Source organism: Bradyrhizobium symbiodeficiens, assembly GCF_002266465.3.
Taxonomy (GTDB): domain Bacteria; phylum Pseudomonadota; class Alphaproteobacteria; order Rhizobiales; family Xanthobacteraceae; genus Bradyrhizobium; species Bradyrhizobium symbiodeficiens.
In genome coordinates this window covers 5063082-5120752 of record NZ_CP029427.2, presented here as the reverse complement: position 1 = coordinate 5120752, position 57671 = coordinate 5063082, and the positions used below count along the sequence as shown (strand labels likewise).

General features: G+C 63.1%; 51 protein-coding genes (2 of these 51 cut by a window edge). 22 read left to right on the top strand and 29 right to left on the bottom strand.

What is annotated here, in order from left to right; all coding sequences use genetic code 11:
• From CIT39_RS24095 to CIT39_RS24075, 5 genes are all read right to left on the bottom strand, one after another.
• Positions 1-52 carry the 5' end (the start) of a LegC family aminotransferase gene (locus tag CIT39_RS24095; RefSeq protein WP_094972463.1) on the bottom strand. 1160 nt of this gene lie to the left of the window's left edge, so the window shows 52 of its 1212 coding nt (coding positions 1-52); the start codon lies at positions 50-52; its stop codon lies off the left edge, out of view.
• Entirely contained in the window at positions 45-1064 is a 1020-nt protein-coding gene (locus CIT39_RS24090) for an NAD-dependent 4,6-dehydratase LegB (protein WP_094972462.1), read from the bottom strand. The genes CIT39_RS24095 and CIT39_RS24090 overlap by 8 nt, the downstream gene beginning before the upstream one ends.
• A gap of 130 nt (positions 1065-1194) precedes the next feature.
• Positions 1195-2397 (bottom strand): HAD-IIIA family hydrolase, encoded by a 1203-nt coding sequence (locus CIT39_RS24085; RefSeq protein WP_094972461.1) that lies wholly within the window; start codon positions 2395-2397, stop codon positions 1195-1197.
• Positions 2398-2480: 83 nt separating this feature from the next.
• Complete coding sequence (locus CIT39_RS24080) at positions 2481-4985, bottom strand: hypothetical protein (protein WP_094972460.1); 2505 nt, start codon at positions 4983-4985, stop codon at positions 2481-2483.
• 51 nt (positions 4986-5036) lie between these two features.
• Positions 5037-5921 (bottom strand): class I SAM-dependent methyltransferase, encoded by an 885-nt coding sequence (locus CIT39_RS24075; RefSeq protein WP_162308651.1) that lies wholly within the window; start codon positions 5919-5921, stop codon positions 5037-5039.
• Positions 5922-6408: 487 nt separating this feature from the next.
• On the opposite strand from CIT39_RS24075, the gene CIT39_RS24070 reads away from it, so the two are divergent.
• The 3 genes from CIT39_RS24070 to CIT39_RS24060 are packed head-to-tail and all read left to right on the top strand — an operon-like array spanning position 6409 to position 9305.
• On the top strand, positions 6409-7149 hold the full coding sequence (locus tag CIT39_RS24070) for a hypothetical protein (RefSeq protein WP_162308650.1): 741 nt from the start codon (positions 6409-6411) through the stop codon (positions 7147-7149).
• Positions 7150-7207: 58 nt separating this feature from the next.
• The gene (locus CIT39_RS24065; RefSeq protein WP_162308649.1) at positions 7208-8083 is read left to right on the top strand and encodes a hypothetical protein; all 876 of its coding nucleotides are present in this window, start codon (positions 7208-7210) and stop codon (positions 8081-8083) included.
• Positions 8084-8114: 31 nt separating this feature from the next.
• On the top strand, positions 8115-9305 hold the full coding sequence (locus CIT39_RS24060) for a hypothetical protein (RefSeq protein ID WP_094972457.1): 1191 nt from the start codon (positions 8115-8117) through the stop codon (positions 9303-9305).
• Between the two features lie 138 nt (positions 9306-9443).
• On the opposite strand, the gene CIT39_RS24055 is transcribed toward CIT39_RS24060, so the two are convergent.
• From CIT39_RS24055 to CIT39_RS24020, 8 genes are read right to left on the bottom strand one after another with little or no spacing between them, the layout of a single operon-like run.
• Positions 9444-11531 (bottom strand): acyltransferase family protein, encoded by a 2088-nt coding sequence (locus tag CIT39_RS24055; protein ID WP_094972456.1) that lies wholly within the window; start codon positions 11529-11531, stop codon positions 9444-9446.
• Positions 11509-12348 (bottom strand): SDR family oxidoreductase, encoded by an 840-nt coding sequence (locus CIT39_RS24050; RefSeq protein WP_094972455.1) that lies wholly within the window; start codon positions 12346-12348, stop codon positions 11509-11511. Before CIT39_RS24050 ends, CIT39_RS24055 begins: the two co-directional genes overlap by 23 nt.
• A gap of 13 nt (positions 12349-12361) precedes the next feature.
• Positions 12362-13123 (bottom strand): SDR family NAD(P)-dependent oxidoreductase, encoded by a 762-nt coding sequence (locus CIT39_RS24045; RefSeq protein ID WP_094972454.1) that lies wholly within the window; start codon positions 13121-13123, stop codon positions 12362-12364.
• Positions 13120-13968 (bottom strand): sugar phosphate isomerase/epimerase family protein, encoded by an 849-nt coding sequence (locus tag CIT39_RS24040; RefSeq protein ID WP_094972453.1) that lies wholly within the window; start codon positions 13966-13968, stop codon positions 13120-13122. Before CIT39_RS24040 ends, CIT39_RS24045 begins: the two co-directional genes overlap by 4 nt.
• Positions 13965-14729 carry an SDR family oxidoreductase gene (locus CIT39_RS24035; RefSeq protein ID WP_162308648.1) on the bottom strand — a complete coding sequence of 255 codons (765 nt, stop codon included), beginning with the start codon at positions 14727-14729 and terminating at the stop codon, positions 13965-13967. Before CIT39_RS24035 ends, CIT39_RS24040 begins: the two co-directional genes overlap by 4 nt.
• Complete coding sequence (locus CIT39_RS24030; RefSeq protein ID WP_094972451.1) at positions 14722-15411, bottom strand: acylneuraminate cytidylyltransferase family protein; 690 nt, start codon at positions 15409-15411, stop codon at positions 14722-14724. Before CIT39_RS24030 ends, CIT39_RS24035 begins: the two co-directional genes overlap by 8 nt.
• Positions 15411-17330, bottom strand: a complete 1920-nt coding sequence (locus tag CIT39_RS24025; protein ID WP_244607443.1) for an N-acetylneuraminate synthase family protein — start codon at positions 17328-17330, stop codon at positions 15411-15413. Before CIT39_RS24025 ends, CIT39_RS24030 begins: the two co-directional genes overlap by 1 nt.
• A gap of 21 nt (positions 17331-17351) precedes the next feature.
• Complete coding sequence (locus CIT39_RS24020; RefSeq protein WP_094972449.1) at positions 17352-18728, bottom strand: GHMP family kinase ATP-binding protein; 1377 nt, start codon at positions 18726-18728, stop codon at positions 17352-17354.
• A 196-nt stretch (positions 18729-18924) separates the two neighbouring features.
• On the opposite strand from CIT39_RS24020, the gene CIT39_RS24015 reads away from it, so the two are divergent.
• Together CIT39_RS24015 and CIT39_RS24010 are read left to right on the top strand one after the other, a co-directional pair.
• Positions 18925-20562: a carbamoyltransferase family protein gene (locus tag CIT39_RS24015; protein ID WP_094972448.1), complete on the top strand. Its 1638-nt coding sequence runs from the start codon at positions 18925-18927 to the stop codon at positions 20560-20562.
• Between the two features lie 6 nt (positions 20563-20568).
• A complete protein-coding gene (locus CIT39_RS24010) occupies positions 20569-22533 on the top strand; it encodes an acyltransferase family protein (protein WP_148667336.1) in 1965 nt (654 codons plus the stop codon).
• 36 nt (positions 22534-22569) lie between these two features.
• On the opposite strand, the gene CIT39_RS24005 is transcribed toward CIT39_RS24010, so the two are convergent.
• Complete coding sequence (locus CIT39_RS24005; protein ID WP_101635007.1) at positions 22570-23793, bottom strand: phenylacetate--CoA ligase family protein; 1224 nt, start codon at positions 23791-23793, stop codon at positions 22570-22572.
• 86 nt (positions 23794-23879) lie between these two features.
• Here CIT39_RS24005 and CIT39_RS24000 point away from each other — a divergent pair, with 86 nt between their 5' ends.
• The gene (locus tag CIT39_RS24000) at positions 23880-25031 is read left to right on the top strand and encodes an AGE family epimerase/isomerase (protein WP_162308647.1); all 1152 of its coding nucleotides are present in this window, start codon (positions 23880-23882) and stop codon (positions 25029-25031) included.
• Here CIT39_RS24000 and CIT39_RS23995 read toward each other — a convergent pair.
• The 6 genes from CIT39_RS23995 to CIT39_RS23970 form a co-directional block, all read right to left on the bottom strand.
• Positions 25028-25867, bottom strand: a complete 840-nt coding sequence (locus CIT39_RS23995; RefSeq protein WP_094972446.1) for an ABC transporter ATP-binding protein — start codon at positions 25865-25867, stop codon at positions 25028-25030. The genes CIT39_RS24000 and CIT39_RS23995 overlap by 4 nt on opposite strands.
• A 124-nt stretch (positions 25868-25991) precedes the next feature.
• Positions 25992-27275 carry an ABC transporter substrate-binding protein gene (locus CIT39_RS23990; protein ID WP_094972445.1) on the bottom strand — a complete coding sequence of 428 codons (1284 nt, stop codon included), beginning with the start codon at positions 27273-27275 and terminating at the stop codon, positions 25992-25994.
• A gap of 43 nt (positions 27276-27318) precedes the next feature.
• Positions 27319-28392 carry a branched-chain amino acid ABC transporter permease gene (locus tag CIT39_RS23985; protein ID WP_094972444.1) on the bottom strand — a complete coding sequence of 358 codons (1074 nt, stop codon included), beginning with the start codon at positions 28390-28392 and terminating at the stop codon, positions 27319-27321.
• Positions 28393-28395: 3 nt separating this feature from the next.
• The gene (locus CIT39_RS23980; protein WP_094972443.1) at positions 28396-29289 is read right to left on the bottom strand and encodes a branched-chain amino acid ABC transporter permease; all 894 of its coding nucleotides are present in this window, start codon (positions 29287-29289) and stop codon (positions 28396-28398) included.
• A 136-nt stretch (positions 29290-29425) separates the two neighbouring features.
• A complete protein-coding gene (locus tag CIT39_RS23975) occupies positions 29426-31357 on the bottom strand; it encodes a long-chain fatty acid--CoA ligase (protein ID WP_094972442.1) in 1932 nt (643 codons plus the stop codon).
• Positions 31354-32175, bottom strand: a complete 822-nt coding sequence (locus tag CIT39_RS23970) for an ABC transporter ATP-binding protein (RefSeq protein WP_094972545.1) — start codon at positions 32173-32175, stop codon at positions 31354-31356. The genes CIT39_RS23975 and CIT39_RS23970 overlap by 4 nt, the downstream gene beginning before the upstream one ends.
• Positions 32176-32511: 336 nt before the next feature.
• Here CIT39_RS23970 and CIT39_RS23965 point away from each other — a divergent pair, with 336 nt between their 5' ends.
• The 3 genes from CIT39_RS23965 (at position 32512) to CIT39_RS23955 (ending at position 35054) form a co-directional block, all read left to right on the top strand.
• A complete protein-coding gene (locus CIT39_RS23965; RefSeq protein ID WP_094972441.1) occupies positions 32512-33186 on the top strand; it encodes a Crp/Fnr family transcriptional regulator in 675 nt (224 codons plus the stop codon).
• Positions 33187-33370: 184 nt separating this feature from the next.
• Positions 33371-34573, top strand: coding sequence for a sensor histidine kinase (locus CIT39_RS23960; protein ID WP_094972440.1), 1203 nt, complete (start codon positions 33371-33373; stop codon positions 34571-34573).
• A gap of 97 nt (positions 34574-34670) precedes the next feature.
• Complete coding sequence (locus CIT39_RS23955; protein WP_244607442.1) at positions 34671-35054, top strand: response regulator; 384 nt, start codon at positions 34671-34673, stop codon at positions 35052-35054.
• Between the two features lie 279 nt (positions 35055-35333).
• Here CIT39_RS23955 and CIT39_RS23950 read toward each other — a convergent pair whose 3' ends face one another.
• From CIT39_RS23950 to CIT39_RS23940, 4 genes are all read right to left on the bottom strand, one after another.
• Positions 35334-35510: a hypothetical protein gene (locus CIT39_RS23950; RefSeq protein ID WP_155526032.1), complete on the bottom strand. Its 177-nt coding sequence runs from the start codon at positions 35508-35510 to the stop codon at positions 35334-35336.
• Positions 35511-35538: 28 nt separating this feature from the next.
• Positions 35539-35775, bottom strand: coding sequence for a DUF6894 family protein (locus CIT39_RS33225; RefSeq protein WP_109853914.1), 237 nt, complete (start codon positions 35773-35775; stop codon positions 35539-35541).
• 309 nt (positions 35776-36084) lie between these two features.
• The gene (locus CIT39_RS23945) at positions 36085-37347 is read right to left on the bottom strand and encodes an MFS transporter (RefSeq protein WP_094972438.1); all 1263 of its coding nucleotides are present in this window, start codon (positions 37345-37347) and stop codon (positions 36085-36087) included.
• A gap of 122 nt (positions 37348-37469) precedes the next feature.
• Complete coding sequence (locus CIT39_RS23940; RefSeq protein WP_094972437.1) at positions 37470-38309, bottom strand: uroporphyrinogen-III synthase; 840 nt, start codon at positions 38307-38309, stop codon at positions 37470-37472.
• A gap of 174 nt (positions 38310-38483) precedes the next feature.
• Here CIT39_RS23940 and purU point away from each other — a divergent pair, with 174 nt between their 5' ends.
• Positions 38484-39347, top strand: a complete 864-nt coding sequence (purU, locus tag CIT39_RS23935) for a formyltetrahydrofolate deformylase (RefSeq protein ID WP_094972436.1) — start codon at positions 38484-38486, stop codon at positions 39345-39347.
• A gap of 69 nt (positions 39348-39416) precedes the next feature.
• On the opposite strand, the gene CIT39_RS23930 is transcribed toward purU, so the two are convergent.
• Positions 39417-39704: a hypothetical protein gene (locus CIT39_RS23930; protein WP_181955111.1), complete on the bottom strand. Its 288-nt coding sequence runs from the start codon at positions 39702-39704 to the stop codon at positions 39417-39419.
• Positions 39705-40276: 572 nt separating this feature from the next.
• Between CIT39_RS23930 and CIT39_RS23925 the strand changes: the two genes are divergently transcribed.
• From CIT39_RS23925 to CIT39_RS23900, 6 genes are all read left to right on the top strand, one after another.
• Positions 40277-41455: an ABC transporter substrate-binding protein gene (locus CIT39_RS23925; protein WP_094972435.1), complete on the top strand. Its 1179-nt coding sequence runs from the start codon at positions 40277-40279 to the stop codon at positions 41453-41455.
• Positions 41456-41633: 178 nt separating this feature from the next.
• Positions 41634-42503: a branched-chain amino acid ABC transporter permease gene (locus CIT39_RS23920; RefSeq protein ID WP_007601971.1), complete on the top strand. Its 870-nt coding sequence runs from the start codon at positions 41634-41636 to the stop codon at positions 42501-42503.
• 8 nt (positions 42504-42511) lie between these two features.
• Positions 42512-43540 (top strand): branched-chain amino acid ABC transporter permease, encoded by a 1029-nt coding sequence (locus CIT39_RS23915; protein ID WP_094972434.1) that lies wholly within the window; start codon positions 42512-42514, stop codon positions 43538-43540.
• Entirely contained in the window at positions 43537-44292 is a 756-nt protein-coding gene (locus CIT39_RS23910) for an ABC transporter ATP-binding protein (RefSeq protein ID WP_094972433.1), read from the top strand. Before CIT39_RS23915 ends, CIT39_RS23910 begins: the two co-directional genes overlap by 4 nt.
• On the top strand, positions 44285-45001 hold the full coding sequence (locus tag CIT39_RS23905) for an ABC transporter ATP-binding protein (protein WP_094972432.1): 717 nt from the start codon (positions 44285-44287) through the stop codon (positions 44999-45001). Before CIT39_RS23910 ends, CIT39_RS23905 begins: the two co-directional genes overlap by 8 nt.
• Before the next feature lie 24 nt (positions 45002-45025).
• Complete coding sequence (locus tag CIT39_RS23900) at positions 45026-46144, top strand: cobalamin-independent methionine synthase II family protein (RefSeq protein WP_094972431.1); 1119 nt, start codon at positions 45026-45028, stop codon at positions 46142-46144.
• 219 nt (positions 46145-46363) lie between these two features.
• On the opposite strand, the gene CIT39_RS23895 is transcribed toward CIT39_RS23900, so the two are convergent.
• Positions 46364-48085 carry a caspase family protein gene (locus tag CIT39_RS23895; protein ID WP_094972430.1) on the bottom strand — a complete coding sequence of 574 codons (1722 nt, stop codon included), beginning with the start codon at positions 48083-48085 and terminating at the stop codon, positions 46364-46366.
• A 172-nt stretch (positions 48086-48257) separates the two neighbouring features.
• Between CIT39_RS23895 and CIT39_RS23890 the strand changes: the two genes are divergently transcribed.
• The 4 genes from CIT39_RS23890 (at position 48258) to CIT39_RS23875 (ending at position 54111) form a co-directional block, all read left to right on the top strand.
• Positions 48258-49613 carry a hypothetical protein gene (locus CIT39_RS23890; protein WP_094891512.1) on the top strand — a complete coding sequence of 452 codons (1356 nt, stop codon included), beginning with the start codon at positions 48258-48260 and terminating at the stop codon, positions 49611-49613.
• Between the two features lie 62 nt (positions 49614-49675).
• Positions 49676-50872, top strand: coding sequence for a methionine adenosyltransferase (gene metK, locus CIT39_RS23885; RefSeq protein ID WP_094972429.1), 1197 nt, complete (start codon positions 49676-49678; stop codon positions 50870-50872).
• Between the two features lie 200 nt (positions 50873-51072).
• Positions 51073-52494 (top strand): adenosylhomocysteinase, encoded by a 1422-nt coding sequence (gene ahcY, locus CIT39_RS23880; RefSeq protein WP_094891516.1) that lies wholly within the window; start codon positions 51073-51075, stop codon positions 52492-52494.
• A 156-nt stretch (positions 52495-52650) separates the two neighbouring features.
• A complete protein-coding gene (locus CIT39_RS23875; RefSeq protein ID WP_094972543.1) occupies positions 52651-54111 on the top strand; it encodes a flavin-containing monooxygenase in 1461 nt (486 codons plus the stop codon).
• 18 nt (positions 54112-54129) lie between these two features.
• Here CIT39_RS23875 and CIT39_RS23870 read toward each other — a convergent pair whose 3' ends face one another.
• From CIT39_RS23870 to CIT39_RS23860, 3 genes are read right to left on the bottom strand one after another with little or no spacing between them, the layout of a single operon-like run.
• Complete coding sequence (locus tag CIT39_RS23870) at positions 54130-55371, bottom strand: YbfB/YjiJ family MFS transporter (RefSeq protein WP_094972428.1); 1242 nt, start codon at positions 55369-55371, stop codon at positions 54130-54132.
• A 30-nt stretch (positions 55372-55401) separates the two neighbouring features.
• Positions 55402-55635 (bottom strand): tautomerase family protein, encoded by a 234-nt coding sequence (locus CIT39_RS23865; RefSeq protein ID WP_162308646.1) that lies wholly within the window; start codon positions 55633-55635, stop codon positions 55402-55404.
• A gap of 16 nt (positions 55636-55651) precedes the next feature.
• Positions 55652-56362 carry an SDR family NAD(P)-dependent oxidoreductase gene (locus CIT39_RS23860; RefSeq protein WP_094972426.1) on the bottom strand — a complete coding sequence of 237 codons (711 nt, stop codon included), beginning with the start codon at positions 56360-56362 and terminating at the stop codon, positions 55652-55654.
• A 213-nt stretch (positions 56363-56575) separates the two neighbouring features.
• On the opposite strand from CIT39_RS23860, the gene CIT39_RS23855 reads away from it, so the two are divergent.
• Positions 56576-57499 carry a LysR family transcriptional regulator gene (locus CIT39_RS23855; protein ID WP_094972425.1) on the top strand — a complete coding sequence of 308 codons (924 nt, stop codon included), beginning with the start codon at positions 56576-56578 and terminating at the stop codon, positions 57497-57499.
• A 144-nt stretch (positions 57500-57643) separates the two neighbouring features.
• Positions 57644-57671, top strand: the 5' portion of a protein-coding gene (locus CIT39_RS23850; RefSeq protein WP_014493894.1) for a hypothetical protein. It continues 128 nt past the right edge of the window; only the first 28 of its 156 coding nucleotides appear in the window; its start codon is at positions 57644-57646; the stop codon falls past the right edge of the window.

Sequence of the window (57671 nt, the reverse complement as noted above, 5' to 3'; positions counted from 1 at the left end):
TTTGGTCGAAGCCTGACCTCGTCACGTGACTGTCCACCATCGGCTCAGACATTGTACACGTCCGCCTTGTAGCGGCCGAGGTTTGCAGGATTGGTGAACCAGTTCACCGTCTTGACCATGCCGCGGCGCATGCCCTCGATGCCGCCGAATTCCGGCCTCCAGCCGAGCTGCTGGCGTGCCTTGGAATTGTCGGCCCAAAGCCGCTCGACCTCGCTATTGGCGGGGCGCAGCCGCGCCTCGTCGGTCTCGATTTCGATCGCCGTTCCCATGACGTCCGCGATCATCTGCGCGGTCGCGCCGACCGAAATCTCGAACCCGCTGCCGAGATTGATGGTCTGGCCGACGACTTGCTCCGCAGGTGCGGTGAGGCCCGCGATCAGGCCGCGCGCGGTGTCGGTGACGAACGAGAAATCGCGCGTCGGGCTGACGGCGCCGAGGCGGATCCTGCGCTTGCCGGTCGCGATCTGGCTGATGATCGTCGGGATCACCGCCCGCGCCGATTGCCGCGGGCCAAAGGTGTTGAAGGGGCGGATCACCACGACGGGCATGTCGAACGAAGCCTGGAATGACAGCGCCATCTGGTCGGAGGCGATTTTCGAGGCCGAGTAGGGGGACTGCCCGACCAGCGGATGGCTCTCCTTGATCGGAACCGTCTGCGCCGTGCCGTAGACCTCGCTGGTCGAGGTCTGAACGAAGCGCCGCACCCCGGCCATGCGCGCGGCCTGGAGCACGTTCACGGTGCCGCGCACATTGGTCTCGACATAGGAATCGGGCGCGACATAGGAGAAGGGGATGGCGATCAGCGCCGCCAGATGCAGCACGTCGGTGCAGCCGCTCGCGGCCGCGATCATGAAATGGGGGTCGCGGATGTCGCCAGCCGCCACCTCCACCGACGTCATGATCTCGGCCGGTATCGTGTCGAGCCAGCCCCAGGAGTTGAAGGAGTTGTAATAGACGACTGCCTTGACCCGTGCGCCGGCCCTGACCAGTTCCTCGACGACATGCGAGCCGATGAAGCCGTCGCTGCCGGTCACGAGGACGCGGGCATCCTTCAGATCTTCCATGTCGGACCCCAACGCGATTAGCTCAGTCATCGCAATAGGATGGCGCTATAGCACACTGGCGGTTGCGTGCAACAGAGCACCGCTCGGCTTTGGCCAAATGCCCGGGGATGCAGCACTTTTGGGCGCGACTCTAGGCGTCTCCGGCCGGGACAAGGCGTTGCTTCACGAACGTCTCCAGATTTCCGCCCTTGAACAAATGGCCAGCAAGGCCCGCGGCCTCCGCCGCTTCCATGTCGCTTTCCTTGTCCCCGATCACCATGCTGCGTGTCATGTCGACGGGGAAGCGCATGACGAGATCGGTGATCATGCCCGGCGCCGGCTTGCGGCGGTCGCTGATGCGGCAATAACGCGCGACGGTTCCGTCGGGGTGATCAGGGCAATATTCGAATGCATCGATATGCGCGCCGATCAACGCCATCTGGTCCGCCATCCAGCGGTGCAGCGAGACCACGTGATGCTCCTCGTAATAGCCGCGTGCGACGCCGGATTGATTGGTGATGACGAAGGCAAAATAGCCGGCATCGTTGACGGCTTTCACGGCCGCGCGTGCCCCCTCGATCCATTCGAGCTTGTGCGTCTCGAACGTGTATCCGGAATCGTGGTTGAGCACGCCGTCGCGATCGAAGAACACGGCCGGCCGCCTCAACTGCCGGCGCAATTCGCGATCGGCGCGCGCGAAGTCATCGGGAATGCCGATGTCGATGAAGTAACCGCGATAGGCCGTGCCACGCAGCGCGCCGGACCTGGCAAGGCCGGGGAATATCTCCTGCTCGAGCGAAGCGGGAAGCGTCGCGATGTCGTCGAGAACGGATTTGTCGATGACGTAGATGCCGGCATTGACCGGGCCCGTAGCGCCCGCACCCGGGGCGATGAAATCGCGCACGATGTCACCATCGAGCACGACGCGCCCGTAGCGATCTCCGACGACGCCGTCACGCAGCGCCATGTGCACGCGCCCGTCATGCGCGCGGGCGATCAGGTCGAGCAGGTTGAAGTCGAACAGGGAGTCTCCATTGAGCAGCAGAAAGCGATCGTGCAGCAGATCGCGCGCATGAACGAGCGCGCCGGCGGTGCCGAGCGGCTCGGTCTCGCGCGACACGACGATTCGCGGCCGCCCCCGGACGGCCGCGGCGTAGTGTGTCTCGACGATCTCCGCCTTGTGGCCCGCGAGCAGGAGAATTTCATCGAACACGCCATAGCGCACCAGCTCGTCGATCAGTGTATCGAGAAACGGCCGTCCGCCGACGTCGAGCATCGGCTTTGGAACCTGCTTCGTGCGCTCACCCAACCGGGTACCCAGCCCACCGACGAGGATCGCGGCCTGTCTCAGCATGAGGTGCCCTTCTCACTGGATGGTTGGCGGGCCGTTGCGCCAATCTGCGACCGTGCGAGGATCAATGTCCGGTCCACTTCATATCAGCGCGAGCAGGGAATGCGAACGACGGCAGCCTGCCTGTTGGCAAACAGAACTGGAAACGGGCCGGCGCGCAACGCATCGATGATCGCAGGCTCGATCGACTCGGTGGGCGGAAAATAGCTGAGGCGCTGGTTGGCCGCGAGGTGTGTCCAGGCGATCGTGCGGGGCGTGATGATCGCGACGAGGTGCCAGGCATCTTCCCCATTTCCCAGAATGTTCTGGATCGTGGACTTGGCTTCCTCACCCGTAAGTTCCGGGCCCACCCAGGCGCCTGGGGAAGACGGTTGCCCCGTTTCCGGAAGCGGTGCCGTTACGGTGCGGACAGATCGCATCATTCCGCCCAAAGCATCGGCCCGTCCCATCTGAAAGAATGTCTCCGAATTGATTGCACCAACCAGAGGCGCGATCAGGCTGCAAGTGTCTTCAAGCCGCTGACGTCCTTCGGTCGGCTGCAGCATCGTGCGCACCATCGATTTTGTCCGCTTCGCGACCGCATCGTTCACAGTGTCCAGATTGGAGAACAGATAGGCGGCCGGCGCGCCCGTGACCGCCTGGACGATGCCCATCGTATACGGGTCCGAAAGAATGATTCCCTTTCGCAGATTGTCGCGGAGCCAGCGAGCGACCTCGAGATCCTCGGCGTTGTAGTGTGAAACGACTGCCGTGCGGTCGGGAAGCGCGCCGTAACTGTAGCTCCTGACAATGCCGGAGAGGCCAATCCTGTCGACCGCCACGCCCAATCCCACGACCCCCACCAGACCATAAATGTAGACCCGCCTCGACCGGGCCAGGGTCGATAGCGCGAGTATCGCGAGCAGCACGATGCCTGCGATTTCCGTCGGTCGCAGGAACGCCTGGTAGCGGGCAAAAGGCAGGTCGGTCCGCCAGGCAAACGCGTAAACCACTACCACGAGGACGGTTGCGAGCAGTGTAACGGTTGCGGCAACCAGGACCCGTCGATATCGGGAAGGGCTGAAATCGACCAGCAACTGGCAAAAAGTCTCAACGGCCGTGATCGTGAACAGCGACATTATGATCGTGCTGATACGATACAGGAAAGGGAACCCAGAGAGTACGGCGAGCATCAGGCCGCAGCCGGCAATCCAGGACCACACGAGTGTCACGAAGCCTTTGCTTTGAAGTCCGATCGCCCCTGAGGGGCCACGGAAGACAGGCCGGGTCATCGACCACCACGCAACGCCCAGTGTGATGCAGATGGTGAAAAGCGGCCCCATCGCCCGGCCAACCTCAATCGTGGCGACCTGTGGTCCGGAGCCCAGGAACAGCTCTTCGCCGCCCTCGATCCGTCTGCCCAGGATCAGGCCCGTAATCGAGGAGAACGTGTCGTTGCCGCTCATCGGCGGAATGTAGCCGAAGCGCATTCCCGCAACGCAGACGACAATTCCGGCAATGATCAGGGGTAGTGTGACGGACAAAAATCGCAGGGCCGCGATGCTGACGGACGGCCAGGCGGAGATCATCCGCACGATGGCAAGATACAGAAGCCAACTGGCCAGGACGGTTGGAACGAACAGGAAGGAACCGCGATGTGCAAGCAGCAGCGTTGCCGGCCAGACGCAACCAAGAAAGAGAAGCCCTGCATATTTTCCGGTGTTGCTCAGGATCCTGACCCCGAGTAGCCCGGCGATGAGCAACGCAAGCACGAGCGTGTTGTTGTTGAATGCGAACGCGAGCAGAAGCGTCGCGCCGGCGGTAACCGCCAGCAGCAAGACGGATCGCATCGACAGATCGTTTGCGTTCCGCTTCGAATTGCTCATCAATACGCCGAGAAAAACGACACTGCTGACGACCGCCAGGCTGCCGTTTGTCATCAAGACGACGGCGTTGCCGGTCGCGGCGAAGAAGAAGGCAATCCATTTTCGCGGAGACGTGGAATAGATGCCCTGCACGAAGGCATAGGACGCCAACAGGAAGAACAGGATCGAGAAGAAGCGATAGGTCCAGCTGAATCTCAGAAGATCCAGGCCCAGCGTTCCAGCGAGGGAGCCTGCGAGTGCGGACCGAAGATCGACGTAGGATTGGGCCGCGTAGGGATTGATGACGCCGCTGTCGGCGTACTCTTGCGCGGTCTTCATCCAGTGAACATCGGCGCCGATGTCCCCGTAGGGAAAGCTGGAAAATGCGCCGAAGGACCACCACCATGTCAGGAGCGCAATCGGCAGCGCCAGGAGGCACCAAGCGGCCGCGTCGCGTGTCTCGCCGGTGCTCGGGCGCCAGTTCGGCCATGACCAGGCAAGGCCGAAGCCGGAGACGGCAAGCATCGCGGCGAACTGAAGCCAGATGTCGTCTACGAATAGCGAGAGTAGTCCGAGCAGGATGCCGGTTGTCGAGGCGCCAACCGTGAATCCGAGAACGACGAACTGAGCCTTCGTCAGCCGGCATACCTCGATGAATTTCGTCGACGCAATGGTCAGGATCGAAAATCCGGTGCCGAGCTGTATCAGGAAGAACAGGAGCGTCAGGACAAATGTGGTCGTCCACATCGGGAGATCTCTACAATGGGCTTCGGCCAAGCAACCGGGAGATGGCGATGTTCAGTGTCCTATCGATAGGTCGGCCGGACGGCCGACGATCAGCGAGCCGAGTGTAAACAGATCCTCTTCGGAGAAGTCTCTGAAGCATGGTGCCAGTCGTTCGAGGATGTGCTGTTCCGGTGGCCGGCGGTCGGGCTGGTCGCTGAGCAGTTGAAACCCTGCCTCCCTGAACAGCTGCAGATATTCGCTGTGGCGCAGACGATTGACGTATTGGAAGCGCGACTGGAAAGGCGCCCAATCCTCCTCGGAATATGTCAGGAAGTTGAATGAACTGATGGACGGATCGAAGCCTTTGAAATGGTCGCCATAGTCGATTTGCATGAGGACCAATCCGTCGGGACGCATGATGCGTCGCAGCTCCTTCAAGATTGCCGCGATGTCGCGCTTGGGAATGTGCTCGAGCGTTTCGACGGAGACGGCGCAGTCGATCGAGGCGGCGGGCAGGCCGGTCGTCCGGGCATCGGCCGGTGCGCGATAGTCGATCCTCCACGTAGGTTCGAGGTCCTCCAGGGAATTTATCTCGGGGTGGTCGGTGCCGCTCAGTCGAGAAACGATGGCGGCGTTGGAGCGGATCAACTCCAGCTTGGCCAGGCGCTCGATGTCGACGGTGACGAAGCGTCGGGCCCCGTGGGCGCTGAAAGCCAGCGGAACGATCAGATCGCGTCCGGCGCCGAATTCGAAGCAAGTCGAATCCCGCAGCGGCCGCAAGCTGTACTTCTCGTGAACGGCCAGCAGCCGCTGCGCGAGGGTGTAGATGGATCTGACCTGCTTTTCGGGGCGCGGCAGCCGGCGTGTGACGTAGCGCTGCAGCGCGTAGTGCAGGTCTCCGCCCCGGGGGATATTCGAAAGCACCGAGAACGCCCGCGCTTTTGTTTGCCAGCGCACGTCAGCGTTTCCCCGGCGGAATGGACGCCGTGATTGGAGTGATGCTGAGGAGCAGTCGCTGAAGCACGGTGTGGATCCAGGAAATGGCCGATGTTCCGGCCTGTTTTCAGGCGGGTACCAGGTCACGTAGCCGGATTCGGTCATACGGGAGCCGCAGCGGCAATGCAAGGATCCCAGGGCAGGCGGGATCGCGGGTATCCGTACCGAAGCGGAGCATCATCTTGTCTGGTTGCCACGCATTGTCCGGCTGCCACGTGGCCGCAGAGACTGGGGCTATCGAGCATGACCACGATGCTCGCGCCGTCTCTTTGGGGCCGCTCGACGCGACCCCGTTCCCGGTTGATTCTGCTGTCGGCTCAGCGTAAACAAGCCCTGAAATCGCGTCGAGGTTTTAGCAAGCGGGCAAGAACATCGCGTCTGATTTGTCCAAAGCCGCCGGCCGGTTCGGCCTGTGCCGATCCATCGCTCTCCCGCCGAGTCTTGTCGAATGCCCGGTGAATTGCTGATTGGCGAGGCGGTCGCGAGGGGCTATCCGCCCGCCGTGCTCTACCTGCGCAACGACGATACCGTCACGACGGAAGTCTGCGCGTTCAACTACTTCTCGGTTTTCATGAAGGATCATCCGGAGGTAGATGCTCATGTCTGGCTCTTCGATGGAGCGGGCAAGCCGGCTGGATATTTCCACAGGGAACTCGGCGTCAACGGACAAATGCAATTGCAGACGTCGGAGCTGTGTCCGCGCGTTTCGGGAACGGTCGCGATGGCGCTGGTCCCGAAGCACGAGACCAAGCTTCGTCCCGGACGGAAGGTGACAACCGGCTATTACGCACAATATTTCTCGCAGCACGGTGCGATAACGTTGTCTCACGAACGCGAACCGGTCGCGGCAGCGCCGTTCCCGACCTCCGCCTGGATGCAGTCCTATCTCACGCGATTCCTGAAGGAGTCCGGCGTGGTGCTGGTGAACTCCTGCATGGCGTCCGAAGGCGTCTCGGTCGGGACGGCGCGGCTCATGGCCCTCGACGGCACGGCATTAGGCCAGCGTGAAATACCGGAGATCGCGCCGATGGGCGCCATCCGGATCAGCACGCTGGACCTTTTCCCTGAGGCTGAACGGCTGGTCGGCGCGGCCGAAGGTTTCGCCCTGGAATTCAAGGGCACCAACATCGCCAGTCCGTTCAGTTATTACGAATTTGCCAACGGCAAGTTCAGCCTGCATCATTTTTAGAGGCGCGTCCGTGACACGTTTCTCGTCCAGCCCCTGGAAGCCCTACGAGCCAAGATTCATGTTCCCGACTTTCGCGGGCGTCGAGTCGCGCATGGGCTTTTCGATTCCTGCCTGGTATCGTCCGGTCGACATCAGGTATCTCCGCAGCCTCGTCGCAGGCAGCCTGCGCAAGAATTTTCGCGAAACGGTCAAGGATCTCGTTCCCGAGTTCGCCAGCCTGGTCGCTTCGGGCTTCAGCAAGAAGCTCAGGTTCAAACTGCACATCCTGTCGCGTGACGGCGAGTATCGGGCGACCTACGAGTTTCCGGAAGACTACGCGCCGGGCGCCTCCGTCGAGATCGAGCTGTCGCGGCTTTTCGCCTCGCTCAAGCTGCCACAGCACGATTACCTGGTCATCGCCGTAATGTCGCGCGGACGCATGGACGGCTTCCGTTCATCGCCTGCCAGCTATTCGATGACCTATGTCGATCAGGATAACGTCGCGATCTACCGCACCGGCGCGTTTGCCCGGCCCTTGAACGAGGGCAGGCTCAAGGCGCATGTCGGGTTCACCGGGATCAATCCGAAGATCATTGCGACCAGCGACATCGTCAGCAGCGTGATGCTGATCAATCACTCCTCCGATCCCGAATATGCTCATGCGGCGCGGCCGACGTCGAAGCTGATCCGCGAGGACGGCGAGCAGATCGAGGGCGATTTCGGCGAGATTCCGCCGCTCGGTGCGCGAGAGGTATCGGTCGTCGACATGTTCGGCAGTCACGTGTTCGACTTCCTCAAGCCGTTCGGCGGTCGCGGGACTACGGTTACCACTTGCACTGGAATGACGCTCGCGAGCCTGCACTTGCAGCGCACCAACGACAATCGGCGGACGTTGCTGGGTATCGAGCACTCGCGGCCTGCGCACATGAACCTCGCCGGCATTCTCCAGCATTGATCAAGGAAATCGATTGTCGGAGCACGGGGCAATGCTGTCACGGTCCGGCGGTCTTGGCCGCTTGCTGAAGTTTGACGATCAGATGAAGACTCCATCCCTCGGCCTGGTGCTGGGGTTTTGGGTGATTTCCAACGTTCTGGTCATCGCCTGGTACTGGGTCAACATCTCCGATAGATACCTCCCCGGTTTGCTGCGATATGCCGGAATAGGTTTCTACGTGGTCGTTGCCGTCGTTCCGCTGCTGGTCTTGTACAAGGTCAGACGCAGTTTCTTCAATCCAGTCACGCTGGGGCTGCTGGTGAGCTGCTGCCTCGCGCTGTCCATCACCGCGCACGAAGCCAACCTGCTGCGCGAGCAGATGCAGTTCAGCCTCGACCACGAGCGAGAGTTTGCCCACATGGATGCTGTCGAAGGCGTCATGCGGCCGTTGCTCGCCAAGATCACCGAGGCCTATGTGCAGCTATTCGGCGACGATCACACGCATGGGGGCTCGACGTACCACACCCACATCATTGCGAACTATTTATTCGATTCCCTGTCGTTTCTTGCAGTATTCGCGCTGGCGACGTTGCTTCTTTCACCGACTGCATCGTGGCTCTGCTTGCTGACCTTTGCATTCTACACGCAGACCGCGATGTATCCGGGACGCATGGGTCCCGTCTTCATCGCGGGGGGGCTGTTCTGGCAGCTGTTTCTGCTGACGTCGCGGCGATATCCCGCCGCGGTCATTTCGGGGCTGATCATCAGCTTCGGTCGGACCGACGTCGTGTTCGCGTCAGCGTTCTCGCTGCTGGCCCTCGCAGCTTTCGAGCGGCGATGGCCTACACTGAAAGAATGGGTCGTGTTCGGGTTGCTGATCGGCATCTCGCTGGCCGTGCCGAAGATGCTGATCTGGATGCATCCTGGAACGGATTACAGATCATTCCTGGTCACCAATGGCGACTTCAGCAAGCTGGTCGGCAATCTTCAAGCCATGAAGCTCGTGGTGGCGATCGCCAGTCCTGTGCTCGCGATCGCGATCGTGAGGACGGTTGCCTTGACCCGGACGATCGCCGTGGTCGGTTCGGCTTGCTTGGTCCATGTGGGGCTCGTCTTTTTCATAGCGGATTTCTCCGAGACGCGGCTCATCATACCCGGGTTGGCGGGGCTCGTGTTCGTCGCCAGCGAAGGACTTGGCAAATTGCTGGAAGGCAAGAGCGAGGCGCAACCCGCTAGCGGCTGAAGCCAGTGCTGCCATGGATCACGGCTGAAGGGGCGGCGAGCGCGGTCTTGCCGTCTTTGTGCCGGTTCTGCGTGCGCTACCAGACGCTCCGCCCGCTATCCATGACGAGATTTTAGCCGGCTTGCGCGAATTCTCTGGCTACTGCCCTGTCGACGTGTACCTCAAAAGGACCCTTTTGAGGTCATTTCCGACGACGCGTTCTCCGCAGACGCTGAGATGATCGGAATCCCGGTACATCAGGCAATCGCCATCGAGCAATCCTCGTGCCTCCTGATTGATGACTTTGGAGAACGAGATGAACTGGAAGTTCCTTGGCGGCTGGCTGGTCTTGTCACGAAGGTGCTTATCAAGGGCCGCAAAGATCTCTACCGTCGGGGGATTGAGATGAAATCCACCGCGCGCGACCCGTTTCATGCGCTCGAGATCGCGGAAGTCCATTCTCGATTCGAGGAAAGGGCCCAACCAGATCGTCTTGGTCAGGTGGGACAGAGCTTGCAGATAGTCGATCGTCATGGCGATCGGGCGGTCGTTGAAATGATACCTGCCTCCGAACTTCAAGACATCGGCGGGCTCCTGCCGGTTATGCTCGTCGACCACGAGGTGAGATCCGGAGAAATGCAGGATGACGGTTTCGACGACCTCGCGATGCGCGTTCATGAATTCATCGAACCCCGTATAGGGGCAATCTGGAATCCTGGCCCAGGGTCGACATCCCGGACCGACCAGGCCGACGAGGAACTGGGAGTAGTTGTTCCTGAACAATGCATTGTAGATGTTCATCGCGTGAGAATCGCCGAGAACAACGGTCGCTGGCCCAAACCTCTTCGAGCATTCGATGAGCCGGTCCCTCGCGGCAGGCTCGAATCGATTTGTCCAGAATACGCAATCGCCGTTGGTGCCCATGTCGCGCATGAAATCGCCACCCGTGCTGCGTTCGAGAAGTTCGTAGAGGCGGCGGGTATCGTTGCTGCTGAAGTAGAAGCTTTGCTTCTCGAAGCCGTTTGTCGCGATCGCGAAAGCACTGGCGCCGGCCAAGCCGCACATGCCGACGGCGGAAAGCCCAATCAGGGCAGGCCTTCCGAATCGTTTGCGATCTCTCGCTGGCAGCTCGACGAAGCGGTAAGTCAATGCGGCAAGTCCGAGAGACGTCGCTGTCAGCAAGAGGGCGAGGCCGACATTTGGCCGGTCGAAGCCGCTCAACCTGGCGAACACGAAGATCGGCTGATGCCAAAGATAAGCGCTGTAGCTGATGAGCCCAATCGCGACGGGAACGCGGCTTCCGAGCAGTTTGCCTGCCATGGTCCGAGCGGTCGCGAATGCGATGACGAGGCAGGCTCCGAGCACGACGGGCAGCGCGCGCAAATCCGGGTACCGGATATCGCTGTGGTCGAGGAGGCCATAGCCGATCAGTCCGATGCCGATGAAGACCAAGATGTCGAGCGCCACATCCGGCAGCTTGGCCCTCAGCTTTGTGGTGGGCCACAGGGCCAGGAGAGCACCATCCAGCAATTCCCAGAAACGACTTGGTATCAGGTAGAACGTCGTCTCTTTGGCCTGGGGACCCCACTGGGCATAGGCGATGCTCGCGACCGCAATCGCGGCGAAGAGCATGCCGGCGCGCCTGCGACCAATTCGCAAGGCCGCCATCAGGAGAATAGGAAAGAACAGGTAGAATTGCTCTTCAACGCCGAGGCTCCAGGTATGCAGCAGCGGCTTCAGCTCGGCAGCTCTGTCGAAGTAGCCGCTTTGCATCCAGAAAAACACATTCGCGACGAAAGCGCACGCTGCGATCACGCTCTTCGAAAACTCGACCACCTCGCTTGGGAGCATGAAGATGGGAACGAAGGGAATGCAGGCCAGCAGGACCACAATGAGTGCAGGCAATATCCGCCGGAGCCGCCTTTCGTAAAAGGCTGAAAATGTAAATCGGCCGTCCTCCATCTCCGTGCTGATGATGGACGTGATCAGGTAGCCGCTGATGACAAAGAAAATATCGACGCCGAGATAGCCGCCTGGAATAGCATCCAGCCCGGCGTGGAAGAAAATAACAGAGAGAACGGCAATTGCTCTGAGGCCATCAATTTCGGGGCGATAGTGCACTTGATAAGCCTGATCTGGACTCGAAGCCGACTTGATGATCGTGATCGAGCGTTCCCACTGGCGATGTCCTCGCGTGAAATACTCGCGCTTGGCCGTGGCGTCGTTACCAGACGCTCCGACCGCCATCCATGACGAGATTTTGCCCGGTCATGTAGCTCGATGCGTCCGAGCAGAGGAACTGCACTGCCGCGCGGTATTCGTCGACATCGGCCATGCGGCCCATCGGGATCAGGCGCGTCAGTCGTTCGACGAAGGCGGGGTCCTGGTTGTTGAAGACGCCCCCGGGGGAGATCGCGTTGACGCGGACGCCGTGATCGGCCCAGTAGGTCGCCAGATACTTCGTCAGCCCGATCAAGCCGTGCTTGATCACCGAATAGGTCACGGGCTTCACCGGCTGTTCTTCTTCGCGCGTCACCTGCGGCTGGCGGTAGAGCCGCTGGTCCGGCGCGATCACGCCGAGATCCGAGGCGATGTTGAGGATCACGCCGCGACTGCGTTTGGCCATCTCGCCGCCGAACACCTGCGCGCACAACATCGCGCCGGTCAGACCGACGGCGATCTCGGTCTGCCATTGCGGTACCGGAAACGCCTCGAAGCGCGAGGAGTGCATCACGCCGGGCGCGGACGTCACCTTCGGATCGATCGCGGCGTTGTTGACGAGGATGTCGACGATGATGCTGCGGCCTGCAAGCTGCTCATTGGCTGCCCGCACCGAGTCGAGCGAGGTGACGTTGATCTCAAGCGCGATTAGATCGGCTGAAGGCGTGACCTGCTTCAGCGCCGCGACGGCGGCTTCGGCCTGCGCCAGTCCGATGTCGGTGACGACCACGCGCGCGCCAGCTTCGCTGAGCGCTGCGACGTGCTGCTTGCCCAGCAGGCCGCCGGCGCCGGTCACGAGCGCGGTCCGGCCGGTCAGGTCGTAGCGGGAGGAGGGATTTGCCATCGAAGGCTCCTGTTCAGCTTCTGAGCTGGCCGCCGTCCGCGACCATCACGCTGCCGGTGATGAATGCTGCGCGGGGTGAAACGAGAAAGGCGACGAGGTCGGCGATCTCTTCCGGCTTGCCCAGGCGGCGCAGCGCCACGTCGCGCACGAGCATTTCTTCGACCGCGGCACTGTTTTCCGCAAGCTTGCGCGCCCAGGTGCCGTCCGCCGACAGGATGTTGCCCGGCGCAACCGCGTTGACGCGAATGCCTTCGAGCGCCAGAGGCCGCGCCAGGCCACGCACGGTCGCATTCAGCGCGGCCTTCGCCGCATGGTAAGTGACGGGCGCGCCAAGCGCCGCCATGCCTGCGATCGAGGAGATGCAGGCGATGGCCCGGTCGCCGCTGCCGCGCGCCATCAGCGGCCGGGCAGCCTCGATCATGTTAGTCGCGGCAAACAGATTGAGGTCCATCACCCGCGACCACTCGACCGCGGTCTCCTTGCCCGGCGGCACGGAGGCGCCGCTGCCGACATTGCAGATGAGGACGTCGAGCCGGCCCCATTGCTCCTCGACGCCCTCGACCAGTGCCTTCGCAGCGGCGGGGTCAGTGACGTCGGCGACGTGGACGGACGAGATGCCCCCGACGATCGTGCGCGCCGCGCCGAGTGCCTCGGCACCACGCGCCGCGAGCGCGACCTTGGCGCCTTCTGCGGCGAGCGTCGTCGCGATCGCAAGCCCGATCCCGCGACTGGCGCCGGTGACGAGAGCAACCCGATCGTTCAGCTCGAGCTTCATCGCGCGGCGTCCTCGATCCAGCGAACCGTCATGTCGCGATATTTCGCCAGCGCGCCGGGATGGTCGCCGTCGGCGGCGCGCGCGGTTTGCAGGATGTATTGGCCCTTGTAGCCCGCGCACTCGATCAGCCGGATCGTCTTGGCGAGGTCCGCGTTGCCGGTGCCGAGCGGCACCGTGGTGCCGCCGCGAATGCGGTCCTTCACGTGCACGTTGAGAATGCGCGGCGCGTAGGCGGCGATCTCCTCGTCGCTGTCATAGCCGAGCGAGGCACTGTTGCCGCTGTCATAGTTGATGCCGAACACGTCCGGCGGAAACGCCTCCATGAACCGGGCGAGATCGCGCGGCGGCAGATCGGATTCGAAGACGATCTTGACGTTTCTTCTTGTCAGCTGCCCGGAGCGTGCGAGCAGCACGCGTTTCAACGTATCGCTCTCGCTCTCGCGCTCGATCTTGCCGTTGTCGACCAGCGGGATCACGACGAACGCGATGCCGACGCGGCTGCAGGCGGCGATCAGGAGATCGAGGTCGGCGACGAGCGCGTCGCGCACGACGGCGTCGACCTTCCAGAACGGCGCCTGCATGAAGCAGTCACCGGTCAGGCTCGGGATGCGCACGCCGTTCTCTTGCGACAGCGCCAGAATCTCCTGCTGCCCCGGCTCGGTCGTCAATGGGTTCTCGCGCAGCCGTTCCTGGTCGATGGTCCATTCCATCCGCGTCAGACCGAGTTCTTTCGCGCGTGGAAATTCGTCCCGCCACTCGTCCCAGGGGAAGGCCTGGATCTTGCCGTCAACCAGCGCCGACAGCCGTCCCTGCATGAAGCCGATGCGTTCGATCGTTGTGGTCACGATTTGCTATCCGAACTGATGGCGAGGCCCTTGGCGATCCAGCCGCCGTCGACGAAGAGCTCCTGACCGGTCACATAGGCGGAGGCTTCCGAGGTCAGGAAAACGGCGGCGCCCACCATGTCGGCGGGCTGTCCCCAGCGGCCGAGCATGGTGTGCCGGCGTCTCTCCTCGTGCATGACAGGATCGGCAAAACTCTTTGCGGTCATCTCGGTCACCACATAACCCGGTGCAAGCGCGTTGACCCGGATGCCGTCGGCGGCATAGTCGGCGGCGAGCGCGCGCGTCAGCCCGGCGAGTCCGGCCTTCGCCGCCACGTAGCCCGGATTGCCGGGAAAGCCGCGGATCGAATTGATGCTGGTGACGTTGACGATCGCAGCCGAGCCCGCCTTCTTCAAGAGCGGATAGGCGGCGACGATGGTGGCGTAGACGCCGGTGAGGTCGGTCGCGAGCGTGGCGCGGAAGCGCGCGAGCTCGCTCTCGGTGCTCTGTGGGGGAAGGCTGATGCCGGCAGCGTTGACCAGTGCGTCGATACGGCCGCCCTGCGCCGCGATCGTGCGGAACGCGTTTTCAATCGCCTTGTCGTCGGAGAGATCGCACGCAATCGCGGTCACGCCCTGCGGCGCGGTCCCGGAACGGCTGAGGCCGAACACCGTCGCTCCCGCATCCTGGAGGCCGGTCGCGATGGCAGCGCCGATGCCGCGCGAAGCGCCGGTCACCACCGCGATCTTGTGCTTGAGCGAGAAGGCGCTGAGATCAGGCATAGCCATAACTGCGCATGATGGCGGCACAAAGCTTGACGTCCTCGGGGCGGTCGATCTGGAACATCTTGTGACGTTCCATCACGTGGAAGCCGATCTTGCCGCCGAGGCGGTTGTTCTGCTCGCGCAGCAGGGATGGGATCAGGACGTAGAACGAGCCGTTCTCCAAATAGCGCTTCTCGATCTGCTGCCGCATGCGGCGGTTGCGATAGTCGTAGTTGATCGGCTCCGGTCCGTTCGCGCCGATCCGCCAGTTGAAATAATCCTCGACCTCGCAGACCGAGAGCAGGCTGTCGAGATGGTCGCGATCGAAGGTCGCAAGCGCGTTCTCTATGTCGCCGGGTTCGCGGATCGGCGATGTCGCCTGGAGCGCGACGATGCGCTCGAACCGTCCCATCCGCGCGTCGATCGCATCGAGCGCATTCAGCCAGGCGGATTCGGAGGAGGCGAGGTCGCCGGAAATGTCGTCGGGACGCCGCACCCCGACCGCGCCGGCGGCTTCGGCCGCGGCGAGGATCTGGTCGCTGTCGGAAGACACGGCGACCACGTCGACGCCCCGCGCCGCGCGTGCCTGTTCCACCGTCCAGGCGATCAGCGGCTTGCCGCAGAGATCGAGAAGGTTCTTGTGCGGGATGCCCTTCGAGCCGCCGCGTGCGGCGATCACGGCCAGCGTCTTGCGCGCCATCAGATGTGTCCCTCGAGACGCTCGAACGCGGTCCAGAAGCCTTCGCCCATGTTCTTGTGGCCCTGCCAGATCTCGGGAATGAACGAGGCCGTCGGCGCGTGCTTGCGCAGAACCTTTCCGATCTCGTCGAAGTCGATCTCGCCTTCGCCGATCTGAAGACCCTCGCCGTCGAGCCCCTTGGCGTCGCCAAAATGCAGATGCGCGGTGTGCGGACCGAGCTGGGCGAGGCCTAGCGCGAAGTCGAAGCCGAAATGATTGGCGGCGAGTTTCGTGTGCGAGATGTCGACGCACATGCGCAGATCATGCCTGGCGCAGAACGCGGCGGATTCGTCCGGGAAGATGAAGATGTTCTGGTGGCGCTGGCCACCGAAATGCCAGGGGAACGGCGCCATGGTCTGCGGCGTCAACTCGACGCCCTCCATGTCGAGCTCGGTCAGGCTCTGTGCGAAGATGCGATAGCGCTCGGCCTTCGCCTCCGGCGGCAGCGGCTCGTCCATGGTGAAGCCGCCGATATTGGCGACGATGGGCGGACGCTTGGTCTTGGGGAAGTACTTCTTGAGGCCGCGGGTGATGTCGATCACCGCCTGGGTCTGCTCCAGCGAATAGCGCCGCAGCGCCTCGTCGGGCGTTGCCAGATCCATCAGCTTGGAGCCGGCAAACAGCTCGGGCGCATGCACGACGAAGCCGAGATCATAGCTGCCGGACAGATAGGCCGCGGGATCGCGCTCCATGTCGCTGTAGCTGAGATGGAATTCGATGATGTCGGGCTGGCAGATCTCCAGGAAGCGCTCGGCGTCGTGATAGCGCACGGGCACGCCCCATGGGCGGTCGAAGCGATAGCGCCGTGCTTTTGCGGCGCCTTCATCGAGGTCGCTCTGGAAGAAATAGTCGTCGGCCGCCATCGTCCGTGTCAGCTTGCGGCCGAGCAGCGCCGGCATCTTCAGCGGCGACAGGCCCTGTCCCGGGCTCTTCACCGCGATGTCGGCTTCGGAGATCACGGTGCCGGACGAAAGGTCGCGCGCGGCCACCAGGCTCTTGGCGAGGTTTTCGCGGTTGATCAGTTCGCCCTGGCTCAGCGCGCGCTCGGCCAGCTTCTTGCCGCGCGCGACCTCCACCTCGCGGATGCCCGAGACGAGAGCCTTGAATTCCTCCGGCTCCAGGCTTGCAGCATGGTCCGGACCTTCCATCTCGCGGTCGAGGGTGATGTGGCGTTCGATCACGACGGCGCCGAGAGCCACCGCGGCGGTCGAGACGGCAATGCCGCGCTCGTGGCCCGAATAGCCGACGACCGGATGGATCTCGCGCAACGTTTCCATGAAGCGCAGATGGATGTTGTGGAGCGCGGCCGGATAGGTGCTCTGGCAATGCAGCAGCACGTAGCTCGTGTTGCGCTCGTCGAGGAATTTCGCCGCGGCCTTGATCTCGTCCGTCGTGCTCATGCCGGTGGAGACGATCAGCGTCTTGCCGGTGGCGGCGAGGCGCGCGAGCAGCGGCAGGTTGGTGAGGTCGGCCGAGGCAACCTTGTAGGCCTCCACGCCGAAACCTTCGAGCACGGCGACGCTGGTGGCGTCCCAGGGCGTGCAGAGATACTGGATGCCCTTGGCTGCACAATACTCGGCGATCTTCTTCTGTTGCGCCGTCGGAAGCTCGAAGCGGCGCAACAGATCGAGCGTGTATTCGACCGCGAGGTCGTCGTCCTTTCCGGACAGGCTCGAGGCGCGATAGATCTCGTCGAGCTTGCGCATCTGGAATTTGGCGCAGTCGGCCCCAGCGGCAACCGCGGCATCGACCAGCGCAATGGCGCGATCGAAGTCGCCATTGTGGTTGTTGCCGATCTCGGCAATGACGTAGCAGGGCTCGCCGTCGCCGAGGAGGCGGTTGCCGATGCGGACTGAAGCGGTCTGTTTTGGCGATGTCATCAACATTCTCGTCTCACTGCGTCAGGCAAATCGCGCGGGAAAACGCGACTTCCACGTTCGCAGCCCGTTCTCTTCGAACATGATGCGCGAACAGCTGTGCCCCTGCTGTTCCAGTGCGGCGATGAGCTGGTAGCGCTCGAACGGACGCACGAAGAACAGGAAGTAGCCGCCGCCACCTGCGCCCAGTAGCTTGCCGCCGACCGCGCCGTGCTGTTTGGCGAAATCGTAGATCGCATCGATCGCGTCCGACGAGATCTTCGAGCTCAGCTTCCGCTTGGCGTGCCAGGCCTCGTCGATCAGCCGGCCGCATTCCAGGAGCTGTCCGCGCAGGAGATGCCGCCGTATGTCGCGCGTCACTTCCTTCTGCTTGGCGGCTGCGGCGACGGCATCGCTGGTCTCGTGCTGTGCCTTCTGGTCGCGGTGGATGGCGCCGGAATCGCGACCCGAGCCGGTGTAGCAGAGCACCAGGCTCTCCTCGAGCTCGGCGATGATGTTGGGGTCGAGGCGAAGCGGCACGATGGTGTTCTGGTCGGAGAAGAACTCCATGTGGTTGAAGCCGCCGAACACGGTGGCGTACTGGTCCTGCCAGCCGCCGGGGATGTTGAGCATCAGCCGCTCGGCCTGGAACGCCATCTCCGCGATCTCGTGGCGGTCCCACTGGTCGCCGCGGAATTCGTTGAAGCAGCCGATGATGGCGGATGTGACCACCGCCGAGCCGCCGAGGCCCGAGCCGACCGGGAAATCGGCGGAGACCTCGAGCTCGAACCCGTAAGTCGGCTTGATCAGGCGCACGACGGACTTGATCAGGGCTAGGTCCCCGTCCGTTCCAAGCTCCGCGAGATTGTCGGCCTCGATCGTGCTGCGGAAATCGTGCGAATAGATCCGGATGCTGGAATCGCTCCGGCGCCGCAGCGTCGCGTGAGCGTACATCTTGATCGTGGCGTTGATGACCGCGCCGCCGTCATTCTCGACGAAATAGTGCGTCAGGTCGGTGCCGCCGCCGGAGAAGCTGATCCGCACCGGCGAGCGGGCGCGCGCGAACACCTCGCTCTCTTCGGACAGGTTGAACAGCTCGCGGCTGAACACGTCGACCAGCCGTCCTTCGCCATCGAGGATAGGCACCACGTGCACGCGCTGATCCAGCAATTTGAGGATCTGCTCGCGCGGGCCGCCGGCCCTGGCCGAGACGAAGTTGCGATTGATGCAGGTCGCAACCCGGTCCTGGATCGTGGTCCCGGCGAGCATGCGCCTGCGGATGTCGCCGTCGGTCACTGCGCCGACGATTCGTCCGCTCGCGTCCTGTGCGAACAGGATGCCGAGCATGTTCGCATTCAGGCGCCGGAAGGCTTCCTCAATGGTCTCGGTCTCGGCGATGGTGACGAGGGTACGTTCAAGCACGTTTCGGGGTCCAGGAAGGGCCAATTCCAGGCCATATCGCAGCAAGGTTGGTAATACGGGAGCGGCAGGGGCGATGCAAGGTTCCTGCGCCCGGCGGCATCGGGCCAAAATGGCCGGCCTCAAGCGCTTCGGTCGGCCCGAGCCGATTTACATTGGCCGCGGTTTCTATAGAAGGCTCCCGAGGGGTCTACGCGACATGTATGTGATCGGAATCAGCTCGGGGATCAAGCACGGGCATCACGACGGTGCGGCGGTTTTACTGCGCGACGGGGAGCTGATCGCTGCTGCCGAGGAGGAGCGCTTCACGCTGGCCAAACATGCGCGCGGCGAGCTGCCGCGCGGGGCGATCGGCTTCTGCCTGAAGCAGGCCGGTATCACCATGCGCGACGTCGACTGGATCTGCTCGCCGTTGAAGACCTACACCAACTACACGCAGCGTCTCACCGAGTATTTCAAGTATCAGTTCGGCCACAGCCCGAAGATCGAGCTCTACGACCATCACCTCTGTCATGCCGCGAGCTCGTTCTACGGCTCCGGTTTTCCGGAGGCGACAGTGGCCTGCTTCGACTTCTCGGGCGATTCCAGTTCCGGCCTCGTCGCGCATGCGCGCGGCAACGACTTCCGCGTGCTGACGCGGTTCGGACGCAACAACAGTCTCGGTCTCTATTACGGGATGCTGACGCAGTATCTCGGCTATCAGATGACCAATGACGAGTACAAGGTCATGGGCCTGTCCTCCTATGGCAGTCCGGACTATCTCGACAAGTTCGCCCAGCTGCTGCGTCCGAACGGCATCAATTACGAGCTCGATCCCGAGCTCGACAAGCGCAGGCGCGACGCCGAGATCTTCACCAGCGATTTCTCGACACGGCAGGAGCGCATCTTCACCGAGAGGATGGAGGAGATTTTGGGGCCGCGGCGGCTGCGTGGCGCGCCGCTCGACCAGCGTCTGACCAACATTGCCGCAAGCGGCCAGAAGCAGCTCGAGATCGTCGCCACCGAAGTGATCCGTTCCGCGATCGCCGAAACCGGCTGCGGTGATGTCTGCATCGCCGGCGGCGTCGGGCTGAACTGCAAGATGAACATGGAGATTGCGGCCGAGCCGTCCGTGAAGCGTCTCTACGTCCCACCGGTGCCGCATGATGCCGGCGTGGCGCTCGGCGCCGCAATGATGAAATGCGCGGAGGCGGGCCACGCCATCGCACCGCTGACCCATGCTTACTGGGGACCGGACTATTCCAACGACACGATACGGGAGACGCTCGACAAGATCGGGGCGCGGTTCGAGCTGCTCGACGATCCCGTGTCGCGCTGCGTCACCGATTTGACCGAACAGAAGACGGTGGGCTGGTTCCAGGGGCGGATGGAGTACGGTCCGCGCGCGCTCGGCAACCGCTCGATCCTGGCCGATCCCAGGCATGCCGGCATGAAGGACCGCATCAACCTCACCATCAAGTATCGCGAGGAATTCCGCCCGTTCTGTCCGTCGGTATTGTATGAACGCCAGGCCGAGTATTTCGAGGACACGTTCGACGCGCCCTTCATGGTGGTGACGTTCCCGGTCAATCAGAAGGTCGCCGAGACCATGCCTGCGGTGGTCCATGTCGACAACACCGCGCGCATCCAGAGCGTCCACGCGGACAGCAACCCGCTCTACAGTCGCCTGATCGGCGATTTCGCGAAAGCGACCTCGCTGCCGGTTCTGATCAACACCAGCCTCAACATCAACGAGCAGCCGACGGTGAACGCGCCGCTGGAGGCGTTGCACACCTATTTCTGCTCGGGGCTGGACGTGCTCTATCTCGGCAATTACCGGCTGTCGAAATCGAATTGACCCTAAGTGGAATATCGCCCCGAAATAGATGGACTTAGAGCGATCGCCGTTCTCTCGGTCATGCTCTTCCATGCGGGCATCAAGGCTCTGCCGGGCGGCTATCTCGGTGTCGACATATTCTTCGTCATCAGCGGCTATCTGATCACCTCCATCATCAGCACCGAGATGGAGCAGGGCAGGTTTACATTCGCGGCGTTCTACGAAAGGCGTGCGCGGAGAATATTGCCGGCACTCATCGTGGTCGTGCTGGTGTGTACCCCCCTCGTTTTCGTTCTCATGCTTCCGCGTGAAGTGCTTGAGTTCTCGAAGAGCGTGATCGCGGTGTGCGCGTTCGTGTCGAATGTATTTTTCTGGTCGCAGAGCGGCTACTTCGACCGGATAGCCGAACTTAAGCCGCTGTTGCATACGTGGAGCCTCGGCGTCGAAGAGCAGTTCTACCTGATCTTCCCCATTCTCCTGATGGGCGCTCTGAAGTTCGGTCGGAAGTGGGCCGGAGTGCTGCTCGCCGCGATCGCCGTCGCGAGCATCAGCTACGCTCAATGGGGACCCCAAACCAAGGAAGCCACCTTCTATTTGATTCCGAGCCGCCTCTGGGAACTGCTCATGGGCGCTGTTCTGGCCTTGTGGCCCGTCACGAAGTTGCGGGCCCGGCTGTCAAACGCAACGCTCGACACTTTGGTCCTCGTCGGCATCGGGCTTATTGCGTTCGGCCTTTTTGAGCGCGGCGGATTCAAATATCCAGGTTTTCGCGCTCTGACCCCGGTGGTCGGAGCCTGGCTCGTCATTGCGTTCGCGACCACTCGGACGACGGTCGGAAGGGTGCTCGGAAGTCGGATCCCGGTCGCAATCGGGCTCGTCAGCTACAGCGCCTATCTATGGCATCAGCCGGTGTTGGTTTTCGCCAGATTGAGCGGCTTTGATCGCCCCAGTGTCGGTGTCGCGCTTGCGCTGACGGCTGTTTCTTTCGTGCTTGCCATCTTGACCTATCGCCTGGTCGAGCAGCCGGCCAGAGATCGCAAGTGGCTGAGAAAGCCGGCGCTGATTGCGGCTTGCTCGCTCGGCATATTCTCACTCGCCGGCACCAGTATCGCTGCGATCGCCACCAACGGATTCGAAAAGCAAGGTCTCTACTTCAGTGGAGACGATACGCGTCGTCTCTACCAGTTGCTCATGCGTGACACCGGGGGCGAGCTCACGCGCGACATGGCCACGGATGGCAATTGCGTCTTCTGGATGACGCAGCTCGAACCTGCGGCCTGGGGCCGGCTCGTCGATTGCTCGAAGAGGTTTGGACCCGGGACAGTCGTTATCGGCGACTCCCACGCGATGAACATCTACAACGCACTGTTCAGGAACAACTATGGCAAGTTTGTCGTTGGGCTGGTCAACCCTGGCTGCCGCCCTTGGGACAACACGAGACGCGAATGTCCCTATATTGGATTCGGCGAATTCATGGATGCGCATCGGGAAGTTGTCGGGACGGTCATCCTGCATTTCTCCGGATCCCATCTCGTGCTCGACGAAAATGATCAGGAAGAGCCCGGCGAGGTGCTGAAATTTGGCGGCAAGTACCATTTCAACGATAACGCGATCACCCAGACGATCGGCTATCTGCAAGCCATGTCTGGGATGACCAGGACAATCTGGCTTGGTCCCTTCGTCGAACCGAGGCTCAATTTCGCCGACTTTGAAGGGATGAAGAAGGTCGCGCGAGAGGGGTATCCCGTCAGTCCCGTGACGGCGGGTATCTTTTCGGCGCTCGAGAAGCACTTGCGCAGCACCGTTGACCTGCAACGCAGGAACTTCGACTACGTGTCGTTCTTCGATATCATCAATCCCGATGCGATGAATCTGCTGAGCGGCGATTGCTTGATGTACAGGGATTTCGATCATCTCAGCGTTTGCGGCGAGACCGTCGTCGGCAAGGATTTGAAGGCGCGCCTTTCGCGATATGCCTCGCCGGAGCGGTGAGCGGGGACGGGCGGCTTCAGGCGCCTGTCAGGGATGCTACCGCTCGTCCGCGATCACCTTGCCGTCGTTCGGCAGCATGCCGGGGCTGACCAGCTCGACGGCTCCGCCGAGTTTCGTCACGGCGCGCAAGCTGCTGGCGATCTCCTCGTGCAGCGCCTGGCTGGCCGCCGCCGTTTCCGCTTTCAGTGTCATCGCATCGGTCTCGCCCTGCCGTGTGACGACGAGGCGTAATCTTCCGAGCGCGGAATGACGTTTGCCGATCTCGGCGATCTGTTCGGGGCGGATGAACATGCCCTTGACCTTGGTGGTCTGGTCGGCGCGGCCCATCCAGCCCTTGATGCGCATGTTGGTGCGGCCGCACTTGCTCGGACCCGGCAGCGCTGCGGTGAGGTCGCCAAGGGCGAGCCGGATCCAGGGATGGTGGGGATCGAGCGACGTCACCACGATCTCGCCGACGTCGCCCGACGCGACGGGATCGCCAGTGCCGGGCCTGACGATCTCCAGGATCAGGTCTTCGTTCACGACCATGCCCTCGCGTGCCTCGGTCTCGAACGCGATGAGGCCGAGATCGGCGGTGCCGAAGGCCTGGTAGGCGTCGATGCCGCGCGCCTTGATCTCAGCCTGGAGCGAGGGCGGGAACGCCGCGCCGGAAACCAGTGCGCGTTTGATCGAGGAGACGTCGCGGCCTGAACTGGCCGCGGCATCGAGCAATATCTTCAGAAAGTCCGGCGTCCCGCTGTAGCCAACCGGGCGGTAGGCTTCGATCAACTCGAATTGCTGTTCGGCATTGCCGGGCCCCGCCGGGATCACGGCACAGCCGAGCGCGCGGGCCGAGGCGTCGAAGATGAAGCCGCCCGGGGTGAGATGGTAGCTGAAGGTGTTGAGGACGGTGTCATCGGGCCGGAACCCGGCCGCGAACAACGCCCTCGCGCCGCGCCACGGATCAGCCTGCCGTCCCTCCGGTTCGAAGATCGGGCCGGGGGAGGTGAAGAGGCGGGCGAATGAACCGGGGGCCGCCGCCACGAAGCCTCCGAAGGGCGCAGAGGCCTTGTGCAAGGCGGGCAGTTCCGACTTGCGCAAGACCGGCAGGCCCGCCAGCGCGGCCCTGGAGGTCACGGCGGCGGGATCGATACCTCTCAGCCGCTCGGCATAGGCCGGGGCGGCCATCGCGGCTCGCAGCACCTCCGGCAGGCGGGAGAACAGATCGGCCTCGCGGGCGGCTTGGTCGCGCGTCTCGCGGGCGTCGTAGTGGGTGGTCATGGCTGTTCTTTCCGTGTTGGCATCCGTTGCGCGCCGCCGCTGGCGTGGGTATCAGACGGCCATTGGCGAGGCCCGGAGAGGACGCGATGGCGGACGAAGGAATCATTGCGGCGGAGGAGGCGACGGACGTCGTCGCGCGCCTGAAGCGCCGGATGATCGAGGAGGCGCTGCCACTGTGGTCGGCCGTCGGTTGGGATTCTGCCGGAGGGGGGTTCATCGACCGGCTGCACCGCGACGGCGCTGCGGATGCGGCTGCGCCGCGGCGCGTGTTCGTGCAGGCCCGCCAGATCTATTGCTACGCAAAGGCCGCACAAATGGGCTGGTACCCTGAGGGGCGCGCCATTGCGCTGAAGGGGCTGGAGCATCTGCTTGCCAAAGCCAAAGCGCCCGACGGCCGGCCCGGCTACGTGCACCGGCTGACGCCGGAGGGGACGGTGCTGGACGGCCGGCGCGATGCCTACGACCACGCTTTCATCCTGTTCGCGCTCGCGACCGTCTACGCGCTCGACCAGGACGCGCAAATTCGTGCCGAGATCGACGCGCTGCTGGCCTTCCTCGACGGCCATCTCCGCTCGCCTCATGGCGGCGTGCACGAAGGCCTTCCGGTTTCGCTGCCGCGCCGGCAGAACCCGCACATGCATCTGTTCGAGGCGATGATCGCGTGTTTCGACGCGACCCACGATCTGGCGTTCCAGAACCGTGCCGGCGAGTTTTTCGCGCTGTTCCTCGCCAATCTCTACGATAAGCAGAAGCGCATCCTTACGGAGTATTTCGAGGAGGACTGGTCGAAGATCGAGCCTGTCAGCGTCGAGCCGGGCCATCAGGCGGAATGGGTCTGGCTGCTGAAAGGTTTCGAACGCATCACGGGATGCCCGACGGGTCAGCGGCGTGCCGAGTTGCTTGCGACCGCGCTCCGGTATCGCGACGAGGCCACGGGCTGCCTGATCGACGAGGGGGACGACATCGGCAACATTCGCCGCGGCACGCGCCGACTTTGGCCACAGACCGAGATCGCGAAGGCTTGGATCGCGCAGGCCGAGTCCGGTGAGGCGGGCGCAGCGGACGAGGCACGTGCGGCGCTGGTGCGGCTCGAACGGCATTATCTCAGCCATCCCGTGAGGGGCGGCTGGTACGACCAGTTCGATCGCGACGGCAAGTCGCTGATCGACACCATTCCTGCGTCGTCGTTCTATCATGTTCTCTGCGCAGTCACGGAAGCGGAGCAAGTGCTGGGTTAGAGCCACCGTTTGCGCCGCTTGAAGCTCTTGAGGTTCTTGAAGCTCTTGCGCTGGTCGCCGGCGCCGCCGAGGTAGAATTCCTTGACGTCCTCGTTGTCGCGCAGCTCGTCAGCGGTGCCGTCGAGCACGACCTTGCCCTGCTCCATGATGTAGCCGTGGCTTGCCACCGACAGCGCGGCGCGTGCGTTCTGCTCGACCAGGAGGATGGTGACGCCGAGGTCGCGGTTGATCTTCTGGATGATCGCGAACACCTCTTTCACCAGCAGCGGCGAAAGGCCCATCGACGGCTCGTCCATCAAGATCATCTTCGGCCGCGCCATCAGCGCGCGGCCGATCGCGAGCATCTGCTGCTCGCCGCCGGAGAGATAGCCGGCCAAACCCGTGCGTTCCTTCAGGCGCGGGAAATAGGTGAAGACCATGTCGAGATCGGCATCGACCTCGCGGTCCCGACGCGTGAAGGCGCCGAGCTTGAGGTTCTCCAGCGACGTCATGTCGGAGACGATGCGCCGGCCCTCCATCACCTGGAAGATGCCGCGGCGGACGATCTTGTCGGGATCGATGCCGTTGATCCGCTCGCCCTCGAACAGGATCTCCCCGCGCGTGACCTCGCCGTCTTCGGTCTTGAGCAGCCCCGAGATCGCCTTCAGCGTCGTCGACTTGCCGGCGCCGTTGGCGCCCAACAGCGCCACGATCGCACCCTTGGGGACGTCGAGGCTGAGGCCGCGCAGCACCAGGATGACGTCGTCATAGACCACCTCGATGTTGCGCACGGCGAGGAGTGCGGCAGGTGCCACGGCGGTTGGGGAGGACCGTGGTGCTTCGATGATTTCGGTCATTGGTCATGCCGCCAATCTGGTTCTCTCGTCATGCCCGGGCTTGTCCCGGGCATCCACGTTCTTCATGCCGAGTGGTCAGACGTGGATGGCCGGGACAAGCCCGGCCATGACGCCCGAATTTGCGTTACCAGCCCAGCAATTCCGCCTTGCGCGGCAGCTCGACGGTCTTGACCTTCTCGAGCTTGATCGCGCCCTTGGCCATGAGATCGTTGAGGTCGCCGTCGGTCGCACCGGTGATCTTGGTGCGATAGAGGTCGACCTTCAGCGTGCCGCGGTGGTCCTTTTCGGTCCAGGTCGAAGGATTGCAGACGCCTTCCATCCCGGCCGGGACCCAATCCTTCTTCTGATAGAATCCCTTGCGGACGTTTTCGCCGGTGGCGCCGCCGTTCTTGGCGGCCCAGTCGAGCGCTTCCCTCATGTAGAGCGCCGAACAGACGGCCGCGATGTAGTGAACCGGGCGATAGACCTTTCCGGTGGGGTCGGACATCTTGGAGATTTCCATCACCGTCTTCATGCCGGGCGCATCGCCACCCCAGCTCACCGCGGTGCGCAGCGGGAAGATCACGCCGTTGGCGGCGTCTCCGGCCGTCTTGGCGGCGTTCTCGTCCATGCCCCAGACATTGCCCATGAACTGGATCTCGACGCCTGCGGTCTTGCACGCCTTCATCACCGAGATGTTGGAGGCCGCGGTGTTGCCGAGATAGGCGTAGTTGGCGCCCGAGGATTTCAGGCTCAGGCACTGGGCGCTGTAGTCGCCCGGCGCGAGCGCGAACACGAGCGGCGGCAGCACTTCGAAGCCGAGTTCCTGCGCCATGGCTTCGCCCGCCGCCTTCGGCGCGTTCGGATAAGGATGGTTGGCGCCCATGTGCACGAATTTCGGCTTGCCGGACTTGCCCTTGGCCTTCCAGTCCTCGGCTGCCCAGATCAGCATCGCACGCAGCGAGTCCGAATAGCTCGGGCCGTAGAAGAAATTATAGGGCGCGGGCTTGGCCTTGCCGCTGACGCCTTCGGGATCGGTGAGGGCCGCGGCATAGGAGCCGGACATATCGGGGATCTTGTCCTGGGCGAGGAAGCCGGTCAGCGCCTCGGTGTCGGCGGTGCCCCAACCCATGATCGCGGCGACCTTGCTGTCCGGCGCCGACCACTTCTTGTAGAGCGCAATCGCGCGCGGCACCTGGTAGCCATAGTCGTTGGTGTCGACGTTGAGCTGCTTGCCGCCGACGCCGCCGTTCTTGTTGACCCAGGCGAATGTGTCGGCAACAGCTTGGCCATAGGGGGTGCCGACGTCGGATGTGCCGCCTGAGCGATCCTCGAGGTGGCCAACCGCGATCTGCGCCTGTGCCCCCGCGGAAAAAGCTGCGATGACAAGCGCGAGCGACGCGGTGCTCAAAAAGGACTTGGTCTTCATGGGTCGTTCCTCCTTTTATCGTTTTTAAGTGAAGTTGCCGTGCTCAATGTGAGAACGGATAGAGCTTCCAGTATGCCTTGATCTGCCGCCAGCGATGCGCGAGCCCGTCGGGCTCGAACATCAGGAAGGCGATGATGATCACCCCGATGGCGATCTCGCGCAGGAAGGTGAGATTGTTGTTGAGCGATAGAGCCTTGTCGATCGCGCCGCCCTTCAGGTGGCTGCTCAGGAATTCCATGGACTCCGGCAGCAGCACGACGAACGCGGTGCCCATCAGCGTGCCCATGATCGAGCCGGTGCCGCCGATGATGATCATGGCGAGGAACAGGATCGAGCGCTCGATGCCGAAACCTTCCTGCGACACCACGAGCTGGTAATGCGCATAGAGCGCGCCGGCGATGCCGGCGAAGAAGGCGGCCAGCCCAAACGACAGCGTGCGATATTTCGTGAGATTGATGCCCATGATCTCGGCGGAGAGATAATGGTCGCGGATCGCCACTAGCGCCCGGCCGTCGCGCGTGCGCATCAGATTGGTGACCAGAATGTAGCAGAGCAGCACATAGGCCAGCACGACGTAGAAATACTGCTTGTCGCCGCGAAGCGTGTAGCCGAAGATCGAGAACGGATTGGCGCTCGCCGGTACCGAGCCGCCGGTGAACCACTCGGCGCGGGAGAAGAAGTCGAGCAGGATATATTGCGCGGCCAGCGTCGCGATGACGAGATAGAGCCCCTTCAGCCGTGCCGCCGGGATGCCGAAGATCAGTCCGACCAGCGCGGTGATGACGCCCGCGAGCGGGATTGCGAAGAAAACCGGGATCGGCGCGTTGTTGGAGATGTATGCCGAGGTAAAGGCGCCGAGCAGGAAGAAGGCGGCATGCCCGATCGAGATCTGTCCGGTGAAGCCGACCAGGATGTTGAGACCGAGCGCCGCGATCGAAAAAATGCCGATCTGGATCAGGACGCTGAGCCAGTAGCCGCTGAAGAACTGCGGCGCCAGGCATAGCAACAGCACGCCCGCAATCGCGAAGTTGCGGCTCGTGGTGGTCGGGAAGATCGTGGTGTCGGCCGCATAGGAGGTGCGGAAATCACCAGCAGGAATGAGGGCAGGGCCGGCCATGGATCAGATCCGCTCGATGTCGTGGGTGCCGAACAGGCCATAGGGCTTGATCATCAGCACGATGATGAGGACGTAGAACGGCGCGACCTCGTAGAGATTGCCCCAGTGCAGATACTCGCTGTCGACATATTGCGCGATGTTTTCCAGGAGCCCGATGATGATGCCGCCGAGCACGGCGCCGCCGACGGAGTCGAGCCCGCCCAGGATCGCTGCCGGAAACACCTTGATGCCGTAGGCCGCCAGGCCCGACGACACGCCGTTCACCACGGCAACCACGACGCCTGCAACGGCCGACACCGTTGCCGAGATCGCCCAAGCCAGCGCGAACACGCTCTTCACGGAGATGCCGAGCGATTGCGCCACCTGCTGGTTGAACGCGGTGGCGCGCATCGCAAGGCCGTATTTGGAGGCTCGGAAGAACCAGGCCATGCCGATCATCATGGCGACCGACACCACGAGGCTCATGACATAGACGGTCTGGATCTGGAGCCCGAACAGGCTGATCGACTGGCTCTCGAACACCCGCGGGAACGGTTGCGGGTTGACGCCGAACATCCATTTTAGCGTCGCCTGCAGCACGGTGGAGAGGCCGATCGTCACCATGATCACCGAGATGATGGGTTCGCCGATCATCGGCCGCAGGATCAGGACCTGAATCGCGATGCCGAACACGAACATGAACACCAGCGTCATCGGCATGCCGAGCCAGAACGGCACCTGGTATTTGGCGAGCAGCGCCCAGCACACCCAGGCGCCGACCAGCAGCAATTCACCTTGCGCGAAGTTGACGACCTGCGTCGCCTTGTAGATCAGCACGAACGACATCGCGACCACGCCATAGAGCGTGCCGACCACGAGGCCGTTGACCAGGAGCTGGATGAGAAAGGCGGTGTTCATGTGATATGCTGTCCTTCGCCTCTCCCCGCTCGCGGCAGGGCTATCGCATATGGTGCGCACGATGCGGCGGCATTGGCAGTCGGCTCCCTCTCCCGCAAGCGGGAGAGGCGAAGGGCAGCGGTGCTTGCGCTCAAACTCACTCCGCCGCCTCCGCCATGTGCCCGTGCCCACCCAGATCCACCACGCGCAACGTCGTCCGCACGCGCTGCGTGGTGCCGTCCTGGAAGCGGATCACGGTGTCGACGGGGATGTCGGCATCGCCGCGGTAGATGGCATCGATGATGCCTTCATATTTCTCGTTGATGACGCTGCGGCGAACCTTTCGCGTGCGGGTGAGCTCGCCGTCGTCGGCGTCCAGCTCCTTGTAGAGCAGCAGGAAGCGCGAGATGCGCTGGGCCGGCGGCAGCGTGGCGTTGACGGTCTCGACCTCCTTGCGGAGCAATGCATAGACCTCCGGCCGCGAGGCGAGATCGCTATAAGTCGTGAAGGAAAGGCGGCTCTTCTCCGCCCATTTCGAGATGATGGAGTAGCGGATGCAGATCATCGCCGCGAGCGCGTCGCGACCGGCCCCGAGCACCACCGCTTCGGCGATATAGGGCGAGAACTTCAGCTTGTTCTCGATGAACTGCGGCGAGAAGCGCTCGCCGCGCGAGGTCTCGGCGAGATCCTTGATGCGGTCGATGACGACGAGCTGCCGGTTGGCGTTGAAATAGCCGGCATCGCCCGACAGCATCCAGCCGTCCTTGATGTCGGCGACGCTGGCCTCGGGATTCTTGTAATATCCGAGGAACATGTTGGGATGCCGCACCACGATCTCGCCAACGCCATGGACGTCGGCATTGTCGATGCGGATCTCGACTTGGTCGGACATCGGCACGCCGGTGGTATCAGGATCGACCTTGCCCTCGGGGTGCAGCGTGTAGGCCCCCAGCAGCTCGGTCTGGCCATAGAGCGTGCGCAGCGGCACGCCCATGGCCTGGAAGAACTTGAAGGTCTCTGGCCCGAGCGCCGCGCCGCCGGTCGCGGCCGAGCGCAGCCGGGTGAAGCCGAGGCGGTCGCGCAGCGCGCGGAACAGGATGGCGTCGGCAAGGCCTGAGCGCTTGCCTTGCTCGAGCGCGGCAAGGCCTGACTTCATCCCGAGATCGAACAGGCCTTGCTTGAGAGGCGTGGCGTCCATCACCTTGGCGCGGACGTCCGCGGCGATCGATTCCCAGACGCGGGGCGCGAACAGGACGAACGTCGGCGCGATCTCGCGCAGATCGTTCATCATCGTCTCGGGCTCTTCGACGAAGTTGATCTTCATCCGGCAAAGCAGACCTTTGCCAAGCACGTAGACCTGCTCCATGATCCACGGCAGCGGGAGCACCGAGACGTATTCGTCGTCCGGTCCCTTCGGATCGAAAGTGAGATAGGTCGCACAGTGGCCGAGCACGCGGCCGGCGGCCAGCATCGCGAGCTTGGGATGCGACGTCGTGCCCGAGGTCGTGCAGAGGATCGCGACGTCTTCGCCCTTGGTGGCATCCACCAGTCTGTCGTACAGCTCGGGCTCGCGCGCGGCGCGGGCGCGGCCCAGCTCCGCGAACTTCTCCGCCGACATCAGCCTGGGATCGTCGTATTTCCGCATCCCGCGCGGATCGGAATAGATGATGTGCTTCAGCTTCGGCGCGCGGTCGGCGAGGGTAAGCAGCTTGTCGACCTGCTCCTCGTCCTCGGCGAAGACGAGCTGTGCCTCGCCATAGTTGAGGAGATAGGAGGCCTCTTCATCCAGCACGTCGCGATAAAGTCCGAGGCTTAGGCCGCCGATGGCGTGCGTCGCCACTTCAGCCGCGACCCAGTCCGGCCGGTTGTCGCCGATGATGCCGATGACGTCGCCGCGGCCAAGGCCCATTTCGAGAAGACCGAGCGCGAAATCGCGCACCCGCGTCTGGTAGTCATTCCAGGTGAACACGCGCCAGAGCCCGAGATCCTTCTCGCGCAGGGCAATCTTGTTGCCGTGCTCCCTGGCATTGAGCCTGAGCATCTTCGGATAGGTGTCGGCCTGGGCGACGCGGCCTACGTAATCCATCATGCCGCGCTCTCCTGCGCGGGGGCCGCGTCATCGGGATCGACCAGCACCTCGTCTTCTTCGCCCAGATAGGCGCGCCTGACGTGGGGATCGGCGAGCACGGTCGCCGGATCGCCTTCGGCGATCTTCTTGCCGAAATCCAGCACCATGACGCGGTGGGAGATGTCCATCACCACGCCCATGTCGTGCTCGATCATCACCACCGTCATCCCGAATTCCTCGTTGAGATCGACGATGTAGCGGGCCATGTCCTCCTTCTCCTCGAAGTTCATGCCGGCCATCGGCTCGTCGAGGAGGATGAGACGCGGCTCCAGCGCCATGGCGCGGGCGAGCTCCACGCGCTTGCGCAGGCCGTAGGAGAGGGTGCCAGCGGGAGCTTTACGTACCGACTGAAGATCGAGGAAGTCGATGATCTCCTCGACCTTGCGGCGATGATCGAGCTCCTCCTTGCGCGCGCCGGTGAGCCAGTACAGCGAGCCCGTGAGGAAATTGTTCTTCAGCAGGTGATGGCGGCCGACCATGACGTTGTCGAGCACGCTCATGTGGTGGAACAGCGCCAGGTTCTGGAAGGTGCGGCCAATCCCAAGCGAGGCCCGCGCATTCGGCGTCAGGCCGGTGATGTCGCGGCCCTGGTAGTACAGCTGGCCTTCGGTCGGCTTGTAGCGACCGGAAATACAGTTCACGATCGAGGTCTTGCCGGCCCCGTTGGGACCGATGATCGAGAACAGCTCGCCCTCCCTGATGGCGAAGCCGACATCGGTCAGCGCCCGGACGCCGCCGAATCGCAAGGACACGCCGCGCACTTCAAGACTGGTAGCCACCAAACAAATCCCTCCCGGTGATGGCGCGTTCAGCGGCGCTCTTCGTCGGTTCCTGCCGGGCGATCCTAGTACGGCCGTGCCGGTGAGGCCATGCAGCAGTTGGTCTCCACCGGAGCCGTACCGCTCTCATTCCCGCTTGGGATCAAAAGCCGCATCGCCCGAGGTGGCTCTCAATAGGGGAAAGCGCTATTTTGAAATGTCTCTTGGCTGACAATTCTGCGACAAAGTTTTTCGGGGCCGCAGCTTTCGTCTTTCGTCGAATGGCCTGTCGAGACGATCTTATTGCGGTGCAGCAGAAGGCTTGGGTGACGAAACGGTGCGTCTGGCTTCGGGATCATGATTTCAGAGGATCAACTGAAGCGCGTCGCCGCCTGGTCGCGTGAGCTCACGCAGGCTGAGATCGAGGTCGCTCGCGCAGGCATCACCGAGCGGTCCTATGGCACCGGAGAGACCGTGTTCATGCGCGGCGACACGTTCGACTATTGGGCCGGCATGGTCTTTGGCCTCGCCCGGATGGGCGGTGTCTCGCGCGATGGCAAGGAAACGAGCCTTGCCGGTCTCACGGCAGGGGCCTGGTTCGGCGAAGGCAGCGTGCTCAAGAACGAGCCGCGCCGCTACGACGTGGTCGCGCTGCGCAACAGCCGCGTCGCGCTGATGGAACGCAGCGCCTTCATGTGGCTGTTCGAGAACAGCGTCGGCTTCAACCGCTTCCTGGTGCGCCAGCTCAACGAGCGGCTCGGGCAGTTCATCGGCATGCTCGAGGTCAATCGCACGCTGGACGCCACCGCGCGCCTCGCCCGCGGCATCGCCTCGCTGTTCAACCCGATCCTCTACCCGGAATCGACCGCGCATCTGGAGATCACCCAGGAGGAGATCGGGGCACTCTCCGGCATGTCCCGCCAGAACGCCAACCGCGCGCTGAACCGGCTGGAGAAGGAAGGCCTGCTGCGGCTCGAATATGGCGGCGTCACCATCCTCGATATCGAGAAGCTGCGCGGGTACGGGGATTAGGGCGTGCACGCCCTTGAAGAAGTGGACGGCTCCAGAGTCCTGACAACGCTATCCGCTTACGTGGAACGAACAGGCACAGCAAGCGTTGTGGGTTAGGTTATACAGGTAGATTGGCGTGGCAGGCTCTCGAAGCCAGGGCATGACCCAACTTCCGGTGGAATGACCATCCAGAACGGGCGGCATCATGCCTAGCGAACCGAAGCCGGTCCTTCAGACCGTCTCGGATGCTCCTGTCAATCCTCAGGATGAACTTCCGTATCGTCGTCGCCAACAGGCTCTGCTGCGAGAGTTTGGCACCGCTGCGCTACAGACCCGAGATTTCCGGCAAATTCTCCAGAATGCCGCAGAACTTAGCGCGCGAGGTTTGGGGTGTTCATACGCCAAAGTCCTCGAATATCTCCCCGACGATCATCGCCTGATCGTGCGTGCGGGCATCGGCTGGCCCGCGGGTACTGTGGATCGCGTGTCTCTCGGTGCGGATATCGAGTCTCCCGCCGGCTTTGCATTTCAGACCGGGCAATCGGTCGTCTCCAATCATTTGCAAGATGAGACGCGCTTTAGGACGCCCAAACTCCTTGCTGATCATGGCATCAAACGTGCGATCAACGTTCTCATCAGACGCGGGGGCGAGGGCAACACGCCCTTTGGCGTCCTCGAAGCCGACAGTCCGGCCCCCGGCCAGTTCGACGACGCCGATGCGGACTTCCTTGCAGGTTTCGCCGGCTTGCTGGGTATTGCGATCGAGCGTCAACATGCGGATGCCAAGCTCGAAGAGGCCCGCGATCACGAGGCTCTGCTGACACGGGAAATGAGTCATCGGGTGAAAAACAGCCTGACCTCGGTCGTTGGCTTGCTGCGTGTTCAGGCGCGCGCTTCAGAGTCCTTGGACGTCAAGAACGCTTTGGAAAATGCAGCCATGCGCGTTTCTTCGATAGCCGAGGTGCATGATCATTTATGGCGCGGCAGCAAGGTCGGATTTGTCGATCTCTCGGATTTTGTCGGTCATCTCTGCGAAAATCTGCAGCGATCCGCGCCCGAGCACAAGCTTCAATATCATTCCGACCCGGTCATCATTTCCGCCGACAAAGCCATTCCGTTGGGGTTGCTGGTCAATGAGCTGGTCACCAACGCCGTCAAGTATGCCTATGTCGACGCGCCTGGCGTCATCCGGGTGGATGCCCGGGAAATTGATGGACATCTGATCGTCGAGATTTCCGACGAAGGTATGGGATTGCCCGAAGGGTTTGACATCAATCAACCGCGAAACAGCCTTGGCTTTCGCGTCATCAATGGTCTGGTCCGGCAGTTGATGGGCGAGTTGAAAATTTCAAGAAACACCCCAAGAGGGGCGCTTTTTACAATCAAGTTTTCTCTCGATCCGCCCTGAGCAACATCGGGCGCCGAAGCCAACTTTCAGGGCCAAGTCGAGAACGCCAAGCAACTGCACCCGAGTTTTGTGAGCGTTCTGCCTGATGCAATCAATCATGAAAGCTGTCCGGATTCTTGTCGTTGAGGATGAGACGTTCGTTCGCATGGATGCGGTCGAGATGCTTCGCGACGCTGGATTCGACATCCTGGAGGCCGTCAACGCGGACGAGGCCATTCGGCTGCTGGCACTGCATTCCGATATCCGGCTGATATTTACCGACGTTGATATGGCGGGTTCTATCAACGGTTTGGAATTGGCGACAATTGTCCGAAAACGTTGGCCGCCTGTCAGGATCGTTGTGACGTCTGGATATTACAAAGTGCAAGCCGGTGATCTTCCCGAAGGCGCCCGGTTTTTTCCCAAACCTTACCGGCCGGACCAAATCATCGATGCTGTCCGCGAGTTGATCAACGCGACGTGGGAGGAAGAATCGCGTTAGCAGACCCGAAGAGGTGCAGCCCATTGCAACAACAGGCGCTACCTTCTTGTCAGGCAACCACTTGGCTGAGGCAAATTGCGCAAATTGAACCGAGTGGCGACCCAATTCACTTACGATACGTTAATTCGCCTTGGCGATGAGCAATACTGACCAGCGCTGCACCTGGCACAGCTCCACAGTTGGTCACCACCGTCCCAATACGGCAACTAACGGTGGCTGAGAGTTCTGTAACGCTCCCGCCTCAACAGGGCGTTTGAAATGTTCCACTATCCTCGGACGCTATGCCCAGCGTGCCGAAAAGAAACGGTGCTCGCCCGAATTACGCCCGGCCAATTTGGCTTCGAAATCCGGACGCTTGAGTGCCCGTCGTGCAAGGACGTCCACCAGCGTGTGGCCGAAGCCGATCTGGCTGATCCGATGAAATCCCCACGAACAACCGGCTGGCTTCACGGTCAATTGCAAGCGCCTACTTAGCAGTCGCACGTCATCGGGCCGGGTTTTCGTACGAGGGCCTTGAATACACTGGAACGGTGCCAATCTCGCGCCCATCGTCGCTGATTATGGCGATGCGACGCCCTGGATCATCCTCGGGCCTATCGAGTGAAACACCGACGGCGAGCACGCTCGCTCTGATGAGGGCCGCTACATCGTCATCGCAAACAAAGCCCGTGGAATCAAAAAGCCTGTGACCATCCTCAACATCAAAAAAGTAGCGGGGCATTGGCAACCTCTCAACGTCTAGAGGGCCAAGTTCTCACAGATGGCGTTGTTCCGATATGAGTCCTCCAATTTGCTGCCTCTTCCGGGCCGACCGGCCGAAGTAATTTTTTGCTGTGCACACTAGGGAACATATGTTCGATACAGGACACATGCTACGATCCCGGTGTCATCGAGCGGCCTTTGGCTTCTATCGGTGATGAGAACGCTAATCGCGCTCCCGCCCTCCATCTCGGCTAGACGCCTGACCTAGCAGCGCATCAACGAGCTGATAGCGGACGTCAACGGCATCTCCAATTTATGAGTGCACGCCCTAGCGCGCATTGGCGGGAGCGTTGACCGGCCAGAGATCGGCACGCCACCGGATCGCGATCGCCAGCATGGCGATGAAGCCGGCGGCGGCATAGAGCGAACCGGTCGCGGAATAGCCGATGACGTCGATCAGGCTGCCGGCGGCGAGCAACCCGATCGGCAGGCCGTAGATCACCATCATGCGCACGCCCATCACGCGGCCGCGCAGATGCGCGCTGGCCGTCCGCATCAGGATCACCGCAGCCGATATCATCGACATGCTCTGGGCGATGCCGGCGAGCACGAGGCAGGCCATCGCTACCGGCATGGTCCTGATTTCGACGAACACCAGCAGCATGGCGTACCAGGCCAGCGTTGCGCCGATCAGGAGCCGGGCAATGCGCAGTCCGCTGACGAGGCTCAGCGTGATGGAGCCGATCAGCGAGCCGACGGCGAAGCTCGCGGAGAGGTAACCGAGGCCGGTCTGGTCGGTGTGAAAGATCTCCCGGGCAATGTAGGGCAGCAATCCGCCGGTGAAGGGAAATGCGGTGAGATTGGCCAGGAAGGCGACGCACAGCGCCGCACGCATTCCCGGGCCGCTCCAGGCGTAGACGATCCCTTCCTTGAGGTCTCCCAGCAGCCGCGACACCGCATGGCTGTTGGCCGGAAGATCGCTCGTGATGATGGTTCTCTTGGGCCGGGTCAGGCACAGCATCAGAAGCGCGGCCACGAAGTAGAGGCAGGCGATCGCCACATAGACGAGGCCGATGCCGAGGACGGCGAACAGGCCGGCGCCCGTCAGCGCTCCGGCGATGCGCGCGCTGTCCTGGGTCGTGCGCGCGACGCTGATGGCGCCCACCAGTTGCTCGGCCGGCATGATCTCGGCGAGCAGCGCGCCGCGGACGCCGAGATCCGAGGGGCGGATCAGGCCCATGACCGCGACGATGATCATGACGCTCAGCGGCGACAGATGACCGCTCAGCGCCAGAACCATGATGGTCGACGACAGCACCGTATAGGCAAGACGCATCACGACCAGCAGGTCGCGATGGCCGATGCGGTCGCCGATCATGCCGAACACCGGCGCGACCAATGTTCCGACGAACTGAAGCGAGGCAAGCACGGTGAGCAACAGCACCGAGCCGGTCTCGACCAGGATGTACCAGCCGAGCACGAGCGTCTCCACCTCGAACGCCCAGGAGGTGAGCAGATCGGATGGCCACTGGAAGCGATAATTGCGGATGCGGAACGGCGCGAGCGCAGAAGGTCGTGCGGCTGTGCTCAAGGCGCGATGGCTCGTGTCACGACGATTCCCTGCCCGTGTGGTTTCTTTTCATTTCCGGCACCGTAGGGCCGAGGGCGCACGTGTCAATCAGAGCCGTCGCATGCCGCTCCCGCGCTCAGCTCTTATCTGGTCGTCGCCGGCTTCCGCTCTGCCAGAGCCGTGGCCATCGCCGAGATCAGCGGCCGCATGAAATAGGCGTCATCGGCCGGGGAGACGTCGGCGCGCAAGCCGTGCGCGGCAAGCTCGCCCGAGACCGCCGGGCCCACCGACGCAATCAACGTCCGTTCGAAGCCTGCGCGCAGCTTGGCCTCGCTGCCATGCGCCTTCGCTGCCTCGATCAGGCGGCGGACCTGGCCGAGATTGGTCAGCGCGATGGAATCGATCCGCCCCTCGGCCATCTCGTCGATGGCGGTGACAATGTTGGCATCCGCTGCGCTGGCATCGTAGGCATAAGGCAGCACCGCATCGACCTCGGCGCCTTGCGCGGCCAGAGCGCCGGTCAGTGCGCTATGGTCCTTGTCCGGATAGAGCTGGAGGCCGATACGGTGCCCCCTCAAGTCGAGCTTGCCCAGCATCTCGATCACGCCCTCGGTGGTCGGTTTCTCGGTGGTCTGATGCGGTTCGAGGCCGACCTCGCGCAGCGCCTTACCTGGTTTCGGGCCGCGGATGAACTTTCGCGATCCGGAGAGGGCCGCGACGAGGGCCGCGTCGAGCCCGCGTGCGCGCGCGAGCTTCATGATCCGCCGCAGGCCTTCGCCGGTCATCAGCACGAGATCGTCGAACGGCTTGTCGATGGCGCGGCGGATCCAGGCCTCGACCGGGGCCGGATCCGGCGCATCGTGGATGGTGAACATCGGGCACTGCACGACCTCTGCGCCTTGCTCGGCCAGCAACTTGGAAAACTGCGCCTCCTCGCGCGTTTCCAGGATCAGGATGCGGGTGCCGTTCAAACGGTCGGCCATGGGAATGCTCCGGGATTAATCGCAATCGTCCGTTCATCCTGACCCCACGCTTTACGCCGAGGCAAGCCCCGGGATTGGCGCAAGGGGCGCGTCGGTGCTAGAGCAGGGCGCAAATCGCGGCGCGTCCCGTAGCTGCCGCACAAACCTTCATCAGAGCCAAGCCCGTTCATCAACATGCCCGATCATCAATATGTTCTGACCCTGTCCTGTCCGGATCGCCCCGGCATCGTCTCGGCGGTGTCGACCTTCCTGGCCCACAACGGACAGAACATTCTCGATGCCCAGCAGTTCGACGACATCGAGACCAAGAAGTTCTTCATGCGCGTGGTGTTCACCGCGGCCGATCTTGCCGTGGAACTGTCGGCGCTGCAGACCGGCTTTGCGGCGATCGCCGAGCGTTTCGGCATGGAGTGGCAGATGCGCGACCGGGCCGCGCACCGCAAGGTGATGCTGCTGGTGTCGAAGTCGGATCACTGCCTGGTCGACATCCTCTATCGCTGGCGCACCGGCGAACTGCCGATGACGCTAGCTGCGATCGTCTCCAACCATCCGCGCGAGGTCTATGGCGGGCTCGATTTCGGCGGCATCCCGTTCCACCATCTGCCCGTGACCAAGGAGACCAAGCGCGAGCAGGAGGGCCAGATCATGGACCTCGTGGATAACACGAAGACCGATCTCGTCGTGCTGGCACGCTACATGCAGATCCTGTCGGACGACCTGTCGGCGAAGCTTTCGGGGCGCTGCATCAACATCCACCACTCGTTCCTGCCGGGCTTCAAGGGCGCAAAGCCCTATCACCAGGCTCATGAGCGCGGCGTCAAGCTGATCGGCGCCACCGCGCATTACGTCACGCGTGACCTCGACGAGGGCCCGATCATCGACCAGGACGTCGAGCGCATCAGCCATCGCGACACGCCTGAGGATCTCGTCCGCAAGGGCCGTGACATCGAACGGCGCGTGCTGGCCCGCGCGATCCGCTACCATCTCGACGACCGCGTCATCCTCAACGGCCGCAAGACCGTGGTGTTCGTGGATTAGCGAATGGGGAGTGGCGAGTAGCGAATGGAAGAGGGGTATATTCGCTACTCCCTATTCGCCATTCGCCCCTCAGCGTACCGCGCTGCCCGACGTCGTCCCCGTCGCGCCCTTCTGCGCCTGCTCTTCCTTCTCGCGATCCGCCGCCGGCAGCAGCCGCTTGCGTTCGCGCTCTTTCATATAGGCGTCGTATTGCGGCGTGCCCGCCCGCGGCGGGGCATCGGCCGGCAGCCCGCCGGCCCATTGCGGGACGTAGTCGCCCATGCCGGCGGAGAGTCTTTCGTTGACGGTGCCGCAGCCCGCAAGGCTGGAGGCCAGCAAGGCAACGACGGCAGCGGTCGAAGGCAAACGGATACGCATGAGCCTCTTCTGGGTCGAACTGGACCGGGCGCGGATGATGGGGACGCCCGATGGGCGCCAGCGGCGCACTCTAGTCCTCAACAAGTAAAATTGGCCTATTCAGCGGCGAATTCGCCTGTATACAAAATGGTATAATAATACATCTTATTTGATCTCGATCGCCTCTTTGCCAGTTGATACGGTATACAGTTCGTATTCATGATTGGGGCGGGGACGTCAATTGAGTCGTGCCCGGCGAATGTTCGAATTCTGCAAAGCAGAGGCGGATTCATCCAACCACGGCGCCGCCGGGCGCTCTTAGAGTACGGCATGGCGCGGAGGGTTAGGCTAGGCATCGAAAGGCTTTTTTGTTGACAGGACCATTTTATTTGTACAATCGTACAAATATCTCCCCTGCCGTCAATCCGATCGCGCGGCTTGCGCCGAATGGTCGCCCAACGTCCGATTGACAACGGGGTTGCGGAGGACGCCATGTGGCCGCGCGGCATGGCTTGTCCGTGGTTAGAGCGCGGCAAGGACCGGGTACTCGGTCTGGCGCACAACAGGTCAGGAATGAAGGGGAGGGACATCTGATGTTCGAACGCAGAATTTTTTCACGCACCGTAGCAGCAGCCGCCATCGCGGGCGTTGCAGGTTTTGCGCCTGCCAAGGCGGAGGACAGCGTCAAGATCGGCCTGATCCTGCCGATGACCGGCGGCCAGGCCTCGACCGGCAAGCAGATCGAAAACGCGATCAAGCTTTACATGCAGCAAAAGGGCGACACCGTCGCCGGCAAGAAGATCGAGATCATCCTCAAGGACGACGCCGCGATCCCGGACAAGACCAAGACCGCCGCGCAGGAGCTGATCGTCAACGACAAGGTCAACTTCATCGCAGGCTTCGGCGTGACGCCGGCCGCGCTCGCGGCGGCGCCGCTGGCGACGCAGGCCAAGATTCCGGAGGTCGTGATGGCGGCGGGCACCTCCATCATCACCGAGCGCTCGCCCTATATCGTACGCACCAGCTTCACGCTGGCGCAATCCTCGACCATCATCGGCGACTGGGCGGTGAAGAACGGCATCAAGAAGGTGGCGACGCTGACCTCCGACTACGCGCCGGGCAATGACGCGCTCAATTTCTTCAAACAACATTTTACCGCCGGTGGCGGCGAGGTGGTGGAAGAGGTCAAGACGCCGCTCGCCAATCCCGACTTCGCGCCGTTCCTGCAGCGCATGAAGGACGCCAAGCCGGACGCGATCTTCGTGTTCGTGCCGGCCGGCCAGGGCGGCAACTTCATGAAGCAATATGCCGAGCGCGGCCTCGACAAGGCCGGCATCAAGGTGATCGGACCGGGCGACGTCACCGACGACGACCTGCTCAACAACATGGGCGACGCCGTGCTCGGCACGGTCACCGCGCATCTCTACTCCGCAGCGCACCCATCGCAGATGAACAAGGATTTCGTCGCAGCCTACAAGAAGGCGTTCGGCAATCGTCCGGGCTTCATGGCGGTGGGCGGATATGACGGCATCCACCTGATTTACGAGGCGCTCAAGAAGACGAACGGCGACACCGACGGCACCAAGCTGGTCGAGGCCATGAAGGGGCAGAAGTGGGAGAGCCCGCGCGGCCCGATTTCGATCGACCCCGAGACTCGCGACATCGTCCAGAACATCTACATCCGCAAGGTCGAGAAGGTCGACGGCGAGCTCTACAACGTCGAGTTCCAGACCTTCGAGGCCGTCAAGGATCTCGGCAAGACCAAGAAGTGACGCGCTCGCTTCACCTCTCCCGCCTGCGGGAGAGGTCGACGCGAAGCGTCGGGTGAGGTTTCTTTCCACTAGGGGACTGTCCCATTGCGGAGACACCCTCTCCCCAACCCTCTCCCGCAAGCGGGAGAGGGAGCGCAGCACGGCCCTGGGCTACACCTGAAATGATCTTCGACCCTCAATGACCTCTATCCTCACCAACCTGTTCGATGGCGTCGCCTACGGCATGCTGCTGTTCGTGCTGGCTTGCGGGCTCGCGGTCACGCTCGGATTGATGAACTTCGTCAATCTCGCCCACGGCGCCTTCGCCATGGCCGGCGGCTATGTCTGCATGGTGCTGGTCAACCGGATGGGCTGGCCGTTCTTCGCAGCGCTGCCACTCGCTTTCGTCTCGTCAGCCGCGATCGGCATCGTGCTCGAGCGCACGCTCTACCGCCATCTCTATGCGCGCAGCCATCTCGATCAGGTGTTGTTCACCATCGGCCTGACCTTCATGTCGGTCGCCGCCGTCGACTATATTCAGGGCTCGTCGCGGGTCTTCATCAACCTGCCGGCCGCGCTCCAGGGCCAGTTCGATCTGTTCGGGGTCGGTATCGGCCGCTACCGGCTGATGATCATCGTGATCTGCGGCTTGCTCACCATCGGCCTCCAAATGGTGCTGGCCAAGACACGCTTCGGCAGCCGCCTGCGCGCCGCCGTCGACGACCCGCGCGCCGCGAGCGGCCTCGGCATCAACGTGCCGCAAGTGTTCGCCTTCACCTTTGCCTTCGGATGCGGGCTCGCCGGCCTCGGTGGTGCGCTGAGCGCCGAGATCCTCGGCCTCGATCCTTACTTCCCGCTGAAGTTCATGATCTACTTCCTGATCGTGGTCACCGTCGGCGGCTCGTCCTCGATCACCGGCCCATTCCTGGCCTCGCTCCTGCTCGGCATCGGCGACGTCGCCGGCAAATATTACGTGCCGAAGATGGGCCCCTTCGTGATCTACACCATGATGATCGTGATCCTGATCTGGCGCCCGAACGGCCTGTTCGGCCGCACTGCCGCGCGTTGAGTTCGCCGATGAGCGCTTCCTCCGACGTCGGTCATCACGCCCAGCGCCAGGCGCGCTGGCACTATGGCGAAGTCGCCTTCTGGCTGATCGTGCTGGCCTGCGGCTTCGCGTTTCCCACGCGCTATCTGATCATGACCGACATCCTGCGGCTGGCGCTGTTTGCGATGTCGCTGGATCTGATCCTCGGCTATGCCGGTATCGTCTCGCTCGGCCACGCCGCCTTCTTCGGCGTCGGCGCCTATGCGGCGGGGCTGCTCGCGCTTCATGGTATGGTCAACGAGCCCGTGCTCGCGCTGATCGTCGCCGGCCTTGCCGCGATGGTGCTCGGCTTTGCCACCAGCTTCCTGGTGATCCGCGGCGTCGATCTCACCCGCTTGATGGTGACGCTCGGTATCGCGCTGCTGCTGGAAGCGCTCGCCGAACGCTTCTCCAACATCACCGGCGGCACCGACGGCCTGCAGGGCATCGAGATGCAGCCGATCCTCGGCGTGATCCCGTTCGACATGTTCGGCAAGGCCGGCTTCTTCTATTCGCTCGCCGTCCTGTTCCTGCTCTTCCTGTTCGCCCGCCGCGTCGTGCATTCGCCGTTCGGCCTGTCGCTGCGCGCAATCAAGAACAATCCGCTGCGCGCCGCCGCGATCGGCATTCCCGTCAACCGTCGCCTGATCGCGATCTATACGCTCGCGGCATTCTATGCCGGCGTCGCGGGCGCGCTGTTCACCCAGACAACCGCGATCGCCTCGCTCGACGTCTTCGCCTTCGAACGCTCCGCCGATCTGATGCTGGTGCTCGTCATCGGCGGCACCGGTTATCTCTACGGCGGGCTGATCGGCGCGGTGATCTTCCGCCTGCTCCAGGAAGTGTTCTCCACGATCACCCCGCAATATTGGCAGTTCTGGATCGGCCTGGTGCTGGTCGTGATCGTGTTGGTCGGGCGCCAGCGCCTGCATCGCTGGGTGCTGTACGTGCCGAACCTGATCATCAAGCAGATTGCCGGTCGCAAGGCGGTCGTCGCCGTGCCGGAGAGCGACACATGACTATCGCGCTCGAAACCCAGAACCTCGAAAAGCAGTTCGGCGGCCTGCGCGTCACCCGCGATCTCTCCTTGAAGATCGAGCAGGGTGCCCGCCACGCGCTGATCGGTCCCAACGGCGCCGGCAAGACCACGGTGATCAACCAGCTCACCGGTGTGCTCAAGCCGAACTCGGGCCGCATCCTGCTCGAAGGCCAGGACATCACCGATCTTCCCGTGCACAAGCGCGTGCTGCGCGGCCTGTCGCGCACCTTCCAGATCAACCAGCTCTATCCTGACCTGACGCCGCTCGAGACCATCGGCCTTGCCGTCTCCGAGCGCCTCGGCCATGGCGGCGACTGGTGGCGGCGGATGGGCACGCGCAGCGACGTCAACGGTGAGATCGCCGATCTGCTCGCGAGCTTCCATCTGCTCGAGGTCATGAACGAACAGACCGTAACGCTGCCCTACGGCAAGCAGCGCCTGCTCGAGATCGCGGTCGCGATCGCGGCCAAGCCGCGCGTGCTGCTGCTCGACGAGCCCGCTGCCGGCGTGCCCGAGAGCGAGCGCCACGACATTCTTGCGGTCGTCGGCAGCCTGCCGCGCGACGTCACCGTGCTCTTGATCGAGCACGACATGGACCTCGTGTTCTCCTTCGCCGACCGCATCTCCGTGCTTGTTTCGGGCGGGCTGCTCACCGAGGGCCCGCCCGAGCAGGTCGCGCGCGATCCGCAGGTCAAGGCCGTCTATCTCGGCGAGGAGGCGGTCAATGTCTGACCTGCTCGCGATCGAGGCGTTGCGCGCCGGCTATGGCGAAGCGGTGGTGCTGCCCAACATGTCCTTGTGGCTCGCCGAGGGGCAGGTGCTGGCGCTGCTGGGCCGCAACGGTACCGGCAAGACCACGCTGATCAATTCGATCGTCGGTGTCACCCGCCGCTTTTCCGGCAGCGTGGCGCTCGCCGGCGCCGATGTCACTTCGCTCCGGCCCGACCAGCGGGCACGCGCCGGCATCGGCTGGGTGCCGCAGGAGCGCAACATCTTCCGCTCGCTGACGGTCGAGGAGAACATGACCGCGGTCGCGCAGCCCGGTCCATGGACGGTCGAGAAGGTCTACGAGATGTTCCCGCGGCTGAAGGAGCGACGGAGCAATTTCGGCAACCAGCTCTCCGGCGGCGAGCAGCAGATGCTGGCGATCGGCCGCGCGCTCACCCTCAACCCGAAAGTGCTGCTGCTGGACGAGCCGACCGAGGGCCTTGCTCCCATCATCGTCGAGGAGCTCTTGAAGGCGATCGGCAGTATCACGCGGGCAGGCGGCATCTGCTCGATCATCGTCGAACAGAATGCCCAAAAGATTCTGGGGCTGGCCGACCGCGTTGTGATATTGGAGCGCGGAACGATCGTCCACGACGCTCCGAGCGCCGCGCTGAAAGCCGACCCTTCGGTTCTGGAACGCCATCTCGGCGTCGCCGGGGCCGCAGCTCACTAAACTAAAATGTCCAGGGAGTAAGACATGCAGCGAAACAGAGCCCCCTTCCGCGCCGACGAGGTCGGCAGCCTCTTGCGTCCGGCCAAGATCAAGGAAGCCCGTAGCCGGCTCGAGAAGGGCGAGATCTCGGCCGACGATCTGCGCAAGATCGAGGACGTGGAGATCGAGAAGGTCGTGCACAAGCAGGCCTCGCTCGGCCTTAAGCTCGCGACCGACGGCGAATTCCGCCGCTCCTGGTGGCATTTCGACTTCCTGGCCAAGCTCACCGGCTGCGAGCTGTTTCATCCCGACGCAGGCATCCAGTTCGCGGGCGTGGAGACCCGGCACGACGCTGTGCGGGTGATCGACAAGCTCGACTTCCCCGCCGATCACCCGATGCTGGACCACTTCCGCTTCCTGAAGAAGGTCGCCGACCAGGCCCACGTCACCGCCAAGATGACGATCCCGTCGCCCGCGGTGCTGCATTTCCGCGGCGGCCGCAAGGCGATCTCGAAGGAAGTCTATCCCGATCTCGAGGCCTTCTACGAAGACCTCGGCAAGACCTATCGGAAAGCGGTCAAGGCCTTCTACGACGCCGGCTGCCGCTATCTCCAGTTCGACGACACCGTGTGGGCCTATCTCTGCTCGCAGGACGAGTTGCAGAAGGCGCGCGAGCGCGGCGACAATCCGGACGGTCTCCAGCAGATCTATGCCCGCATCATCAATTACGCGCTGGCCGAGAAGCCCGCCGACATGGTGGTGACGACGCATGTCTGCCGCGGCAATTTCCGTTCGACCTGGATTTCCTCGGGCGGCTATGAGCCGGTCGCGGAGACCATGCTCGCCGGCACCAATTACGACGGCTATTTTCTCGAATACGACAGCGACCGTGCCGGCGGCTTCGAGCCGCTGCGCTTCCTGCCCAAGGGCAACAAGGTCGTTGTGGTCGGCGTCATCACCTCGAAGTTCGGCGAGCTCGAGAAGAAGGACGACATCAAGCGCCGTCTGGAAGAAGCCGCCAAGTTCGCCCCGCTGGAGCAGCTCGCGCTCTCGCCGCAATGCGGCTTTGCTTCGACTGAAGAGGGCAACGTCCTTTCCGAGGAAGAGCAGTGGGCGAAGCTGAGCCTTGCGGTCGAAATCGCAAAGGAAGTGTGGGGTAACTGAGTTACCGCGCGGCTGCTGTCATTCCCCGCGAAGGCGGGGAATCCAGTACGCCGCAGCTTCTCGATTGAAACACGCCGTCTCGGCGTACTGGATCGCCCGGTCAAGCCGGGCGATGACGGTTGAGTGTTGGGAAGCAGTCGTAGCCCGCATGAGCAAAGCGACATGCGGGATCAGTTGCATCGGACGTCGCTTCCCTAGATCCGGGCTACCTTTAACCCCTCACTTCTCCGCCAGATAAACCTCGCCCAGCAGCGACGAGTTCGACCACGGCACCTGCTTGCTCTTCGTGGACGAGACCACCTCGGCCCGCACCCGCGTCAGCATCTGCTGCACTTCCAGCCCCGGCGTGCCGAGGTGGCGTGACAGCGCGGCGGAGAACGGCGAGTTGGCGCCTTCGCCGTCGAGCGCGACCTGGCCCGGCGCGGTGGCGAAGGCGATCAATGTGCCTGCTCCGAGCGTCGCACCCGTGCCGAGACTCGTTGGCGCCGCGAGGCCCGAGGCGCCTTCGATGCTGCGATTGGCGCCGGCGGATACGACCTTCGGGGCCATGGGATTGTTGCGGCAGGCATCGAATATCAAAATGTTGGTGCGAACCTGGTCGTCGAGGCCGGCCATGATCGTGTCCATGTCGATCATCGCCTCGGTCATGGCCGTGCCCGGCTTGAGCTCGACGTCGATGGGAATGAGATAGTTGCGGCCGTCGACCTGGACGCCATGGCCGGCATAATAGACCACCGCGACCTGCGCCCGCGCGGCCTCGCGCAGGAAGTCGCGTGTCATCTTCTGCATCGCGGCGCGATCGAGATCGATGCCTTCCGACACGGTGAAGCCGATATCGCGCAGGCTCTTTGCGACGGCGCGTGCGTCGTTGGCCGGATTGGCCAGCGCCTTGACGTGCGCATAGGCGCCGTTGCCGATGATCAGCGCCATGCGTGCGCCGCGAGCGGCTGGCGCAGGTGAGGAAAGCTGCGCTGCGCCCGTCTTCTGCTGCGGGGCGGGGACCGCATTCGGTTGCGTCGCTGGCGAGGGCGCATCGCGGGGGATCGGCGCGCTCGTCTCGGTCACCAGCGACAGCCGCACCTTTGCTGTGGCCTGGTTGGCCTTGCTGCCGGCATCGGATGCTGCGATCGCGAGCGTCGCCTTGTAGTCCTCGCGAGCACTTGCGTAGTCGCCCTTCGCTTCATAGGCCAGCGCGCGATGGGTGTAGCCGGAGATCAGCACGCTGTTCGGCGGCGTCGTGATATTGGCCGGCGGCTTCTCCCTGGCGAGCCGGATCGCCTCGCTGCCGTCAGCGATGGCGCGGTCGAGATCGCCCTTGGCGCGCCAGATCGCGGTGCGGTTGATCAGCGGCTGCGGCAGCGAGGGATCGAGCCGGATCGCCTGGTTGATATCGGCAAGCGCGCCGTCGAGATCGCCTAGGGCCTGTTTCGAGATGCCCCGGTTCTGAAACGAAAACGTCGCTTTCGGATCGGCCTTGATCGCCATGTCGTAGTCGGCAATGGCCTTCGCATAGTCGTGCTTGCCGCGCCAGGCGTTGCCCCGATTGTGGAAGATGGTGCCGCTGGGTGGTCCGAGCTTCAGCGCGTCGTCGAAGTCTGCGATCGCGATGTCGTAGTCGCCCTTGTCGTAATAGGCGGATCCCCTGAGGTTGTAGGCTGCCTGGCTCGGCTGGAGCCGGATCGCTTCGGTGGCGTCGGTGACGACTTTCGCGTAGTCGCCCTTCTTGTTCCAGCCGACGGCGCGCCAGAAATGGATCGTCGCAAGCTGCTCGCCCCGAAACGCCTTCAGAGCGATGATCTTGGTGCAGGCGTCGATCATCTTGTCGGCCGGCGTCGTGTCGGTGGTGCAGAGCGGCCCGAGCTGGTTGCGGGCCTGCGCGGCCGCGGGCGCCGACCCCAGGATTGCGGCAAGCAGACTGAGCGCGACGAGCAGGCGGCGCATGGCGAAGGTCCCCATCAAAGGAAGGCGCTTGTTTGTTGTCCGGCTTGCCGTGGGGGTTCACGGGCCACGCTGGCGTGAGCAGACGAGGAAAAGTCAGACAGCTGCTATTCCTTTAGTGGGCAGATTTTGCTAGGAGGCGAAGCCCAATTTTTCTGCCCACCGCGTCCCACTCATGAAAAACGACGAAATCCTCAGCCAGATCACCGAGTTCTGCCGCAAGGCGGACATGGCGGAATCGACGTTCGGCCGGCGCGCGGTGAACGATGGGAAGCTGGTGCATCGCCTGCGCGAGGGCAAGCGCATCACCATCGACACGCTGGACCGGATCCAGGCCTATATGGCGGCATCGATGGCCGGGGGAGTGCCGCCGCCGCGGGGGCTTCAGGTGCCGCCCGAAAAGCGCGACCCGCGCGGCAATTTCCGCTTCTTCGAGAACCGGCAGAAATACCTGCTGTTCGTCCACACCTGCAGCGAAAAGCGGGTGGTCGCCGACAGGGTCGCGCTGGAGCTCGCCTCCATCCATCCGCGCCCACCGGCCCTGCGCCTGTTCGACGCCGGCGTCGGCGACGGCACGGTGCTGGCGCGGGTGCTGCGCGCGACGCACCAGCGCTACCCCCACATGCCGTTCTACGTTGCCGGCAAGGAGCTCAGCCTGGAGGATCTGCGCCTGACGCTGGAGAAGGTGCCGGACCGCATTTTCGAGCATCCGGCGTCGGTGTTCGTCTTCACCAACATGTTCTACTCGGAGGCGCCCTGGCTGACGCCGGCATCGCCAGCCGCGGCGGCGGCGACCGTCTGGCACGAGGTGCCGCTGCGGGGCGCCTCGTCAGGTGAATTCGAGCAGCAGATCGCCGAGCTCCGGCCATTCCTGGAGCAGAACTGGCGTGCCGCGATCAGCCCGCGCACCGCCATGCCGCTGTACGAACGGCCCGTGGTCCTCGTGCTTTACCGCGAGGATCACCGATTCCTGCTGGATTCGACCATTCCGCGGCCGGGCCAGACCGAGGCCAATTTCGACCTCGTCATCGCGTCCCAGCCCTACCGGGCCCTGTCCTCGGTCAATTTCCGGGCCAAGCGGATCATCGCCCCCCTGGCAAAGGCGCTTCGGCCGGGAGGGCGATTGATCGGAATCCACTCCCATGGCCAGGATCCGGGCATGGAAATGATCCAGGCGATCTGGCCCGGAGAAAATCCTTTCGCCGTGAGCCGTCATGAGCTATTGCGCGCCGTTAAGTATGAACTTGGCTCGTTGGGCCGCGACTTAAATTTTAATGCATATGCGGATAACCGCTCGATCTTCAGGTATGATATGGAAGCGCTGCCCAACGAGGTAACCGGCACTATCGGAACCTCGACGGCCTTTGCAGCGTGGAATGCGGCGGTGTATGTCGCTCAGATTGAGGACGACCGGTTGACAGAAATGACTCAAAACGGCCGCACTCTGGATGCCGCCAGGGACGTGCTGCGGAAGTACAATGGGCTCTGGTTTCTCGACGAATCCTACGTCATCTCGCGCCGGCGTGATTGACTTCATTCACAGGTAAAAATCGCAAACGCCCGCCGGCTTAGTGGCGGAACAAGGGGTTACTGATGCGCGCGTCCTATCTCTTCACCAGCGAGTCCGTGTCCGAGGGTCATCCGGACAAGGTGTGCGACCGGATTTCCGACGAGATCGTCGATCTGTTCTACCGCGAAGGGCCGAAGGCCGGCATCGACCCCTGGCAGATCCGCGCCGCCTGCGAGACGCTCGCGACCACCAACAAGGTGGTGATCGCCGGTGAGACCCGCGGTCCGAAGTCGGTGACCAATGAGCAGATCGAGGGCGTCGTCCGCGGCGCGATCAAGGATATCGGCTACGAGCAGGAAGGCTTCCATTGGAAGACCTGCGACATCGAGATCCTCCTGCATCCGCAGTCGGCCGACATCGCGCAGGGCGTCGATGCGCTTCAGCCGGGCGAGGTCAAGGAAGAGGGCGCGGGCGACCAGGGCATCATGTTCGGTTACGCCACCAACGAGACGCCCGATCTGATGCCGGCGCCGATCTTCTACGCCCACAAGATCCTGCGCCTGATCTCCGAAGCCCGTCACTCCGGCAAGGAGAAGGTGCTCGGCCCCGACTCCAAGAGCCAGGTCACCGTGCAGTACGAGAACGGCAAGCCGGTCGGCGTGCGCGAGATCGTGGTCTCGCACCAGCACCTGATCGAGGACATCTCGTCCACGCAGATCCGCGACATCGTCGAGCCCTATGTGCGCGAGGCGCTGCCGAAGGACTGGATCACGCCGAAGACCATCTGGCACATCAACCCGACCGGCAAATTCTTCATCGGTGGCCCCGATGGTGATACCGGCCTGACCGGCCGCAAGATCATCGTCGATACCTACGGTGGCGCGGCTCCGCATGGCGGTGGCGCGTTCTCCGGCAAGGATCCGACCAAGGTCGACCGCTCGGCGGCCTATGCCGCGCGCTACGTCGCCAAGAACATCGTTGCCGCCGGTCTTGCCGACCGCTGCACGCTCCAGCTCGCCTACGCCATTGGCGTGGCGCGTCCGCTGTCGATCTACATCGACACCCACGGCACCGGTAAGGTGTCGGAGGACCAGCTCGAGAAGGCGGCGGCGCAAGCGATGGATCTGACGCCCCGCGGCATCCGCAGCCATCTCGATCTCAACCGCCCGATCTACGCGCGCACCTCGGCCTACGGTCATTTCGGTCGCACGCCCGACAACGAGGGCGGCTTCTCCTGGGAGAAGACCGACCTCGTCGAGCAGCTCAAGCGCGCGCTCTGATGCTCTTACCTCGCCCCGCTTGCGGGGAGAGGTCGCCGCGAAGCGGCGGGTGAGGGGGACTCTCCGCAAGCTCGGTGCTTGGAGAGAGCCCCTTCACCCCAGCCCTCTCCGCATAAGAATGGGGAGAGGGGTTAGTACCGACACGAAGCGTTCAGCTTGCGTTGCACTGAGACGCTGAACCCACAAATTAGGAAACAGACATGAACGCGAAGCCCGGCTTCACCGATTACATCGTCAAGGACATTTCGCTCGCCGATTTCGGCCGCAAGGAGCTCTCGCTGGCCGAGACTGAGATGCCCGGCCTGATGGCCACCCGCGAGGAGTACGGCCCGAAGCAGCCGCTGAAGGGTGCCCGCATCGCCGGCTCGCTGCACATGACGATCCAGACCGGCGTGCTGATCGAGACGCTGGCGGCCCTCGGCGCCGACATCCGCTGGGTCTCCTGCAACATCTATTCGACGCAGGACCACGCCGCAGCGGCGATCGCAGCCGCCGGCATTCCGGTGTTCGCGGTCAAGGGCGAGACGCTGGCCGAGTACTGGGACTACACCGCAAAACTGTTCGACTGGCACGGCGGCGGCCACCCGAACATGATCCTCGACGACGGCGGTGACGCCACCATGTACGTCCATCTCGGCCTGCGCGCCGAGAAGGGCGATACCGCCTTCCTCGACAAGCCCGGTTCGGAAGAAGAGGAAGTCTTCTTCGCGCTGTTGAAGAAGCAGCTCAAGGAGAAGCCGAAGGGCTACTTCGCCGCGATTGCCGAGAGCATCAAGGGCGTCTCCGAAGAGACCACCACGGGCGTGCATCGTCTCTATGACATGCAGAAGGCCGGTACGCTGCTGTGGCCCGCCATCAACGTCAACGACAGCGTCACCAAGTCGAAGTTCGACAACCTCTATGGCTGCCGTGAATCGCTGGTCGACGGCATCCGCCGCGGCACCGACGTGATGATGTCGGGCAAGGTCGCGATGGTCGCCGGCTTCGGCGACGTCGGCAAGGGGTCGGCGGCCTCGCTGCGCCAGGCCGGCTGCCGCGTGATGGTGTCGGAAGTCGATCCGATCTGCGCGCTGCAGGCCGCGATGGAAGGCTACGAAGTCGTGACCATGGAAGACGCGGCGCCGCGCGCCGACATCTTCGTCACCGCGACCGGCAACAAGGACATCATCACCATCGAGCACATGCGCGCGATGAAGGATCGCGCCATCGTCTGCAACATCGGTCACTTCGACAACGAGATCCAGATCGCGGGTCTGCGTAACCTGAAATGGACCAACATCAAGCCGCAGGTCGACGAGATCGAATTCCCCGACAAGCACCGCATCATCATGCTGTCGGAAGGCCGCCTCGTGAACCTCGGCAACGCGATGGGCCATCCGTCCTTCGTGATGTCGGCCTCCTTCACCAACCAGACGCTGGCGCAGATCGAGCTTTACGCCAACAACAAGGACGGCAAGTACAAGAAGGAGGTCTATGTGCTGCCGAAGTCGCTCGACGAGAAGGTCGCGCGTCTTCACCTCGCCAAGATCGGCGTCAAGCTCACCGAGCTCCGCAAGGACCAGGCCGACTACATCGGCGTCAAGCAGGAAGGTCCTTACAAGAGCGATCACTACCGGTACTGAGACGCAGCATCGGTCAGGAACGCAAGAAGCCCCGGAGCGATCCGGGGCTTCATCGTTTCGGCGCATGGAATTCAACTCGCTTTCCAGTTGCTGCACGCTGATTGCCAATTGACGGCCAGCAGCGCCGGTCCGACAATCCGCCCGGCGGAGGAAACCATGCAACAAGAACATTTCGACGTCCTCATCGTCGGTGCCGGCCTGTCCGGCATCGGCGCGGGCTATCATTTGCAGAAGAAGTGCCCGGGCAAGAGCTACGTCATTCTGGAGGGGCGCGACTGCATCGGCGGCACCTGGGACCTGTTCCGCTATCCCGGCATCCGTTCGGACAGCGACATGTTCACGCTCGGCTATTCCTTCAAGCCGTGGACCGATCCGAAGGCGATCGCAGACGGGCCGCAGATCCTGAACTATGTGCGTGAGACCGCGGCCGAGAACGGCATCGAGAAGCACATCCGCTTCCGCCATCGCGTCAAGCGCGCTTCGTGGTCGACGCCGGACGCACGCTGGACCATCGAGGCTGAACGCATCACGGGGGAGGGCGCGACCGAGCTGGTGCGCTTCACCTGCAATTTCCTCTTCATGTGCTCGGGTTATTACAAATACGAGGCGGGCTACACGCCGGAGTTCAAGGGCTCCGCCGATTTCGCCGGGCGCATCGTCCATCCGCAGAAATGGACCGAGGACATCGACTACGCGGGCAAGCGCGTCGTGGTGATCGGGTCGGGCGCGACCGCGGTGACGCTGGTGCCGGAGCTCGCCAAGAAGGCGGCACAGGTCACCATGCTGCAGCGTTCGCCGACCTATGTGGTGTCGCGTCCGGCGCAGGATCCCGTCGCCAACAAGATCCGCCGTAATTTGCCGACGCGGCTTGCCTATCATGTCATCCGCTGGCGCAACGTGATGTGGGGAATGTTCTTCTTCCAGCTTAGCCGGCGCCGTCCTGCGAAGGTCAAGGAGCTGGTCCTCAAGGGCGTGCAGATGGCGCTCGGCCCGGACTACGACGTCGCCACCCATTTCACGCCGCGCTACAATCCCTGGGACCAGCGGTTGTGCCTGGTGCCGGACGGCGATCTGTTCGCGGCGATCCGCGAGCAGCGCGCCACCGTTGTCACCAGCGAGATCGACACGTTCACGAGCGACGGCATTCGCCTGAAGGATGGCAGCGAACTGGCCGCCGACATCGTCGTGACGGCGACCGGGCTGGTGCTGCAGGTCGTCGGCGGTCTCGACGTCAGTGTCGACGGCCGTGCCGTCGATTTCGCCAATACGCTGACCTACAAGGGCATGATGTATGCCGACGTGCCCAACATGGCCTCGGCGTTCGGCTACACCAATGCGTCCTGGACGCTGAAATGCGACCTCACCTGCGAATATGTCTGCCGGCTCATCAACTACATGGACCGGCACAATTTCCGCCAGTGCATGCCGCATAATGACGACCCGGAGATCACGGCACAGCCCTCGCTGGACTTCACCTCGGGTTATGTGCAGCGTTCGGTGGCCAAGATGCCGAAGCAGGGCTCGAAGCAGCCGTGGCGGCTGTACCAGAACTACGCGCTCGACATCGTCTCCTTGCGCTTCGGCCGGATCGACGACGGCGTGATGCGATATTCCTGATCGCATCGCCGCCTATGCTCATGCCTTGCGTGTGGTAAGTGCCAGTGCAAGGTCGATCGCCAGTGCCAGCACCACCGCCGCACCGCCGAGTCCGAACAGGACCAGATAGTCGCCACCGGTCTGCGCATAGATCCACGAGAACCCGTAGGCCGCTGCGGCCTGGAACAGCGCAAAGCTCGTAGTGGCGTGGCTCCAGGTCGCGCGCTGTTGTTCGGCCGAATGCGGCACGAGTTCGTGGATGCGACCGAGCACCAGGGGCACGATGCCCGGCGTGAAGGCGCCGACCACAACACTCGATACGATCAGCGAAACCGGCGCGGTGCTGACGGTCGGCAGCAGCACAGCGGCCGCCTCGATCAGGAAGGCCGCGCGCAATGCCGGTCCAAATCCGGACCGGTCACCGAGATGGCCGGTGGCGAGCGGACCGACGATCGCGCCAAGGCCGTAAAGCACCCAGTAGTGCGATCCCGCGGCAATTCCCTGGCCAAGGCCACGGGCCACGAAGTCGACGATGAAAACCATGTGCGGCACCAGCGCTACCGCGTTGAGACCGTATTGGACCAGCAGCGCGCGGGCGGCGGGCGAGGCTCGATGGGGCTTTGCCTGATGCGAAGGAGCCGCATTGCCCTTGGCGTCAGCAGGCCAGTTCCACCAGCTCGCGAGCGTGAGGAGGGCCGAGAGCGCGCCAAGGCCATACCAGCTCTGCTGCAGGCCCTGTTGCAACAAGAGCGGCACCAGCGTGCCCGATGCTGCGACGCCGAGGCCGACGCCGGCAAAGATCACGCCGCCGACGATGCCGCGCCGTGCGGGTGAGGTGTGCGGCAGAATGACGGAAGCCGCCAGCACCATGATGATGCCGCCGGTGAGACCTGACAGAAAGCGCCAGGCGAAGAACCAGGTAAACGACACCGGTGCCGAACTGGCGAAGAAGGAGAGGGTCGCCAGCAGCATCATCGCTCGCAGCGCAGGGACCGCGCCGATGCGCGAAGCGACAGCCCGTGCGGCGAGCGCGCCGGCGAGATAGCCGGCAAGGTTCGCCGCACCGAGATAGACGACGTCTGATGCGCTGAACCATTTTGCAGCGATCAGGGCCGGGATCAGCGGGGTATAGGAAAAGCGCGCGAGGCCAAGGCCGACCAATGACGCGGACAAGCCCGCCACGGCATATCGCCAGGTTCTTTGTGAAGTTGACCTTGAGTCTGATCCCGGCTGCGGGTGCAGCCGGGTCTCGATGTGTTGCTTCGTATCTGCGTTGGTCATCTCATCCTCCTGCGCGCAATGGCGCGCGGATCATCCGGTCTGGGCGCGGCGGCGCCGGAATTCAGGCACGGGCAGGCCGCCCCAGCCCCAATTATCCAGGTCGACTTCCTCGATCACGACGAAGGTGGAATCGAGCGGCTTGCCGAGCACGTCGAGCAACAGCTGGCTCGATCCCTTGATCAGGGCGGCCTTTTCCTCCGCCGTGATCGACGCCGCTCCCGGCGTCGTTCCCTCGCGGGTCACTTGAATGGTGACGATGGGCATCGTGTTTATCCTCGGCTCAGTGGCCGGCGCTCTGGCCGCCGTCGACATGCAGGATCTCGCCGGTGACGAAGGAAGCACCCTCGAGATAGAGCACGGCATCGACGATGTCGGACATCTCGCCCATATGGCCGACCGGGTGCAGCGCGCTGAGCTGGGCATGCGTCTCGACCGGATGCATCGGCGACTTGATGATGCCGGGGGAGACCGCGTTGACGCGGATGCCGCGCTTGGCATATTCGATCGCGAGCGACTTGGTCGCGGCGCTCAGTCCGCCCTTGCTCAGCGAGGCCAGCACCGAGGGGACGTTCGAGTTCGCCTGTTCGACCAGGGTGGTGGTGATCTGGACGACGTGGCCAGAACCCTGCTTTTCCATCTCGGCGATGGCGAGCTGCGTGACGTTGAAGAAACCTGCGACATTGGTCCCCATCACCGCCGCATAGTCTTCGGCCGTGTACTGCGTGAACGGCTTTGCGACGAAGATGCCGGCATTGTTCACCAGCGTGTCGACTCGGCCGAAGCGGGCGACGGCTTGCGAGACCACGCGCTCGGCGGTGGCTCTATCCGAGATGTCGCCGGGAACGGCGAGAACATCGTCGTCGCCCGACGGCTTGATGGAGCGGGCCGTTGCCACGACGCGGTAGTTGCGATCACGAAAACCCTTGACCAGGGCGGCGCCGATGCCCTGCGATGCTCCGGTGATGATGGCGACCTTCTGTTCGATACCCATGACGGGCTCCTGTTGTTGGCTTCCAGAACCTGAGCCAGCAGCGGCTGGCCTCGGGTGTGAGGTACGCTCCAGCGGCCCGGCTGCGAATACACGTTGTCCGGCAGACACTGTTACGTGGCGCGAACGAATGCCGGATCTGGCCTTGGCGGCAGTTGTCGCGGCGGAGACGAACGCCTAGCTTGTCACCGGAATTTGATGGGGCGACGGGAAGGCATGGATCGTCTGGATGCGATGAATGTGTTCGTCCTCGCGGTGGACGAGGGAAGCCTCGCGGCCGCAGGGCGCAAGCTTGGCCGCTCACCGGCAGCGGTCAGCCGCGCCATCGCTTTCCTGGAAGAGCGGGTCGGCGCCGAGCTGCTGCACCGGACGACACGATCGATCAAGCTGAGCGAGGAGGGCGAGCGCTATCTCGCGATCTGCCGCCGCGTACTCGCGGAGCTGGAGGAGGCCGACGACATTGCCGCCGGACCGCGCACGGCGCCGCGCGGCCTGCTCACGATCACCGCCCCTGTTGTGTCTGGCGAGATGGTACTGCGGCCGATCCTCGATGCGTTTCTCGATTCCTATCCGACGGTGTCGGCAAAGCTTCTGCTGTTCGACCGTGCGGTCAACCTGATCGAGGAAGGCGTCGATATCGCGCTCCGCATCGGGCCTCTCGCGGATTCAACGATGGTGGCGATGCGGGTCGGCGAGATCAGCCGCGTCGTCGTGGCGGCGCCGCGCTATCTCAAGCAGCACCCGCGCATCACCGAGCCCGGCGATCTTGCCAAGCATCAGATCGTGGCAATGGCGCATCTTCCGAACTCCTGGACCTTTGTGCCGCAGGCCGGCTCGTCGGCGGCCCGGACGGTGCAGTTTACTCCGCGCCTCGTCGTCAACAGCACTTATGCGGCGGTGGCCTCCGCCGTGGCCGGGCGCGGGGTGGCGCGGATGTATTCCTACCAGGTGGCAGAGCAGGTCGCGCGCGGCGAGCTCGAGATCGTACTGGCCGGCGACGAGGATCCGGAGATGCCCGCGCATTTGATCTGCCCGCAGGGCAGGCTTTCGGTGCCCAAGGTGCGTGCCTTCACCGACTTTGCGGTGCCGCGGCTGAAGAAGCAATTTGCCCAGCTCAAGAAGAGCATGGCTGCGCGATGAGCCGCTGCACCCTCGGCAATGCGTTGTTTTGCGTATACGGGCACCGGGCTGAATCAGCCATGCTGCCCGAACGGTTAACGCCGGATTAACCGGTGAGTCCTAGCCTGTCTTGGCCGGGTTACTCGCAAGGCCGAGGTGAGCCCAATGGAAGCCCAGAAGATCGCGGTCGACG

Bases quoted from the DNA above. Each gene is read 5' to 3' on its own strand.
- CIT39_RS24090 (WP_094972462.1), bottom strand. From the start codon at position 1,064: ATGGAAGATCTGAAGGATGCCCGCGTCCTCGTGACCGGCAGCGACGGC.
- CIT39_RS24085 (WP_094972461.1), bottom strand. From the start codon at position 2,397: ATGCTGAGACAGGCCGCGATCCTCGTCGGTGGGCTGGGTACCCGGTTG.
- CIT39_RS24080 (WP_094972460.1), bottom strand. From the start codon at position 4,985: ATGTGGACGACCACATTTGTCCTGACGCTCCTGTTCTTCCTGATACAG.
- CIT39_RS24070 (WP_162308650.1), top strand. From the start codon at position 6,409: ATGCCCGGTGAATTGCTGATTGGCGAGGCGGTCGCGAGGGGCTATCCG.
- CIT39_RS24065 (WP_162308649.1), top strand. From the start codon at position 7,208: ATGTTCCCGACTTTCGCGGGCGTCGAGTCGCGCATGGGCTTTTCGATT.
- CIT39_RS24060 (WP_094972457.1), top strand. From the start codon at position 8,115: ATGCTGTCACGGTCCGGCGGTCTTGGCCGCTTGCTGAAGTTTGACGAT.
- CIT39_RS24055 (WP_094972456.1), bottom strand. From the start codon at position 11,531: ATGGCGGTCGGAGCGTCTGGTAACGACGCCACGGCCAAGCGCGAGTAT.
- CIT39_RS24050 (WP_094972455.1), bottom strand. From the start codon at position 12,348: ATGGCAAATCCCTCCTCCCGCTACGACCTGACCGGCCGGACCGCGCTC.
- CIT39_RS24045 (WP_094972454.1), bottom strand. From the start codon at position 13,123: ATGAAGCTCGAGCTGAACGATCGGGTTGCTCTCGTCACCGGCGCCAGT.
- CIT39_RS24035 (WP_162308648.1), bottom strand. From the start codon at position 14,729: ATGCCTGATCTCAGCGCCTTCTCGCTCAAGCACAAGATCGCGGTGGTG.
- CIT39_RS24030 (WP_094972451.1), bottom strand. From the start codon at position 15,411: ATGGCGCGCAAGACGCTGGCCGTGATCGCCGCACGCGGCGGCTCGAAG.
- CIT39_RS24025 (WP_244607443.1), bottom strand. From the start codon at position 17,330: ATGACATCGCCAAAACAGACCGCTTCAGTCCGCATCGGCAACCGCCTC.
- CIT39_RS24015 (WP_094972448.1), top strand. From the start codon at position 18,925: ATGTATGTGATCGGAATCAGCTCGGGGATCAAGCACGGGCATCACGAC.
- CIT39_RS24005 (WP_101635007.1), bottom strand. From the start codon at position 23,793: ATGACCACCCACTACGACGCCCGCGAGACGCGCGACCAAGCCGCCCGC.
- CIT39_RS24000 (WP_162308647.1), top strand. From the start codon at position 23,880: ATGGCGGACGAAGGAATCATTGCGGCGGAGGAGGCGACGGACGTCGTC.
- CIT39_RS23995 (WP_094972446.1), bottom strand. From the start codon at position 25,867: ATGACCGAAATCATCGAAGCACCACGGTCCTCCCCAACCGCCGTGGCA.
- CIT39_RS23990 (WP_094972445.1), bottom strand. From the start codon at position 27,275: ATGAAGACCAAGTCCTTTTTGAGCACCGCGTCGCTCGCGCTTGTCATC.
- CIT39_RS23985 (WP_094972444.1), bottom strand. From the start codon at position 28,392: ATGGCCGGCCCTGCCCTCATTCCTGCTGGTGATTTCCGCACCTCCTAT.
- CIT39_RS23980 (WP_094972443.1), bottom strand. From the start codon at position 29,289: ATGAACACCGCCTTTCTCATCCAGCTCCTGGTCAACGGCCTCGTGGTC.
- CIT39_RS23975 (WP_094972442.1), bottom strand. From the start codon at position 31,357: ATGATGGATTACGTAGGCCGCGTCGCCCAGGCCGACACCTATCCGAAG.
- CIT39_RS23965 (WP_094972441.1), top strand. From the start codon at position 32,512: ATGATTTCAGAGGATCAACTGAAGCGCGTCGCCGCCTGGTCGCGTGAG.
- CIT39_RS23960 (WP_094972440.1), top strand. From the start codon at position 33,371: ATGCCTAGCGAACCGAAGCCGGTCCTTCAGACCGTCTCGGATGCTCCT.
- CIT39_RS23955 (WP_244607442.1), top strand. From the start codon at position 34,671: ATGAAAGCTGTCCGGATTCTTGTCGTTGAGGATGAGACGTTCGTTCGC.
- CIT39_RS33225 (WP_109853914.1), bottom strand. From the start codon at position 35,775: ATGCCCCGCTACTTTTTTGATGTTGAGGATGGTCACAGGCTTTTTGAT.
- CIT39_RS23940 (WP_094972437.1), bottom strand. From the start codon at position 38,309: ATGGCCGACCGTTTGAACGGCACCCGCATCCTGATCCTGGAAACGCGC.
- purU (WP_094972436.1), top strand. From the start codon at position 38,484: ATGCCCGATCATCAATATGTTCTGACCCTGTCCTGTCCGGATCGCCCC.
- CIT39_RS23930 (WP_181955111.1), bottom strand. From the start codon at position 39,704: ATGCGTATCCGTTTGCCTTCGACCGCTGCCGTCGTTGCCTTGCTGGCC.
- CIT39_RS23925 (WP_094972435.1), top strand. From the start codon at position 40,277: ATGTTCGAACGCAGAATTTTTTCACGCACCGTAGCAGCAGCCGCCATC.
- CIT39_RS23920 (WP_007601971.1), top strand. From the start codon at position 41,634: ATGACCTCTATCCTCACCAACCTGTTCGATGGCGTCGCCTACGGCATG.
- CIT39_RS23915 (WP_094972434.1), top strand. From the start codon at position 42,512: ATGAGCGCTTCCTCCGACGTCGGTCATCACGCCCAGCGCCAGGCGCGC.
- CIT39_RS23910 (WP_094972433.1), top strand. From the start codon at position 43,537: ATGACTATCGCGCTCGAAACCCAGAACCTCGAAAAGCAGTTCGGCGGC.
- CIT39_RS23905 (WP_094972432.1), top strand. From the start codon at position 44,285: ATGTCTGACCTGCTCGCGATCGAGGCGTTGCGCGCCGGCTATGGCGAA.
- CIT39_RS23900 (WP_094972431.1), top strand. From the start codon at position 45,026: ATGCAGCGAAACAGAGCCCCCTTCCGCGCCGACGAGGTCGGCAGCCTC.
- CIT39_RS23895 (WP_094972430.1), bottom strand. From the start codon at position 48,085: ATGCGCCGCCTGCTCGTCGCGCTCAGTCTGCTTGCCGCAATCCTGGGG.
- CIT39_RS23890 (WP_094891512.1), top strand. From the start codon at position 48,258: ATGAAAAACGACGAAATCCTCAGCCAGATCACCGAGTTCTGCCGCAAG.
- metK (WP_094972429.1), top strand. From the start codon at position 49,676: ATGCGCGCGTCCTATCTCTTCACCAGCGAGTCCGTGTCCGAGGGTCAT.
- ahcY (WP_094891516.1), top strand. From the start codon at position 51,073: ATGAACGCGAAGCCCGGCTTCACCGATTACATCGTCAAGGACATTTCG.
- CIT39_RS23875 (WP_094972543.1), top strand. From the start codon at position 52,651: ATGCAACAAGAACATTTCGACGTCCTCATCGTCGGTGCCGGCCTGTCC.
- CIT39_RS23870 (WP_094972428.1), bottom strand. From the start codon at position 55,371: ATGACCAACGCAGATACGAAGCAACACATCGAGACCCGGCTGCACCCG.
- CIT39_RS23865 (WP_162308646.1), bottom strand. From the start codon at position 55,635: ATGCCCATCGTCACCATTCAAGTGACCCGCGAGGGAACGACGCCGGGA.
- CIT39_RS23860 (WP_094972426.1), bottom strand. From the start codon at position 56,362: ATGGGTATCGAACAGAAGGTCGCCATCATCACCGGAGCATCGCAGGGC.
- CIT39_RS23855 (WP_094972425.1), top strand. From the start codon at position 56,576: ATGGATCGTCTGGATGCGATGAATGTGTTCGTCCTCGCGGTGGACGAG.